The organism is Arthrobacter sp. C152 (assembly GCF_054890965.1).
Window position 1 is genome coordinate 286,532 of record NZ_JBTZSU010000001.1, and the last position, 41,504, is coordinate 328,035.

The 41,504-nt window shown below is 68.3% G+C and carries 40 protein-coding genes (1 of these 40 cut by a window edge); 28 read left to right on the forward strand and 12 right to left on the reverse strand.

Going from position 1 to position 41,504, the window contains the following annotated elements:
- Positions 1-186: the start of a hypothetical protein gene (locus ACYSM9_RS01210; protein WP_461855152.1), read on the reverse strand. 396 nt of this gene lie to the left of the window's left edge; only the first 186 of its 582 coding nucleotides appear in the window; it begins with the start codon at positions 184-186; its stop codon lies off the left edge, out of view.
- 149 nt (positions 187-335) lie between these two features.
- The gene (locus tag ACYSM9_RS01215; protein ID WP_461855153.1) at positions 336-809 is read right to left on the reverse strand and encodes an Lrp/AsnC family transcriptional regulator; all 474 of its coding nucleotides are present in this window, start codon (positions 807-809) and stop codon (positions 336-338) included.
- Between the two features lie 194 nt (positions 810-1,003).
- Between ACYSM9_RS01215 and pdhA the strand changes: the two genes are divergently transcribed.
- From pdhA to ACYSM9_RS01230, 3 genes are read left to right on the forward strand one after another with little or no spacing between them, the layout of a single operon-like run.
- Positions 1,004-2,173 carry a pyruvate dehydrogenase (acetyl-transferring) E1 component subunit alpha gene (gene pdhA / locus ACYSM9_RS01220; RefSeq protein WP_461855154.1) on the forward strand — a complete coding sequence of 390 codons (1,170 nt, stop codon included), beginning with the start codon at positions 1,004-1,006 and terminating at the stop codon, positions 2,171-2,173.
- Positions 2,173-3,183, forward strand: coding sequence for an alpha-ketoacid dehydrogenase subunit beta (locus ACYSM9_RS01225; protein WP_461855155.1), 1,011 nt, complete (start codon positions 2,173-2,175; stop codon positions 3,181-3,183). The genes pdhA and ACYSM9_RS01225 overlap by 1 nt, the downstream gene beginning before the upstream one ends.
- An 8-nt stretch (positions 3,184-3,191) precedes the next feature.
- Complete coding sequence (locus ACYSM9_RS01230) at positions 3,192-4,655, forward strand: dihydrolipoamide acetyltransferase family protein (protein ID WP_461855156.1); 1,464 nt, start codon at positions 3,192-3,194, stop codon at positions 4,653-4,655.
- A 115-nt stretch (positions 4,656-4,770) separates the two neighbouring features.
- On the opposite strand, the gene ACYSM9_RS01235 is transcribed toward ACYSM9_RS01230, so the two are convergent.
- Positions 4,771-5,430 carry an SACE_7040 family transcriptional regulator gene (locus tag ACYSM9_RS01235; RefSeq protein ID WP_461855157.1) on the reverse strand — a complete coding sequence of 220 codons (660 nt, stop codon included), beginning with the start codon at positions 5,428-5,430 and terminating at the stop codon, positions 4,771-4,773.
- A 144-nt stretch (positions 5,431-5,574) separates the two neighbouring features.
- Between ACYSM9_RS01235 and ACYSM9_RS01240 the strand changes: the two genes are divergently transcribed.
- Genes ACYSM9_RS01240 through ACYSM9_RS01270 form a run of 7 tightly spaced genes read left to right on the forward strand, consistent with a single transcriptional unit; the run spans position 5,575 to position 13,534 of the window.
- Positions 5,575-7,182: a carboxyl transferase domain-containing protein gene (locus ACYSM9_RS01240; RefSeq protein ID WP_461855158.1), complete on the forward strand. Its 1,608-nt coding sequence runs from the start codon at positions 5,575-5,577 to the stop codon at positions 7,180-7,182.
- Positions 7,183-7,189: 7 nt separating this feature from the next.
- A complete protein-coding gene (locus tag ACYSM9_RS01245) occupies positions 7,190-9,397 on the forward strand; it encodes an acetyl/propionyl/methylcrotonyl-CoA carboxylase subunit alpha (RefSeq protein WP_461855159.1) in 2,208 nt (735 codons plus the stop codon).
- A 2-nt stretch (positions 9,398-9,399) separates the two neighbouring features.
- Positions 9,400-10,578, forward strand: coding sequence for an acyl-CoA dehydrogenase family protein (locus ACYSM9_RS01250; RefSeq protein ID WP_461855160.1), 1,179 nt, complete (start codon positions 9,400-9,402; stop codon positions 10,576-10,578).
- 20 nt (positions 10,579-10,598) lie between these two features.
- On the forward strand, positions 10,599-11,366 hold the full coding sequence (locus tag ACYSM9_RS01255) for a CoA transferase subunit A (protein WP_461855161.1): 768 nt from the start codon (positions 10,599-10,601) through the stop codon (positions 11,364-11,366).
- A gap of 2 nt (positions 11,367-11,368) precedes the next feature.
- Positions 11,369-12,142, forward strand: coding sequence for a CoA transferase subunit B (locus tag ACYSM9_RS01260; RefSeq protein WP_461855162.1), 774 nt, complete (start codon positions 11,369-11,371; stop codon positions 12,140-12,142).
- A complete protein-coding gene (locus tag ACYSM9_RS01265; RefSeq protein WP_461855163.1) occupies positions 12,139-12,690 on the forward strand; it encodes a MaoC family dehydratase in 552 nt (183 codons plus the stop codon). Before ACYSM9_RS01260 ends, ACYSM9_RS01265 begins: the two co-directional genes overlap by 4 nt.
- A 4-nt stretch (positions 12,691-12,694) precedes the next feature.
- Positions 12,695-13,534 carry an HpcH/HpaI aldolase/citrate lyase family protein gene (locus ACYSM9_RS01270; protein WP_461855164.1) on the forward strand — a complete coding sequence of 280 codons (840 nt, stop codon included), beginning with the start codon at positions 12,695-12,697 and terminating at the stop codon, positions 13,532-13,534.
- A 6-nt stretch (positions 13,535-13,540) separates the two neighbouring features.
- Here ACYSM9_RS01270 and ACYSM9_RS01275 read toward each other — a convergent pair whose 3' ends face one another.
- Entirely contained in the window at positions 13,541-15,001 is a 1,461-nt protein-coding gene (locus ACYSM9_RS01275; protein ID WP_461855165.1) for a lipase maturation factor family protein, read from the reverse strand.
- 73 nt (positions 15,002-15,074) lie between these two features.
- On the opposite strand from ACYSM9_RS01275, the gene dxr reads away from it, so the two are divergent.
- The 8 genes from dxr to ACYSM9_RS01315 all read left to right on the forward strand — a co-directional run bounded on the left by dxr (position 15,075) and on the right by ACYSM9_RS01315 (position 22,199).
- Positions 15,075-16,259, forward strand: a complete 1,185-nt coding sequence (gene dxr / locus ACYSM9_RS01280; RefSeq protein ID WP_461855166.1) for a 1-deoxy-D-xylulose-5-phosphate reductoisomerase — start codon at positions 15,075-15,077, stop codon at positions 16,257-16,259.
- Between the two features lie 17 nt (positions 16,260-16,276).
- Positions 16,277-17,608, forward strand: a complete 1,332-nt coding sequence (locus tag ACYSM9_RS01285) for a M50 family metallopeptidase (protein WP_461855167.1) — start codon at positions 16,277-16,279, stop codon at positions 17,606-17,608.
- A 79-nt stretch (positions 17,609-17,687) separates the two neighbouring features.
- The gene (locus ACYSM9_RS01290) at positions 17,688-18,359 is read left to right on the forward strand and encodes a MarR family transcriptional regulator (protein ID WP_461855168.1); all 672 of its coding nucleotides are present in this window, start codon (positions 17,688-17,690) and stop codon (positions 18,357-18,359) included.
- Between the two features lie 51 nt (positions 18,360-18,410).
- On the forward strand, positions 18,411-18,989 hold the full coding sequence (locus ACYSM9_RS01295) for a hypothetical protein (RefSeq protein WP_461855169.1): 579 nt from the start codon (positions 18,411-18,413) through the stop codon (positions 18,987-18,989).
- 77 nt (positions 18,990-19,066) lie between these two features.
- The gene (locus ACYSM9_RS01300) at positions 19,067-19,360 is read left to right on the forward strand and encodes a YciI family protein (protein WP_461855170.1); all 294 of its coding nucleotides are present in this window, start codon (positions 19,067-19,069) and stop codon (positions 19,358-19,360) included.
- Between the two features lie 34 nt (positions 19,361-19,394).
- Complete coding sequence (ispG, locus tag ACYSM9_RS01305) at positions 19,395-20,561, forward strand: flavodoxin-dependent (E)-4-hydroxy-3-methylbut-2-enyl-diphosphate synthase (RefSeq protein WP_141161002.1); 1,167 nt, start codon at positions 19,395-19,397, stop codon at positions 20,559-20,561.
- Complete coding sequence (locus ACYSM9_RS01310; RefSeq protein WP_461855204.1) at positions 20,524-21,414, forward strand: GNAT family N-acetyltransferase; 891 nt, start codon at positions 20,524-20,526, stop codon at positions 21,412-21,414. The genes ispG and ACYSM9_RS01310 overlap by 38 nt, the downstream gene beginning before the upstream one ends.
- A gap of 50 nt (positions 21,415-21,464) precedes the next feature.
- Positions 21,465-22,199: a hypothetical protein gene (locus tag ACYSM9_RS01315; protein WP_461855171.1), complete on the forward strand. Its 735-nt coding sequence runs from the start codon at positions 21,465-21,467 to the stop codon at positions 22,197-22,199.
- On the opposite strand, the gene ACYSM9_RS01320 is transcribed toward ACYSM9_RS01315, so the two are convergent.
- Genes ACYSM9_RS01320 through ACYSM9_RS01330 form a run of 3 tightly spaced genes read right to left on the reverse strand, consistent with a single transcriptional unit; the run spans position 22,192 to position 24,376 of the window.
- A complete protein-coding gene (locus ACYSM9_RS01320) occupies positions 22,192-22,800 on the reverse strand; it encodes a TetR/AcrR family transcriptional regulator (protein WP_461855172.1) in 609 nt (202 codons plus the stop codon). The two genes, ACYSM9_RS01315 and ACYSM9_RS01320, sit on opposite strands and share 8 nt — an antisense overlap.
- Positions 22,797-23,540: an ABC transporter permease gene (locus ACYSM9_RS01325; RefSeq protein ID WP_461855173.1), complete on the reverse strand. Its 744-nt coding sequence runs from the start codon at positions 23,538-23,540 to the stop codon at positions 22,797-22,799. Before ACYSM9_RS01325 ends, ACYSM9_RS01320 begins: the two co-directional genes overlap by 4 nt.
- An 11-nt stretch (positions 23,541-23,551) precedes the next feature.
- Positions 23,552-24,376, reverse strand: coding sequence for an ABC transporter ATP-binding protein (locus tag ACYSM9_RS01330; protein WP_461855174.1), 825 nt, complete (start codon positions 24,374-24,376; stop codon positions 23,552-23,554).
- 428 nt (positions 24,377-24,804) lie between these two features.
- Between ACYSM9_RS01330 and ACYSM9_RS01335 the strand changes: the two genes are divergently transcribed.
- The 3 genes from ACYSM9_RS01335 to ACYSM9_RS01345 all read left to right on the forward strand — a co-directional run bounded on the left by ACYSM9_RS01335 (position 24,805) and on the right by ACYSM9_RS01345 (position 28,879).
- Positions 24,805-26,616: a proline--tRNA ligase gene (locus ACYSM9_RS01335; protein ID WP_461855175.1), complete on the forward strand. Its 1,812-nt coding sequence runs from the start codon at positions 24,805-24,807 to the stop codon at positions 26,614-26,616.
- Complete coding sequence (locus tag ACYSM9_RS01340; RefSeq protein WP_461855176.1) at positions 26,613-27,407, forward strand: sulfite exporter TauE/SafE family protein; 795 nt, start codon at positions 26,613-26,615, stop codon at positions 27,405-27,407. Before ACYSM9_RS01335 ends, ACYSM9_RS01340 begins: the two co-directional genes overlap by 4 nt.
- Positions 27,408-27,487: 80 nt before the next feature.
- Positions 27,488-28,879 carry a pyridoxal phosphate-dependent decarboxylase family protein gene (locus ACYSM9_RS01345; protein WP_461855177.1) on the forward strand — a complete coding sequence of 464 codons (1,392 nt, stop codon included), beginning with the start codon at positions 27,488-27,490 and terminating at the stop codon, positions 28,877-28,879.
- 60 nt (positions 28,880-28,939) lie between these two features.
- Here the strand turns inward: ACYSM9_RS01345 and ACYSM9_RS01350 are convergent, their stop codons facing one another.
- From ACYSM9_RS01350 to ACYSM9_RS01360, 3 genes are all read right to left on the reverse strand, one after another.
- Positions 28,940-29,971 carry an aminoglycoside phosphotransferase family protein gene (locus ACYSM9_RS01350; protein ID WP_461855178.1) on the reverse strand — a complete coding sequence of 344 codons (1,032 nt, stop codon included), beginning with the start codon at positions 29,969-29,971 and terminating at the stop codon, positions 28,940-28,942.
- A gap of 25 nt (positions 29,972-29,996) precedes the next feature.
- Complete coding sequence (locus ACYSM9_RS01355) at positions 29,997-30,764, reverse strand: VIT1/CCC1 transporter family protein (RefSeq protein WP_461855179.1); 768 nt, start codon at positions 30,762-30,764, stop codon at positions 29,997-29,999.
- 75 nt (positions 30,765-30,839) lie between these two features.
- Complete coding sequence (locus tag ACYSM9_RS01360) at positions 30,840-31,931, reverse strand: DUF4439 domain-containing protein (protein ID WP_461855180.1); 1,092 nt, start codon at positions 31,929-31,931, stop codon at positions 30,840-30,842.
- Positions 31,932-32,034: 103 nt separating this feature from the next.
- Between ACYSM9_RS01360 and ACYSM9_RS01365 the strand changes: the two genes are divergently transcribed.
- From ACYSM9_RS01365 to rbfA, 5 genes are all read left to right on the forward strand, one after another.
- A complete protein-coding gene (locus ACYSM9_RS01365; protein ID WP_461855181.1) occupies positions 32,035-32,649 on the forward strand; it encodes a ribosome maturation factor RimP in 615 nt (204 codons plus the stop codon).
- Complete coding sequence (gene nusA / locus ACYSM9_RS01370; RefSeq protein ID WP_461855182.1) at positions 32,649-33,629, forward strand: transcription termination factor NusA; 981 nt, start codon at positions 32,649-32,651, stop codon at positions 33,627-33,629. The genes ACYSM9_RS01365 and nusA overlap by 1 nt, the downstream gene beginning before the upstream one ends.
- 175 nt (positions 33,630-33,804) lie before the next feature.
- Positions 33,805-34,152 carry a YlxR family protein gene (locus ACYSM9_RS01375; RefSeq protein ID WP_461855183.1) on the forward strand — a complete coding sequence of 116 codons (348 nt, stop codon included), beginning with the start codon at positions 33,805-33,807 and terminating at the stop codon, positions 34,150-34,152.
- Positions 34,153-34,304: 152 nt separating this feature from the next.
- Positions 34,305-37,187, forward strand: a complete 2,883-nt coding sequence (gene infB, locus ACYSM9_RS01380) for a translation initiation factor IF-2 (protein ID WP_461855184.1) — start codon at positions 34,305-34,307, stop codon at positions 37,185-37,187.
- A 292-nt stretch (positions 37,188-37,479) separates the two neighbouring features.
- Complete coding sequence (rbfA, locus tag ACYSM9_RS01385; protein WP_461855187.1) at positions 37,480-37,989, forward strand: 30S ribosome-binding factor RbfA; 510 nt, start codon at positions 37,480-37,482, stop codon at positions 37,987-37,989.
- Between the two features lie 60 nt (positions 37,990-38,049).
- On the opposite strand, the gene ACYSM9_RS01390 is transcribed toward rbfA, so the two are convergent.
- On the reverse strand, positions 38,050-39,174 hold the full coding sequence (locus ACYSM9_RS01390; protein WP_461855188.1) for a ScyD/ScyE family protein: 1,125 nt from the start codon (positions 39,172-39,174) through the stop codon (positions 38,050-38,052).
- 173 nt (positions 39,175-39,347) lie between these two features.
- Between ACYSM9_RS01390 and ACYSM9_RS01395 the strand changes: the two genes are divergently transcribed.
- Complete coding sequence (locus ACYSM9_RS01395; RefSeq protein ID WP_461855189.1) at positions 39,348-39,833, forward strand: nucleoside deaminase; 486 nt, start codon at positions 39,348-39,350, stop codon at positions 39,831-39,833.
- A 2-nt stretch (positions 39,834-39,835) separates the two neighbouring features.
- On the forward strand, positions 39,836-40,273 hold the full coding sequence (gene trxA / locus ACYSM9_RS01400) for a thioredoxin (protein WP_461855190.1): 438 nt from the start codon (positions 39,836-39,838) through the stop codon (positions 40,271-40,273).
- On the opposite strand, the gene ACYSM9_RS01405 is transcribed toward trxA, so the two are convergent.
- Positions 40,270-41,439 carry a pyridoxal phosphate-dependent aminotransferase gene (locus tag ACYSM9_RS01405; protein ID WP_461855191.1) on the reverse strand — a complete coding sequence of 390 codons (1,170 nt, stop codon included), beginning with the start codon at positions 41,437-41,439 and terminating at the stop codon, positions 40,270-40,272. The genes trxA and ACYSM9_RS01405 overlap by 4 nt on opposite strands.
- Between the last annotated feature and the right edge of the window lie 65 nt (positions 41,440-41,504).

The window sequence follows — 41,504 nt, forward strand, 5'->3', positions numbered from 1 at the left end:
GCCAAGAAGCATCCAGAGCTTCCGGCGGCCCCGGACGCGCGGCCGCCTGCCGGGCAGGCCCGGCAGTCCGTTCTGGTGTTCGTCCTGCAGCCCGAAAGGCGCCGGCCGCTCCGGCAGCGGGGGCAGTTGCCGCGGCACGGAACCGGCGCGGCCGGGCTGGTACGGATCCTGGGGACTGCTGCTCAACGGGAACCTTTCGGGAAGGTGTACGGCATGAAGGTGCACGGCACCGGGTCCGGGCCCTGCCGGCCCGGCACATGACTGCACCAAGCCTATAACCCGGCCCGCCGCCGTCGTACTAACCGCCGCCGTCGCACGGATGAAGGCTGCTGCCGTCAGCTGCCCTCGGAGCCGCGTTCCAGCAGGGGCTGCACCCGGAAGGGGATGAGTTCGCCCATGGCCAGTGCGGTGTCGGCCCGCTCCACGCCGTCGCACGCCAAAATCTTGCCGTTGATCCGGAACAGGTCTTCGGCATCCTGGGCCACCACGCGCAGCAGCAGGTCGGCGGACCCGGTCAGTCCAAAGCCCTCAAGGATTTCCGGGATCGCGGCGAGTTCCCCGGCCAGCCGGGCAAGCTTCCGCTGCTGGACATGCACGGAGATGAACGCCATCAGCGGATATCCCAGGGCCGCCGGGTTGATCCGGCGCTCGAAGGACAGGAAGACGTGCTTCTTCTCAAGCTGTGCCATGCGCGCCTGCACCGTGTTCCGGGACAATCCGAGCTTCTGCGCCAGCGCCACCACCGTCCGCCGCGGATCCTCGGCCAGCGCTGAAAGCAGGCGGGTGTCAGTGCCATCCAAAGCTTGCATAATGCGCAACGGTAGCACGGTCGGCGCGGCGCGCGTAGAGCATTTTGCTCAGTAATCGCGCCGGTAGTTGTACCCCTTGAACATTGTGAGTAGGGTCACAATTATCCGGGGCAATGGCGCCCGGAAGGCCTGCGGCGGCAGGGGCCACAAGCCCCGGAACCGCTGGTCAACGACGTCAGAAGGTTGCGGCTATCGTGTCTACAGACCAAACGGGCCAGGGCGGCGCGCAGGCCCCGGACAGCTCCGGGAAACCCGCCGGACCAGGACAGGAACTCCTTCAGCTGATCACACCGGCCGGTGAGCGGATCAGCCACCCCGAATTCGATTTCTGGGTCAAAGACATCACGGACGAGCAGCTGTGTTCCCTTTTCGAGGACATGGCCGTCATCCGCCGGATCGATATCGAGGCCACGGCCCTGCAGCGGCAGGGCGAGCTGGCCCTGTGGCCGCCGCTGCTGGGGCAGGAGGCAGCCCAGATCGGGTCCGGACGGGCATTGCGGGCCGACGACTTTGTGTTCTCCAGCTACCGCGAGAACGGTGTGGCCTACTGCCGGGGCGTGGACCTCACCGACCTCCTGCGGGTTTGGCGCGGCAATGCCTCCGGCGGCTGGGACCCGTACACCATCAACATGGCCACGCCGCAGATCATCATCGGCGCCCAGACCCTGCACGCCACCGGGTACGCCATGGGGATCCAGAACGACGGCGCCGACTCCGTGGCCGTCACGTACTTCGGTGACGGCGCCACGAGTGAGGGCGACGTCAACGAGGCCATGGTGTTCGCGGCCAGCTTCCAGGTGCCCGTGGTGTTCTTCTGCACCAACAACCACTGGGCCATTTCCGAGCCCGTCCGGCTCCAGTCGCACATCCACCTGGCGGACCGGGCCAGCGGCTTCGGCATCCCCAGCCTCCGCGTGGACGGCAACGATGTCCTGGCCGTCATGGCCGCAACGCGGGTGGCGCTGGACCGGGCGCGGCGCGGCGGCGGACCCACCTTCATCGAAGCTGTCAGCTACCGGATGGGCCCGCACACCACGGCCGATGACCCCACCCGCTACCGTGACGCCAATGAACTGGAGGACTGGGCCGCAAAGGACCCCGTTTCCCGGCTGGCTTCGCTCCTGGAACGCAAGGGCCTCCTCACTGACGCGCTGCAGCAGCAGGTCAAAGACAAGGCGGACGCCGTCGCCGCCGCGATGCGCCGCGGCTGCACCACGATGCCGGACCCGCAGCCGATGGACATCTTCAAGCATGTCTACAGCACGCCGAATTCCTGGCTTGACCGGCAGCAGGACCACTACGCCCGTTACCTGGCCTCCTTCGGCGATCCCGCAGGAGCCGTTTCAGAAGAAGGTGCACGCTGATGACCCGGATGACCTTTGCCCGCGCCATCAACGCCGGGCTGCGGAAGTCGCTGGAGAATGACTCCAAAGTGGTCCTCCTGGGCGAGGACATCGGTACCCTCGGCGGTGTGTTCCGCGTGACGGACGGGCTGCAGAAGGACTTCGGCACACACCGCGTCGTGGACACCCCGCTGGCGGAGTCCGCGATCGTGGGCACCGCCGTCGGCCTGGCCTACCGGGGCTACCGCCCGGTGGTGGAAATCCAGTTCGACGGGTTCATCTACCCCGCGTTCGACCAGATCGTCAGCCAGGTGGCCAAGCTGCATTACCGCACCCGCGGGGCCGTGAAGATGCCCATCACCATCAGGGTCCCCTTCGGCGGCGGCATCGGCTCGCCCGAGCATCACTCCGAGTCCCCGGAAGCCTACTTCACCCACACCTCCGGCCTGCGCGTGGTGACGGTGGCCAATCCGCAGGACGCCTACACGGTGATCCAGCAGGCCATCTCGTGCGACGACCCCGTCCTGTATTTCGAACCCAAACGCCGGTACCACGACAAGGGCGAAGTGGACGAAGCCGCAGACCCCGGAGCTGCCCTGGCCATGGACAAGGCACGGGTGCTGGCCATGGGCAGCGACGTCACACTGGTGGCCTACGGGCCGCTGGTCAAAACCGCCATGGACGCCGCCTCGGCCGCCGCCGACGAGGGCATCTCCATCGAAGTCATCGACCTGCGCTCGCTGGCCCCGGTGGACTACGACTCCGTTGCGGCATCGGTCCGCAAGACCGGGCGTTTGGTGGTCACGCATGAGGCCGGGCAGTCCGGCGGCCTCGGCGCAGAGGTGGCGGCGAGCATCACCGAACGGTGCTTCTACCACCTTGAGGCGGCACCGGTCCGGGTGACCGGATTCGACATCCCCTACCCGTACTCGAAGCTGGAAATGCACCACCTGCCCGGGCTGGACCGCATCCTCGACGGCGTGGACCGCGCCCTGGGCCGCCCGAACTCCCTGAGCGGACTGGAAGGATGAAGGGCACCATGATCAAGGAATTCCGGCTCCCGGACCTGGGCGAAGGGCTCACCGAATCCGAAATCCTCAGCTGGAAAGTGGGCGTGGGCGACACCGTCAGCCTGAACCAGGTGATCGCCGAAGTCGAAACCGCCAAGGCCGTGGTGGAGCTTCCCTCGCCGTTCGCGGGGGTCATCAAGGAGCTGCACGAACAGCCCGGTTCCGTCGTGGAGGTTGGCAAGCCGATCGTCTCATTCGAGGTACCGGACGACGACGGCGCGGCACCTTCCGGGGCCACCGGCCCGTCGGCGGGGGCTGGGGAACAGACGGTGGAAACGCCCAAACGCGAGCCGAACCTGGTGGGCTACGGCGCCGTCGTCGAAGCTTCAGGGCGGCCAACGCGCCGGCCGCGGAACTTCGCGGCAGCGCCGGCAGCTGCCGGGACCAGTTCCCCGGTGGTTGAGCCTGCCGAAACCATGCCTGCCGGGACGAACCCCCCGGTGGCCGAACCAGCCGAAACGGCACCTGCCGAAACCGCACCTGCCGAAACTGCGCCCGCCTCGGAGGCGGCCGTGCCTGCCGAAGCGCGCCCTGCCGAACGTCCCCGCTCCACCCCGCCGGTACGCAAGCTTGCCAGGGACCTTGGCGTGGACCTCGCGGACGTGGCCGGCACAGGTCCTGGCGGGCTGATCACCCGCGAGGATGTCCAGGCGCTTGCCGGGCACGCGAACGAACCGGCGGCCGCGCCGGTTTCCGAGCCGGCTTCGGCGCCAGCGGCAGCCCGCGCGGGGGAGCGGGAAACCAGGACCCCCATCAAGGGCGTCCGGAAGCACACGGCGGCCGCCATGGTGCGCAGCGCGTTTACCGCACCGCATGCCACCGAGTTCCTCACCATCGACGTCACGCCCGGCATCGAACTGTTGGACAGGCTCCGGAACAGCAGGGACTTCGCCGGCCTCAAGCTCACGCCGCTCACGCTGGCTGCCAAGGCGGTACTAGTCGCCCTGCGCCGGAATCCTGCGCTGAACTCGCGCTGGGACGAGGAGAACCAGGAGATCGTCACGTTCAACTACGTGAACCTGGGCATCGCCGCGGCCACGCCGCGGGGCCTCACCGTGCCCAACATCAAGGACGCCGACACGCTGGCCCTGCCGCAACTCGCCCAGGCGCTGGCCGACTTGGCCGAAACGGCCCGGGCCGGCAAGACGGCACCCGCTGAGCTGTCCGGCGGCACCATCTCCATCACCAACATCGGCGTCTTTGGCATCGACGCCGGCACCCCCATCCTCAATCCGGGCGAGGCTGCCATCCTGGGGCTCGGGGCGGTCCGGACCATGCCGTGGGAGTTCCGGGGGGAGGTGGCACTGCGGCAGGTCCTCACGCTCAGCCTCTCCTTCGACCACCGGCTCGTGGACGGGGAGCAGGGCTCGCGGTTCCTCGCCGACGTCGGAGCCATCATGGCCGATCCCGGAATGGTGCTCACCATGGTGTAGGCCCTCCCCCCGGTCTGCGGGCAACCGGCCCCTCTGGGCACAACCGGCCCCCAGCCGCATGACCGTTGCTGCCACCGGCCAGGGGCCGTCCGTGGTGTGCGGGCTGTCGGTCAGGTCAGGCCGGGGGCACGGTCAGGGCGGCCAGCGCCATGCGCTCGAGGAGGGGGCGGGCCACCCCGGCAGCGATCCGCCGGCCGTGGCTGCGGACCGAGTGGGGAGTGGAGTTGATCAGGCCGAAGGTGGCGTGGGCCCGCATGCGCAGCTCGGCCGCATCTGTCTCCGGGTGGACCTTGGACAGGACATCGACCCACACTTCCACATAGCTGCGCTGCAGGGTGCGCACGGCGGATTGGTCCTGTTCGGAGAGGTTGCTGAAGTCCCGGTCCTGGACGCGGATCACGTCCGGCTTGCCGAGGGCGAAGTCCACCTGGAACTCCACCAGCTGCCGGAGCGCAGCCAGCGGATCAGCCGAACCAGCCACCACCTGGCGCCCGCCGTCCAGCAGTTCCTGGCTCACAGTGACCAGCAGGTCGGCGAGGACTGCCTGCTTGCCCGGAAAGTGCCGGTACACCGCCGGCCCGCTCACCCCCGCCGCCGCGCCGAGGTCTTCCAGCGATACCCTGTTGAACCCGTTCGCCGCGAACAGCGACGCGGCCGCTGCCAGGAGGGCCTGGCGGCGGTTCTCCTTGGCCCTGCCCCGCTGCGTGGTGGGGGCAGGCTGCCCTGGATCAGTGGGTTCAGTTGTATTGCTGGAACGGGTTTCCGTGCTGGGCACTATTCCTCCTCGGACCCGCAGATTCTAGCAAGGGAGCCAGGTGTTGGACATCACAGTTAACAGAGACTAACCTGAATTTCAGTTATGAGTCACTAACCGAGTTGGCAGTTGGCTGGCCCGGTGCCGAGCAGGAACGGATCGTCAATGGAGACCCTGGTCAGCCGGCTTGACCCGGCAAGCGAGTCCTTCAGGGCCAACCGGGAGGCACAGCTGTCCCTCGCCGAAGCCCTGCGAAAACGGCTGGCGGACACCGCGCTGGGCGGGCCCCAAAAGTCACGGGAGCGCCATGTGGCCCGCGGCAAGCTCCTCCCGCGGGACCGCATCGACCAGCTGCTCGATGACGGCAGTCCCTTCCTGGAAATTGCCCCGCTCGCCGCCAACGGGATGTACAACGATGACGCCCCCGGCGCCGGCGTCATCGCCGGAATCGGCCTGGTGCACGGCCGCCAGGTCCTGGTCATCTCGAACGATGCCACCGTCAAAGGCGGCACCTACTATCCGATGACCGTCAAGAAGCACCTCCGCGCGCAGGAAATCGCCATGGAAAACCGGCTGCCCTGCATCTACCTGGTGGACTCGGGCGGGGCCTTCCTGCCCAAGCAGGACGAGGTCTTCCCGGACAAGGACCACTTCGGCAGGATCTTCTTCAACCAGGCACGGCTCTCGGCAGCCAAGATTCCGCAGGTCGCCGCCGTGATGGGGTCCTGCACCGCCGGCGGCGCCTACGTGCCGGCCATGAGCGATGAGACCGTGATCGTCCGGAACCAGGGCACCATCTTCCTGGGCGGCCCGCCGCTGGTGAAGGCCGCCATCGGGGAAGTCGTCACGGCGGAGGAACTTGGCGGCGGGGAAGTGCACTCGCGGGTTTCCGGGGTCACGGACCACCTTGCCGAAAACGACCACCACGCCCTCCAAATCGTCCGGGACATCGTCGCCACCCTCCCGCCCCCGGCGCCGCCCGCCTGGCAGGTGGAACCCGCCGTCGAACCCGCCGCAGACCCCGCCGGGCTGTACGGCGCCGTACCCACCGACGTCAACGCGCCCTATGACGTGCACGAGGTGATTGCCAGGCTGGTGGACGGCAGCCGGTTCCACGAGTTCAAGAAGGATTACGGCGCCACCCTGGTCACCGGGTTCGCCCGCATCCACGGGCACCCCGTGGGCATCGTTGCCAACAACGGCGTGCTCTTCAGCGAATCGTCCCTCAAAGGGGCGCACTTCATCGAATTGTGCGACCAGCGCGGCATCCCGCTGGTGTTCCTGCAGAACATCTCCGGCTTCATGGTGGGCAGGGACGCCGAACAGGGCGGCATCGCCAAGAACGGGGCCAAGATGGTGACCGCCGTCGCCACCGCCCGCGTCCCCAAGCTGACCGTGGTCATCGGCGGGTCGTTCGGCGCCGGCAACTACTCCATGTGCGGCCGGGCCTATTCGCCGCGGTTCCTCTGGATGTGGCCGGCCGCCCGGATCTCGGTCATGGGAGGCAACCAGGCCGCCAGCGTGCTGGCCACCGTGAAGCGGGACCAGTACGACGCGGCGGGGGAGGACTGGTCCGCCGAGGATGAGGAAGCGTTCAAGGCGCCCATCCGGCAGCAGTACGAGGACCAGGGCAGCCCCTACTATTCCACCGCCCGGCTGTGGGACGACGCCGTGATCGACCCCGCCGACACCCGCACCGTCCTCGGGCTCGCGCTCGACGTCGTCTCCCGCACCCCCTTGCCGGAGACCTCCTTCGGCCTCTTCCGGATGTGAGCCAGCAATGACCATTCAGACCCAGGCGGTAGCCGCCAGCCAGGCCGATGCCACCGGCACGCCCTTGTTCAGCACGGTCCTGGTGGCCAACCGCGGCGAAATCGCCTGCCGCGTGATCCGCAGCCTCCGGCAGCTGGGGATCCGGTCTGTGGCCGTCTACAGTGACGCCGACGCCGGCGCGCGCCACGTGCGCGAAGCCGACACTGCCGTCCGGATCGGGCCGGCCGCTGCCGCGGACAGCTACTTGAACATCGGCGCGATCCTTCAGGCGTGCCGGCAGTCCGGCGCCGAAGCCGTCCACCCCGGGTACGGTTTCCTCAGCGAGAACGCCGACTTCGCGCGGGCCCTGGCGGAGGCAGGCATCACCTTCATTGGCCCGGGCGTGGAAGCGCTGAACGTCATGGGCGACAAGATCCGTGCCAAGAACCACGTGGCAGGGTACGGCGTCCCGGTGGTTCCCGGCATCGCCGAGCCCGGCATGACGGACAGCGAACTCACCGAAGCCGCTGCCGCCGTCGGCTTTCCGCTGCTCATCAAGCCCTCCGCCGGTGGAGGCGGCAAAGGCATGCACGTCGTGGAAAAGCAGGCGGACCTGCCGGCCGCCCTGGCCACGGCACGGCGTGTGGCGGCCGCCGCGTTCGGCGACGACACGCTCTTCCTGGAGCGCCTGGTGACCACCCCCCGCCATATCGAGGTGCAGGTCCTGGCGGACGGCCACGGCAACGTCATCCACCTCGGCGAGCGCGAATGCTCCCTCCAGCGGCGCCACCAGAAAGTCATCGAGGAAGCCCCCTCGCCCCTGCTGGAAAACCTTCCCAACGGCGCGGACGTCCGCGCCTGGATCGGCGAGGCCGCCTGCAACGCCGCCCGCAGCGTGAACTACACCGGAGCCGGAACCGTCGAGTTCCTGGTCTCCGACGACGCGCCGGACGAGTTCTTCTTCATGGAGATGAACACCCGGCTTCAGGTGGAGCACCCGGTCACCGAAATGGTCACCGGCACCGACCTGGTGGAATGGCAGGTGCGGATCGCCGCCGGTGCGGAACTGGCGCTCCGGCAGCCCGACGTCAGGCTTTCCGGCCACGCGGTGGAGGCGCGGGTGTACGCCGAGGTGCCGGAAAAGAACTTCCTCCCGTCCACCGGAACGGTGCTCACGCTGGACGAGCTGCCGCCCGGGACGGAGGACCGGATCAGGGTGGACTCATCGCTGGTGGAGGGGCTGGAACTTTCCGCGAACTACGACCCCATGATTTCCAAGGTGATCGCCTGGGGTGCTGACCGCACGGCCGCCCTCGATGCCCTGGACAAGGCGCTGGCCGGCTACACGGCACTGGGCATCGAGACCAACGTGGAATACCTGCGGCTCCTGCTCAATGATCCCGACGTCCGCGCCGCCCGCCTGGATACCGGGCTGATCGAACGGAAACTGCCCGCGCTGGAATTCCGGCACGTCGGTGATCCCGAGCTGGTGGCGGCCGCCCTGTACGCCCTCAGCATGGAGGCACAGAACAATCCCGCACCGGAACACGGGCCGTGGCATGGCAGGAACGGCTGGCGCCTCGGTGCCCCGGCGCCGCGCCGCATTATTCTGGGAACGCCCGACGGCGGCGTGGCCACCGTGCAGGTCGGCGGCAGCTTCAACGGGGGAGCCGCCGCCGTGGTCGCCGTCGACGGCGGTGCGCAGCGGAGCGCCAAGCTGCACTGGTCCAGCCGGCAAAGCGTCGAACTCGACCTCGACGGCCGCAAGCATGGCTACCGGCTGGCACCGGTGTATGCCGGACCGGTGGCACCAAGCCAGGCCAATCCCCTGCCCGGAGTCCCCGCCGCGTTGTTCCTCGGCAACGACGGCTGGTCCTGCCGCCTGGAAGTCCTGACCCGGGAGGCCAGGCTGGAGCGCCTGCTCGCGGCCGTCCAGCGACAGGAAGGTTCCGCCGACCCCGAGGTTCGCTCGCCGATGCCGGGGACCGTCGTGGCCGTCCCGGTCAGCGACGGCGACACAGTGCAGGCCGGGGAGGTCCTGCTGTCCGTGGAGGCCATGAAGATGGAACACCACCTGGTGGCCCCGCTGGCAGGGACAGTGCACCTCAATGCCCGTACCGGGGACCTCGTGAAGGCAGACCAGGTGCTCGCCACCATCCATCCGCAGCCCCCGGGCACAACAGCATCAGCAGAAGCACATCCAGGTACGCAGGACACCGAAGGCGAAGGAGCCTGACCATGGCCGGTTTTGAACTCACCGAGGAATACCAGGACCTCAGCGACACTGTCCGCGACTTCGCGGACAACGTGGTGGCCCCGGTATCCGCCAAGCACGACGAAGAACACAGCTTCCCCTACGAGGTGGTGAAGCAGATGGCCGAAATGGGCCTGTTCGGCCTGCCGTTCCCGGAGGAATACGGCGGCATGGGCGGTGACTACTTCGCCCTGGCGCTCGCGCTGGAGCAGTTGGGCCGGGTGGACCAGTCCGTGGCCATCACCCTGGAGGCCGGCGTGTCCCTGGGGGCCATGCCGGTGTACCGCTTCGGCACGGATGCGCAGAAACAGCAGTGGCTGCCCATGCTGGCGTCCGGCCAGGCGCTCGCCGGGTTCGGCCTCACCGAACCGGAGGCAGGCTCGGACGCCGGCGGCACCAAGACCCATGCCAGGCTCGAGGGCGGCCACTGGGTGATCAACGGCACCAAGGAATTCATCACCAACTCCGGGACGGACATCACCCGCCTCGTCACCGTCACCGCCGTCACAGGGCAGAAGGAAGCAGGGCAGAAGGAACGCGGGGACGGGACGGTGCAAAAGGAAATCTCCACCATCCTGGTGCCCACCGACACGCCCGGCTTCAAGGCGGAAAAGCCGTACAACAAGGTGGGCTGGAACGCCTCGGACACCCACCCCCTGACGCTGAAGGACGTCCGCGTTCCCGAGGCGAACCTGCTCGGCGAACGCGGCCGTGGGTATGCCAACTTCCTGTCCATCCTTGACGAAGGCCGGATCGCCATCGCGGCCCTGGCCACCGGTGCCGCCCAGGGCTGCGTGGACCTGTCCGTCAAATATGCCAAGGAACGCCGGGCTTTCGGCCACGAAATCGGCAAGTACCAGGCGGTCTCGTTCAAGATCGCCCGCATGGAGGCGCGGGCCCACACGGCACGGCTTGCCTACTACGACGCGGCCGCCCGGATGCTCGCCGGGAAGCCGTTCAAGACCCAGGCGGCCATCGCTAAGATGGTCGCAGGCGAGGCGGCCATGGACAACGCGCGGGATGCCACCCAGGTATTCGGCGGCTATGGCTTCATCAACGAGTTCACCGTGGCACGCCACTACCGCGACTCCAAGATCCTTGAAGTGGGGGAGGGCACCACGGAGGTCCAGCTGATGCTGATCGCCCGCGAACTGGGACTGTAGCCGGCCTGAAAGGATCACTGATGATTGACAAGGTTGTTGCCAGCGCCGACGAAGCCGTCGCGGACATTCCCGATGGCGCCTCCCTGGCCGTGGGCGGCTTTGGCCTCTGCGGTATCCCGGTGGCCCTCATCGACGCGCTCCACCGCGCCGGCACCTCCGGACTGGAAACCGTCAGCAACAACTGCGGCGTGGACGACTGGGGCCTGGGCATTTTGCTCCGGGACGGGAGGATCCGCCGCACCATCAGCTCCTACGTTGGCGAAAACAAGGAGTTCGCCCGCCAGTACCTCGCCGGCGAACTCGAAGTGGTGCTCACGCCGCAGGGCACCCTTGCGGAGAAGCTGCGGGCCGGCGGTGCCGGCATCCCGGCGTTCTACACCAAGGCGGGGGTCGGCACGCAGGTGTCCGACGGCGGCCTGCCGCAAAAGTACGACGCCAACGGCGGCATCGCAGTTGCCTCCGCCCCGAAGGAGGTCCGGTCGTTCGGGGGCGTGGACTACGTGCTCGAGGAATCCCTGACCCCCGACTTCGGACTCGTGCATGCCTGGAAAGGCGACCGGCACGGCAACCTCGTTTTCCACGCGACCGCCATGAACTTCAACCCGCTGTGCGCCATGGCCGGCCGCATCACCATCGCGGAGGTCGAAGAACTCGTCGAACCCGGCGAACTGGACCCGGAACACATCCACACCCCCGGGATCTTCGTCCAGCGGGTGGTCCTGGCCCGGGACGGGGAGAAACGGATCGAAAAGCGGACAGTAGCCCTCACCCGGCAGGCAGGAGCATAGCCATGGACCCGAACAGCCCCGACGCTCCCCGGCCCGAGGCCGTCCGCCCCGAGTACCGCCGGGCGGCATCCCAGCATGACGCACCCGGCGACGGCCGGGACACTTCAGAGTCCAAAGGCTGGACCCGCAACGAACTGGCCGCGCGGGTGGCCAGGGAACTGCACAACGGCCAGTACGTGAACCTGGGCATCGGGATGCCCACCCTGATCCCCAACTACATCCCGGCCGGCGTCGAAGTGGTGCTGCACTCCGAAAACGGGATCCTCGGCGTCGGGCCCTATCCTGCGGAGGACGCCGTCGACCCCGACCTCATCAACGCCGGCAAGGAAACGGTGACGGTGAACAAGGGCGCGGCCTTCTTCGACTCGGCGGCGTCCTTCGGCATGATCCGGGGCGGCCACGTCGATGTCGCAGTCCTCGGTGCCATGGAGGTGGCGCAGAACGGCGACCTCGCCAACTGGATGATTCCCGGCAAGATGGTCAAGGGCATGGGCGGTGCCATGGACCTGGTGTTCGGGGCCAAGAAGGTGATCGTGATGATGGAACACGTGGACCGCAACGGCAACCCGAAGATCGTCCGGGAGTGCTCGCTGCCGCTGACCGGCAAGGGATGCGTGGACCGGATCATCACCGACCTCGCCGTCATCGACGTCGTCCAGGACCAGTCCGGCCCCCGCCTGGTACTGCGCGAGCTGGCGCCCAACGTTTCGGCGGAGGACGTGGCCGCCGCCACCGGTGCGGACCTGTTCGAGGAAGACCAGGAACTGACGGTATGACGGGCGGGTTTTCGAACGGCCCCGGCGGGACGGACGACGGCGGCGCCCGCGTCATCGAGCAGCGCGGGCTGTACTTCGACGAACTGGAGGAGGGCGTCACCTACGCGCACCGCCCCGGACGGACGGTGACCGAAACGGACAACGTCCTGTTCACCACGCTGACCATGAACACCCAGGCCCTGCACCTGGACGCGGCCTGGAGCGCCGGGCAGCCCTTCGGCCAGCGGCTCATGAACTCGATGTTCACCCTTGCCACCATGGTGGGACAGTCCGTCACCCAGCTGACGCAGGGGACCATCATCGCCCAGCTCGGCCTGACCGACGTCTCCTTCCCGCATCCCCTCTTCCACGGCGACACCCTCTATACGGAGACGGCCGTCACCGGCAAGCGGCTGTCGGCTTCACGCCCCGGCCAGGGCATCGTGACCATGGAGCATACCGGGCGCAACCAGGACGGCACGGTGGTGGCCCGGGCCACCCGCAGCTGCCTGATGTGGACCCTGGAGGCACACAGGGGAGCGCAGGCCGGCCAAAACACCGGAGAATAGCGTTATGACCTTTGTAATGGGCCCCGCCTTGCTGTTCTGCCCCGCCGACCGTCCCGAGCGGTACCAGAAAGCGGCCGCCCGGGCCGATGCCGTGATCCTTGACCTTGAAGATGCCGTGGCGCCGGCGGACAAGCAGCGCGCCCGCGGAGCGATCCTGGCCCAGCTGGGCACCACAGGCGTGGAACCGGAGCTGGAGCCCAGCTGCACCATCGTCAGGGTCAACCCCGTGGGCACGGAGGACTTCGAAAAGGACATGCACTGCCTGGCCCACACCCCCTACCGGACCGTGATGCTGGCCAAGGCTGAGAGCGCCGAACAGCTCAAGGCGCTGGACGGCTACCAGGTGATCGCACTGTGCGAAACGGCGCTGGGGGTGTTGAACGCCCCGGCCATCGCCGCCGCCCCCAACGTCGTAGGCCTGATGTGGGGAGCCGAGGACCTGCTGGCAACGCTCGGCGGCACCTCCAGCAGGAAGGACGACGGCGGCTACCGGGCTGTGGCGCTGCACGCCCGTTCGTCCGTGCTGGTTGCCGCGCGTGCCTACGGCAAGGAGGCGGTGGACGCGGTCTACACCAACATCCCCGACCTTGACGGGCTCGCGGCCGAAGCTGCCGACGCCGTCGCCTCCGGGTTCAGCTCCAAGGCATGCATCCACCCCAGCCAGGCCGCCGTGGTCCGCACGGCCTACGCGCCGTCCGCGGACGAGGTCGCTGCTGCTGCCGCCCTCCTGGAGGCTGCCGAATCGGCCGGGTCGGGGGTCTTCCGGTACGAGGGGAAAATGATCGACGGACCCATCCTCAAGCACGCCCAGGAGATCATCCGGCGGGCCCAGGGGATGGGCTAAAGGCTGTTATTGCCGCCTCCCCGACCGCCGCAGGGACGTGGGCGGGATCGGCTCATACAGCAGCGTCCGCACCCAGCGGTCGCCGGTCTCCCGGAACTCCTTCCGGGTGGCGAACCGGTAGTGGAAGCTGCGCACGCGCACCCAACGGGGCGCGGCGCCGTCGAACGGGTCATGCCGGAGCAGCCGCAGCACCTGCCGGTCCGCCGCCAGCAGCTTGCCCAGGAAGGCGTAGAACCATTCCTCGTGCACGCTGCGCAGCGGCAGGAACCACATCAGCCAGTCCAGCCGCAGGTGGTACGGCGCCCACTGCCGCGGCAGCCGCCGCACGTCCCCCGGCTTGCCCTTGAAGCCGTACTCCCGCCAGTCACCGCCGTCATCGGGGTCTTCATCAAGCGTGCCCTCCACCACGATCTCGATGCGCTGCTTGGTCACCGTCCCGAAGGCGCCGTAGGTGTTGACCAGCTGCCAGCGGTTGAAGCTGGCGTTCATCAGCTGGCGGCGGGAGAAAAGGTTCCGCAGCGGCCAGTAGCTCAGGACCAGCAGCAGCAAGGAGGCGGCCAACGTGATGGCCAGCCACCACAGCGGGGTTTCCCGGTCTGCACCCGGGTGCCAGTCCGCGGGGAGCACCGGCAGCACCGCGTGGGCCACCGGGTCGCTGACGGCGGAGAACGCCAGCACGATCGCGATCCAGTTCAGCCAGGCGAAGTTGCCGCTGGCGACCAGCCACAGCTGGGTGATGATGACGACTCCGGCAGCCACGCCGGCCACCGGCTGCGGCGCGAACAGGAAGAAGGGCACCACCAGCTGCGCGAAGTGGTTGCCCACCACTTCGATCCGGTGCAGCGGCTTGGGCAGCAGGTGGGCCTGCCGGCTGAGCGGACCCGGCATGGGCTGGGTTTCGTGGTGGTAGTACAGGGCCGTCAGATCCCGCCATTCCCGGCCGCCGCGGATCTTGATCATTCCGGCGCCAAACTCCAGCCGGAACACCAGCCACACCACCAGGATCAGGATGGTGCGCGGCGGGTCGGTCTGGTCCGAGCCGAGGAATCCCACCGTGAAGCCCGCTTCCAGGAGCAGCATTTCCCAGCCGAAACCGTAGAACGTCTGCCCCACGTTCACGATCGACATATACAGCAGCCACAGGGCCAGGAACGCCAGCAGCGGAACCCAGGGCGGCCCCAGCTGCGGGATCCCGGCCACCAGCAGCGCCGAGACCACCAGCCCGACGGCGCAGACGCCCCGCAGCAGTGCATCCGAATACCGCCAGCTGAACAGGGTGGGCCGGCGCAAACGGCTGAAGCCGGCGAGGAATTCCGGGACGGGAAGCAGGCCGCGTTCACCCAGCAGGGCAGGAAACTGGTTCAGTGTGGACAGGAACGCGACGAAGTACAGCGCAGCCACCCCGCGCTGCAGTACCTGCCGGGCGAATTCATACTCCGGCGCGTCGAACCAGGACAGCCAGTCCACGAAATCCACGTTACGCCGGGCCGCCCCGGGGTCAAGGCGCGGAAGGCCCGGGGCTGTGCGGGATACTTAATCAATGCAGCCACGCAGAATCGTCCTCCTCGGATCCACCGGTTCCATCGGCACCCAGGCGATTGACGTCGTCGACGGCGCCCCTCACCTTTTCGAGGTGGTGGCACTCAGCGCCGGCGGAGGGAACCTGGAACTGCTGGCCCGCCAGGCCGTGCACACGGGGGCTGCCGCGGTCGGCATCGCCGATGGGGACCCCGCCCGGCTGGAGGGATTGATCGCCGAGGCCGCCGCAGCAGCCGGCCGCCGCGGCTACCGTCCCGAGATCATCGCCGGCCCCGATGCCTCCACCCGGATCGCCGCTGTCCCGGCGGACGTGGTGCTCAACGGCATCACCGGTTCCATCGGGCTGGCACCCACGCTGGCGGCCCTGCAGTCCGGCGCCACCCTGGCGCTGGCCAACAAGGAATCCCTCATCGTGGGCGGCAGCCTGGTCAAGGCGGCCGCGCGGAACGGCCAGATCGTTCCCGTGGACTCAGAGCATTCGGCCATTGCCCAATGCCTGCGCTCCGGCACCGCCGGCGAGGTGGAAAAACTCGTCCTCACCGCGTCCGGCGGCCCTTTCCGCGGCCGGAACCGGGAGTCGCTGCAAAGCGTCACCCCACAGGAGGCCCTGGCCCACCCCACCTGGGACATGGGCGTCATGGTCACCACCAACTCGGCCACCCTGGTGAACAAGGGCCTGGAAGTCATCGAGGCGCACCTGTTGTTCGACATCCCGCTGGACAGGATCGACGTTGTGGTCCACCCGCAGTCCGTGGTGCACTCCATGGTCCAGTTCATCGACGGCTCGACCATAGCCCAGGCCTCGCCGCCTGACATGCGCCTGCCGATCGCCCTTGGCCTCGGCTGGCCCCACCGGGTGGCCAAGGCCGCTCCCGCGTGCGACTGGACCCAGGCGGCCACCTGGACCTTCGAACCGCTCGACGTGAAGGCATTCCCCGCCGTGGACCTGGCCAAGGACGCCGCCAAACAGGGCAGCACCTTCCCTGCAGTCTTCAATGCGGCCAACGAGGAGGCGGTTGCCGCGTTCCACGCCGGCCGCATCAGGTTCACCGACATCGTGGATGCGGTGGAGGACGTCCTCAGCGAACATTCAGGTTCCTCCGGGCTGACTGTGGAATCCGTACTGGATGCTGAGAACTGGGCACGCGCCCGCGCCCACGAACGTTTAGCAGTCAGCAGTCTCTAGGAAGCAGCAGCACCTCCATGACCCCTGTCCTACTCTTCATCCTCGGCGTCGTCTTCGTTGCCATCGGCATCGCAGCGTCCATCGCGCTGCACGAGGTGGGCCACCTGGTGCCGGCCAAGCTCTTCAAGGTGCGCGTCACCAAATACATGATCGGCTTCGGGCCCACCCTCTGGTCCCGGCGGAAGGGCGAGACGGAGTACGGGATTAAGGCCGTCCCGCTGGGCGGCTACGTCTCCATGATCGGCATGTACCCGCCGAACAAGGACGACGGAACGGTCAGGCCCTCCAGTACCGGCATGTTCCAGACCCTGGCCACCGAGGCGCGCTCCATGGCGCACGAGGACGTGGGGCCGGGCGATGAAAACCGCGTGTTCTACCGCCTGCCGGTCTGGAAAAAGGTCATCGTGATGCTCGGCGGCCCGGCCATGAACATGGTGCTTGGGCTGCTGCTTACCGCTGTGCTGCTGATGGGCTTCGGCGTTGCCACGGCCACCACCACCATCGCCGACGTCTCCAAGTGCCAGGTGGCGGCGGGCGAAACCGTGGACCCGGACTCGGCCGACTGCCAGCTGACCCCCGCTGCCGCCGCAGGGCTGAAGCCCAACGACACCATCACCTCCTTTGACGGCAAGGCTGTCACCAGCTGGGCGCAGCTGACGGAATGGATCCGTGCCTCGGCCGGCCGGGACGTGGCCATCACCGTGCAGCGGGACGGCACGTCCGTGTCAACCACCGTCACCCCCGTCCTGTCGGCCCGGCCCGTGATGGGACCGGACGGCCGGCAGGCCACCGACGCATCCGGCACCCTGCAGTACCAGGACGTCGGGTTCCTCGGCATCGGTGCCCAGACCGCGCTGGTGCCCCAGCCGGCGTCGTCCGTCCTGCCCATGGCGGGGGAGAACATCCGGCAGGTGGCGGGCGTGGTGTTCAACCTGCCGGCCCGCGTGGTGGGCGTGGCCAAGGCCGCCTTCAGCGAGGAACCGCGCGATCCCAACGGCCCCATCAGTGTGGTGGGAGTGGGCCGGGTGGCAGGTGAGGTGGCAGCCATGGAGGCGGTGCCCCTGCAGTCAAGGCTGGCCACCCTGGTGGGACTGCTGGCCGGCCTGAACTTCGCGCTCGCCGTGTTCAACCTCATCCCGCTTCTGCCGCTTGACGGCGGCCACGTGGCCGGAGCGCTTTACGAAGGCGCGCGGCGCCAAGTGGCAAAGCTGCGCGGCCGGCCGGATCCGGGGGCGTTCGACATCGCCAAGCTCCTCCCCGTGACCTATGTGGTGGCCGCGCTGCTCATCGGCATGAGCGTGCTGCTGATCTACGCCGACATCGTCAAACCGGTAAACCTCTTCGGCTAATATCACCCCCTAATGGCTGATTTTCTCATATCAGTCATTTTTGATTGATTCTTGGAAATCAGTCATCTACGGTTGAGGCATGTTCGTAATGACCATCGATCAGCGCGGCAGCACCGGGGACGTGGACCGGGTTCCGGACCTTCTTTCCGAACTCGCGGGCCTCGACGTTCAAGGCCCGGGACGGCCTGTCTTCGAACGCTCGGTGGGGGATGAGGTGCAGGGTGTAGTGCAGGGTGCCGGCGCCGTGGTGGCCATCGCCCTTCAGGCCCTCCGGGCGGGACGGTGGTACGTGGGAATCGGCGTGGGAACGGTGTCACTGCCGGAGGGCGCCAGCCCCCGCGAGGGCACGGGAACGGCGTTTGTCGCCGCACGGAAGGCCGTGGAACTCGCCAAAGCCGCCGGCTCCCAGATTCCCTTGTCGGTGGCCGCCGGCACTATTGGCGGTGAAGCAGGTGTCCCGGGGGAGGAGGCGGTGAAGGCATGCGCCAATGCGGAAGCGGTGCTCCGGTTGCTGGGCCGTCTCGTCCAGGAACGCACGGACGCCCAGTGGCGGGTGGTCGATGCCCTGCGCCGCCAGACCCCAGGCCGCCACGGAAGCCAGAAACAGGTGGCCCGCGAGCTTGGAATCACGGAACAGTCGGTGAGCCGTACCGTACTCCGCTCCGGATGGCAGGAAGAATGGGCGGCACGGCCTGCTGCGGCCATGCTGCTGGAGTATGCCCATTCGCTCATCCCCGGAACAGGGGAATGAGGGCCGCCGTTCCGCTACGGGCCGGATTGACGGCCCTGGAAGAGGAGTCCCATGGATGCACTGTGGATTGCCGCCGCCCTGGTGGCCGCCGGATTCGCCGGCTGGCCCGTCACGGCGCTGGTGTTCAAGCTCGCCAGGACCATTGACGACAGGGCGGACGCCGCGAAGGCCGCCGCGAAGGCCCGGCGGGCGGTCGAGGATCCCGCCGCGGACGGCACCGTGGACCCCGGCGTCCGCGATGCCGACGACGGCAGCCAGCATGTCGACGGCAAACAATCCGTCGCTGGCACCCGGCCTGTCGACGGCAACCTGTCCGTGGACGGCGAGCTGACCGCCGAACCCGGCCGACCGCCGTCGGACGGCCCGGCCGGGGACGCCGCTGCCCACGGTCAGCGCATCCTGCGCGGCGGAGCCATCATCGGCGTCCTGGAGCGGCTGGGTGTGTGCCTGGCCATCCTCACCGGGCAGCCCGTGGCCATCGCCTACATCGTTGCCATCAAGGGCCTCGGCCGGTTCGCCGAACTGAAGGAAACCCCCGTGGCAGCGGAACGGTTCATTATTGGAACGCTGGCCTCGATGCTGTGGGCGGCCGGCATTGCTGCCACCGCCAAAGTCCTGTTCCTGCACTGAAAGCCTGGTACCTGCGGAGCCCCTCCGTTGGGGCCGCCGGATGGGTGCGAAGCCAGCCATGGCGATAGGGTAGCGGTATGACAGTTTTTGCCGTTGAGTACGTTTATGCCGCCAACTCCACAGAAGCCCGCAACGAGACCCGCCCCGCACACCGCGAGTGGACCGGCAACCTGGCGCAGGACGGTGCCATCCTGGCCAGCGGCCCCTACGGTGACGGTGCCGGCGCGCTGCTGATCTTCAAGACCGCCGACGAGGCCACCCTCAACTCGATCCTCAAGCAGGATCCCTACGCAGCAGCCGGCGTCATCGCCGGAACCCGCATTACTGAATGGTCACCGGTGATCGGCATGTTCGCCGGGCTCGCCGCGTAGCCGCCTCCATACCGCTTCAACTCAAGGAGTCCACGTGACCTCGGTCAGCCTGGGAATGCCGTCAGCACCGCCGCCCGTCCTCGCCCCGCGCCGCAAGACGCGCCAGATCAAGGTCGGGTCCGTGGGCGTAGGTTCCGATTTCCCCATCAGCGTGCAGTCCATGACCACCACGCCCACCACGGACATCAACGCCACCCTGCAGCAGATCGCTGAACTGACGGCTTCGGGCTGCGACATTGTCCGCGTGGCCTGCCCCTCCGCGGACGACGCGGAGGCGCTGCCCATCATCGCCCGGAAGTCCCAGATCCCCGTCATCGCGGACATCCACTTCCAGCCCAAGTACGTTTTCGCCGCAATCGAGGCCGGCTGCGCGGCCGTCCGCGTGAACCCGGGAAACATCCGCAAGTTTGACGACCAGGTGAAGGAGATTGCCGCCGCCGCGAAGGACCACGGCACTTCCATCCGCATCGGCGTCAACGCCGGTTCCCTGGAACCCGGCATCCTCAAGAAGTACGGCAAGGCCACACCTGAGGCGCTGGTTGAATCAGCCGTCTGGGAAGCCTCCCTGTTCGAGGAGCATGGCTTCCACGACTTCAAGATTTCGGTGAAGCACAACGACCCCGTGGTCATGGTCGCTGCCTACGAAATGCTCGCCGAAAAGGGTGACTGGCCGCTGCACCTGGGCGTCACCGAGGCCGGCCCTGCATTCCAGGGGACCATCAAATCCGCCACCGCCTTCGGCGCCCTCCTTTCCCGGGGCATCGGCGACACCATCCGGGTCTCGTTGTCCGCGCCGCCGGTGGAGGAGATCAAGGTGGGAAACCAGATCCTCCAGTCCCTGAACCTGCGCCCCCGAAAGCTGGAAATCGTCTCCTGCCCCTCCTGCGGCCGCGCCCAGGTGGACGTGTACACCCTGGCTGAGCAGGTCACCGCCGGCCTGGAGGGGATGGAAATCCCGTTGCGCGTGGCGGTCATGGGCTGCGTCGTGAACGGACCGGGCGAGGCCCGCGAAGCCGACCTTGGTGTTGCCTCCGGCAACGGCAAGGGCCAGATCTTTGTGAAGGGTGAAGTCATCAAGACTGTCCCCGAGAGCGCAATTGTTGAGACACTGATCGAAGAGGCCATGCGTATCGCGGAAGAGATGGGGGAGGCCGATGGCGAAGATGCTGTCAAGGGTAGCCCCGTGGTTAGCGTCTCGTAGGGACGTTCCGGACCCTGCGGGGCTCTCCGTCCGTACCCTCGACGGGCAGGACACCGACGCCCTGAGGCTGCTGGCTCAGCAGGATCCTGTGGCCAACGTGTTCATCCTGGCCCACCTCCGGGCTACGGGCACGGCCGCGCCAACCAGCGGCGGCGCGGGCGTGATCGGCATTTTCGACGACGGCATCCTTGCGGGTGCCTGCTGGGCCGGGGCCAACCTGGTCCCGGTCCAGCTGGACCCGGCCCTCGCACCCCTGGTGGCGGAAGCGGCGAGCAGTTCAGGCCGCCGCTACGCATCGGCATTCGGCCCGGCGGAGGCCGTCCTGGCCATCCACGCCGAGCTGGCGGAGCTGGGGCACCGGGCCCACGAGGTCCGCGAGGACCAGCCGCTGATGGTCATCGACGAACCTCCCCGCGTGCAGCCCAACCCCGGCCTCGGCCACGGAAACCTGGCCGACTTCGACCGCATCCTCCCTGCCTGCGCCGCCATGTTCGAGGAGGAAGTGGGCTACTCGCCGTACCTGGGCGGCAGGGAATTCTACAGCCGCAGGGTGGAAGGCCTCATCCGGCAGGGCCACTCCCTGGTCCACCTTAACGACTCCCGCGAAGTGGTGTTCAAGGCCGAACTCGGCGCAGTCACGGCGGACGTCACCCAGGTCCAGGGCGTGTGGATGAACCCGCTGTTCCGGGGCCAGGGGCTCAGTTCCGGCTACATGTCAGCGGTCGTGGAGCAGGCGCAGAAGATCGCCCCCATCACCAGCCTGTACGTGAACGGTTTCAACACCAAAGCCAGGGCCACCTACGAACGCGTCGGCTTCCGGCAGGTGGGGACGTTCGCTACAGTTCTCTTCTAGCGGCATCTGCCGGAGGCAAACTTAACACTGGGGGAAAAGTGAAGAAGTCCGTGCTGGCTGCAACCGGGGCTTCCGCCCTCCTGGCCCTCGCCCTCTCCGGCTGCGGCGGATCCGGAGCGCCGCAGGCCGCAGATTCCTCAACCCCCGCGCCGTCGCAGACCACCGCGTCGCCCACTCCCACCCCCACCCCCACGCCGAAGTCCTACACGGCCGACCAGCTGGCGGCCATCGTGGGCCAGATCAGGGACTCGGCGGACCGCAGGCTGACCGTCCTGCCCGCCGTCGACATCAACAAGACGCTGGAGCAAACCAAGACCATGCTCGCGTCGATCGACGTCAAGCCCGCGGAATGCAAGGAGCTCGCAGCTGCCAGCGCCGTGCCCAACGTCGACGGCGCCACCATGGCCATCGGCATGAGCACCGATGCCGGCACCGGCGCCTCAAGCGCGTTGTCGCTGATCGCCGGCCTGGACCAGAGCCTGCTGGGCAAGGTGAAGGGCTCCGCGGACCAGCTGGCGAAGTGCTCGTCCATGACCATGACGGCCTCCGGCATGGAGGCCTCGGTCACCGTGAAGGCCCTGCAGGGAGTGGGCTCGGTTCCCGGCGTCTTCGCGTACCGCACGGATGCCACCTTGCCGGATGGCCGCACGCAGTCCACCGTGACGGCCCAGGCGGTCCAGCAGGGCGTGGTCCTGACCTCCGTGGCCTCCGGCGGCGCGAGCGAGGCCGACGCCGTCCAGCGCGCGGGTGCGCTCATGGACTCCGCTGCCGCCCTCCTCAAATAGGGCCGGTCAGGTACCGCTGCACATTGGGGGCCGTGAGCCGTACTAACTCCTCCGCGGATACGGACGCGAGGGGTTCCAGCCGCACCACGTAGCGGACCATCATCAATCCCACCATCTGGGTCGCCACCAGGCTGCCGCGCAGCGCCACCTCCTCGGGGGTCCCCGGTACGCCGGCCATGATCCTGCTGATGATCCTGCGGGCCACCATGTCCCGCAGGAGCGCAGTCTTGGCCTTCGAACCGATGGTCCCCCGGAGGAAGGCGAGCAGCCCGGGCTGGGCGGGACTTTCCCACATCCGCAGGACGGTCCTGACGATCAGCTCGGCACGTTCGCCGGGGTCGGACCCGGCCACGCCGGCCAGCACCTGCTCCGGGTCGGCGGGCAGTTCAACGCTGAGGGCGAAGAGCTCGTCCTTCCCGCGGAAGAAGTGGTGGATCATGGCCGGGTCCACTCCGGCCGCACGCGCCACCTGCCGAAGGCTCGTCCCTTCGAAGCCGTGCTCCGCGAAGAGCCGCCGCGCGGCGTCGAGGATATGGTCCCGTGACTCGGTGGCCCCGCCGCGCCGTCCCCGGGGGGACCTGCCGGGCGCGGGCAGGCTCACGCGGTCCGCCGCCGGAGCGTGAGGGCGGCGAGTACCAGGACGCCCAGGGCGATGGCCGCGATGGTGCCTGCATCCTGCCAGAGCCGGTCGGTGGCCTCGGAGTGGGCCGCGATTTCCTGGAGCGCGTCCACGGAGTACGTCAGGGGCAGGACGTTGGAGATCGCTTCCAGGAGATCGTTCATCCGGTCCCGCGCCACGAACAGGCCGCAGAGCAGGATCTGCGGCACCACCACCACCGGCATGAACTGGACTGCCTGGAATTCGGTCCGCGCGAAGGCTGAACAGAACAGGCCGAGCGCCACGCCCAGGACGGCATTGGCCACCGCGATCAGCACCACGTACCCCGGTGCACCCTTGATGTCGAGCCCAAAGATCCAGTACGCCACGGCCGTTGCTACCAGTGACTGCAGGGCGGCCATCAGGGAAAAAGCAACGCCGTAGCCAAAGAGCAGGTCGGCCTTGTTGACCGGTGTGGTCAGCAGCCGTTCCAGGGTTCCGGAGGTCCGTTCCCGCAGCATGGTGATCGAGGTGACCAGGAACATCACCACGAACGGGAAGATGGCAAGCATCATCAGGCCCACCCGGTCGAACGTGCGGGGTACTCCCGGCGGCAGCGTTTCATTCTCGTAGAGGAAATACACCGCCGTGAGCAGCAGCGCGGGGACCACCAGGATCATGGCAATACTGCGGTGGTCGTGGCGCAGCTGGCTGAGGACCCTCCGCGCGGTGGCGAGCAGCATCCTGATATCCATCACAGCACGCTCCGGTCCTGGTGGACCGCCGCCGGTCCTGGGTCAGAGCCGGCATCTGTTTCATGCGCGGTTCCGGACTCGCGGATGATGGACAGGAAGGCCTGTTCGAGGTTGCTGCTGTGGCCCCGCCGGCTCAGGTCGCCCGGCGTCAGCTGGGCCAGCAGCCTGCCGTCGCGGAGCAGGAGCAGCGTTTCGCAACGGCTTGCCTCCTCCATGACGTGGCTGGAAACCAGGAGGGTGGTTCCGGCCTCCGCCATGGCCCGGAACCGGTCCCAGAGGTCCGCCCGCAGCACGGGGTCCAGGCCAACGGTGGGCTCATCCAGCACCAGGAGCCGGGGGTGCGCCACCAAGGCGCAGGCGAGCGATACGCGGTTGACCTGGCCGCCGGAGAGGTTGGCTGTCTTCCGGCGCGTTTCCGGAACAAGCCCGACGGCGGCAATCGCCTCCGCGACGTCGGCGCGCCCCTTGCGGTGCATGGCCGCGAAGTAGCGGACGTTCGCTTCGACGGTGAGGTCGGGGTAGACGCTGGGGGACTGGGCCACATAGCCCACCTGCTGCCGCAGCGCCCTGCTGCCCGCCGGCAGGCCCAGGACCCGGAGCGAGCCCGAGGCGATGCGCTGTGCCCCCACGATGGTCCGCATGAGGGTGGTCTTGCCGCTGCCGGAAGGCCCGAGAAGGCCGGTGATCCGCCCGGCGGGAATGTCGAAGTCCAGACCGTGAAGGACGGGGAGCCTGCCGAGTTTGACGCGCAGGCCGGCGGCGGTGACCGCTCCGGACTCCTGTTGCTGGACGTCCGCCAGTGGTATCGCCGCCGAATGGGACATGACCGCCTCCGCCCTGGAACCAGGCTGGTCCGCCTGGTAACCGCAGAATTCATCGCCTGATGAATTAAAGCTAGGCCTGCGGCGGGAGCCGGTCAACAGGCAAACGCATCCGGAAAACTACTTGTCAAACGTGTGCGCGATCACATAGGTTCGATCTAGCTGCGCTGGAAGTGGGGTGGGCGGTCTCACCAGTCCTCACCAGTACTCAGGCGATAACGGCGTTGGGCCACGCCCGGATGCGATGACCAGCCTCATTGGGGGGCCAGGGGCTTTGTTATTCCGGGCGTGGCCCTACTGTGTCCGGGGCTTCGTCCCGTGCGGGGCATCCGGCGCAGTCTGTGCCGGAGTCCCGGTGCCGGTAGATTAGTACCCAGACGAATTTGTCCGGCCCTGCTGACCCAGCACTTCCCCAGAAACGGATACCACCCGTGGTCCTACGCCTGTCCCAGCTTTTCCTGCGCACCCTGCGCGAAGATCCCGTCGACGCCGAGGTCGCCAGCCACAAGCTCCTCGTCCGCGCCGGCTACATCCGCCGCGCGGCCCCCGGCATTTACACCTGGCTCCCGCTGGGACTGAGCGTCCTGCGCAAGGTGGAGCAGGTGATCCGTGAGGAGATGGCGGCCATCGGTGCCCAGGAAGTGCACTTCCCGGCGCTGCTTCCCCGCGAGCCCTACGAGGCCACCAACCGCTGGACGGAGTACGGGGAAGGCCTGTTCCGCCTCCAGGACCGCAAGGGCGCCGATTACCTGCTGGCCCCCACGCATGAGGAAATGTTCACCCTCCTGGTCAAGGACCTGTACTCCTCGTACAAGGACCTCCCGCTGAGCCTCTACCAGATCCAGAACAAGTACCGCGACGAGGCCCGTCCCCGGGCCGGGCTCCTGCGCGGCCGCGAGTTCATCATGAAGGACTCCTACTCCTTCGACGTCGACGACGCCGGCCTGGATGCCAGCTACGCCGCCCACCGCGCCGCCTACCTGAAAATCTTCGAGCGGCTGGGACTCGAGGTGATCCCCGTCGCGGCCACCGCCGGCGCCATGGGCGGTTCCAGGAGCGAAGAGTTCCTCTTCCCCACCGAGATCGGGGAGGACACGTTCGTGCGCTCGGCGGGCGGCTACGCAGCCAACGTCGAAGCGGTCACCACGGTGGTCCCCGCGGATATCGACTTCACCGGTGCCCCGGCCGCCGAGGTGCTGGACACCCCTGACACGCCCACCATCGAAACACTCGTCACCGCCGCCAACCAGATTGCCCCGCGGGCCGAGTCCGACGGCGGGGCGTGGACTGCCGCGGACACGCTCAAGAACGTGGTCCTCGCCGTCACGCTGCCCACCGGTGAGCGCCAGTTGGTGGTCCTCGGCGTGCCGGGTGACCGCGGCGTGGACCTGAAGCGCGTTGAGGCGAACATCGGAGCCTTCCTTCCGGTCGCCGGCGAAATCGGCCTGGAGCAGGCGGGCGAGGAAGACCTCAAGAAGCAGCCGCTGATCGTCAAGGGCTACCTCGGCCCGGGCCTGTCCCTCGATGAGCCGCTCCTGGGCGCCGAAAGCGCCACCAACCTGCTGTACCTCGTGGACCCCCGCGTGGTCCGCGGCACCGCGTGGATCACCGGCGCCAACGAGGCCGGCAAGCACGTGTTCGGCCTCGTGGCCGGCCGCGACTTCGGCTGGGACGGCGTGATCGAGTGCACCGACGTCCGTGCGGGCGACCCCTCTCCCGACGGCTCCGGCCCCCTGGAAACGGCGCGCGGCATCGAGATGGGCCACATCTTCCAGCTCGGCCGCAAGTACGCAGAGGCACTGGACCTGAAGGTCCTGGACCAGAACGGCAAGCAGGTCGTGGTCACCATGGGCTCCTACGGCGTCGGCGTCACCAGGGCTGTTGCCGCACTTGCCGAAGCCAACCACGACGACCGGGGACTGGTCTGGCCGCGCGCCGTGGCACCCGCCGACGTGCATGTCGTGGCTGTGGGGCGCGGTGAAGAGATCTTCGACGCTGCCGAAAAGCTTTCCGCCGAACTCGAGGCGGCCGGCCTGTCCGTCATTTACGACGACCGGCCCAAGGTCTCGCCCGGCGTCAAGTTCGGTGACGCTGAACTCGTCGGCGTTCCCACCATCCTGGCCGTCGGCCGCGGCCTGGTGGACGGCGTCGTGGAAATCAAGGACCGCCGCAGCGGGGAAGCCGAGAACATCGAGGTGGACAAGGCCGTTGACTACGTGGTCAACGCCGTCCGCAACCAGTGATCTCCGGCTTCGAATCGATCCAGCTCACCACCATCATCCTGATCGTGGTGGCTGGATTCGCCGCAGGCTGGGTTGATGCGGTGGTGGGCGGCGGCGGACTGATCCAGCTGCCCGCCCTGCTGCTGGTACCGGGCATAGCCCCCGTCCAGGCACTGGCCACCAACAAGATGGGTTCCATCTTCGGGACCGCGACCAGCGCCGTAACCTACTACCGGCGGGTGGGGCCGGACCTGCGCACCGCCCTACCCATGGCGGTCATCGCACTGGCAGGCAGTTTCGGCGGGGCCACCCTGGCGGCAAGCCTGCCCGCCGGGGTGTTCAAGCCCATCATCGTGGTGGCCCTGGTCGCCGTCGCGCTTTTCACCGCGCTCAGGCCAAGCGTAGGTGAACTGACCGCTCTGCGGCACGACGGCCACAAGCACTACGTCGTCGCCTGCCTCATCGGCGCCGTGATCGGCTTCTACGACGGCCTGATCGGTCCCGGCACCGGCTCCTTCCTGGTCATCGCCCTGGTGTCCGCCATGGGCTATGCCTTCCTGGAAGCCAGCGCCAAGGCCAAGATCGTGAACATGGCCACCAACGCCGGCGCCTTGCTCTTCTTCCTGCCGCACGGCTCCATCCTGTGGGGCATCGGCCTGCTGCTTGGCGCAGCCAACATGGCCGGCGGCTACCTGGGGGCGCGGACGGCGGTCAAACAGGGCAGCAAGTTTGTCCGCGTGGTCTTCCTGGCCGTCGTGGCGGCCCTGATCGTCAAACTGGGCTACGACGTCTGGCAGGAAAACTTCGCCTGACCGGTCCCGCGCGTGATCTGCAGCGGCGTCCCGACAAACCCGTCCTCGTGGCCGGGAGCGCCCCGGCGTAGCATGCAGGTATGTCACACGGGGACGATGAGTACGCCCGGGCCATGGCGGCCGCGGCACGCCATGCGGAGGCCTGGCTGCAGAGCCTTCCGGACCGTCCGGTGGGACCCCGCCATGACGCGTCAGAGCTTGCTGCCGTGTTCGGTGGACCGCTGCCCGTGACGGGGATGCCGGCTCCGGACGTCATCGACTTCCTGGCCAAGGCAGCCGAACCGGGACTGATGGCCATGCCCTCCGGCAGGTTTTTCGGCTGGGTCATCGGCGGCACCCTGCCCGCTGCCCTGGCCTCGGACTGGCTGGTGAGCGCCTGGGACCAGAACGCGGCCATGCGCTACGCCACCCCCGCCACAGCCGCCATAGAGGACAGCGCCGGAAAGTGGCTACTGGAACTGCTGGGCCTGCCGGCGGGTTCCGACGTCGGCTTCGTCACCGGCGCCACCATGGCAAACTTCACCGGGATGGCCGCGGCGCGCTGGCGCTTACTCGCGGACGCAGGCTGGGACCTGGACCGTGACGGCCTGTCCGGGGCACCGCGGATCCGCTGCTTCGTGGGGCGGGAAAGGCACGACACTGTCGAGCTCGGCCTCCGCTACCTTGGCCTGGGAAAGCCAATCCAGGTCGACGCTGACGCACAGGGCCGCCTGCTTCCCGCCGCGCTGGACGCCGCCCTCGCCGCCGGGCCGGGCCCGGCCCTGGTATGCCTCCAGGCGGGCAACGTGCACTCGGGTGCCTTCGACCCCTTTGCCGAGGCCATCGCCGTCGCACGTAAACATGGCGCGTGGGTCCACGTCGATGGTGCCTTCGGCCTGTGGGCCGCCGCCGTGCCGGAACTGCGGCACCTCACCCGGGGGTTTGAAGAGTCGGATTCGTGGGGCACGGACGCCCACAAGACCCTGAACGTGCCCTACGACTGCGGCATCGCCATCGTCCGTGACCCGTCGGCACTGCGGGCTGCGATGGGCCTGCATGCGAGCTACCTGGTGCATGACGCCGAAGGCCCCGGAGATCCGTTCGAGAAGGTCCCGGAACTTTCCCGCAGGGCGCGGGGCGTGCCGGTGTGGGCGGCGCTCAAGAGCCTCGGAAGGGACGGCGTCGCGGCCCAGGTGTCGGGGCTCGCGGCCGCTGCAGCCGCGATCGCCGAAGGGCTGGCGGGGCTGGACGGGGTGGAGATACTCAACGACGTCGGCTACACCCAGGTGTGCCTGGCATTCGGGGATGACGCCACCACCCGGGCCGTCACCGCCCGCATCATCGAGGAGGGGCGGGTCTGGATGTCGGGCTCCCGCTGGCACGACCGCGACATCCTGCGGGTATCGGTCAGCAACTGGCACACCGCGGAGGAGGACGTGGAAACGGCCGTGGGCGCCGTCCGGTCGGCCCTGGCCGCGGTGCGGGGTTCCTGAGGCTTCACGCCTTCGCCCAGTCCTGCCGTGCCTGATCCTGCCGTGCCCGATCCTGCCGTGCTAATCCTCTCCGGGCTCCGGCAGCGCATATGGGTGCGGCAGCTCGGGCAACGTGTGCCCGGCCAGCGTGCTGGCCACCCACAGCGAGCGGGCCAGATCCCCGGGGCGGCCATGCGCGGCGGACCAGAGGGCGTTGTCCACCTCCCTGGCGATGGCCCACTGCCGCGACACCTCCGGGTCGAGGCCGCCGGTGGCGCTGAAGTCCCGGCAGCGGTCCAGCAGGCCCTGGCCGGGCCGGTCCGCCGGCAAGTCCCGAAGCCGGTTCCACAGTAACGGCGCGACGGCGAACTCCGGCTCGCCAATCATCGGCTGCGGGTCGATGGTGGCGTACCCGGACGCGCCCGGGGTGGCCTCCATGGCTGCCGCCGCGCCGCCAACCAGCGGCGCGGGCCGCGCCAGGATGTTCAGGAAATGCAGGTCGGTGTGCACCAGGACATCGCGGCCGGACCGCCGTCCCACGGCGCCGCGGGTCTGGCAGACTTCCAGTGCCGCTTCCAGCAGCCAGCGCGGGAAGGGGCGGCCCAGCTGTTCCCAATCCGCGGGGAAGTCATCACTCCACTGCTCGGCACGGGCGGCGATGTGGCGGAACTCCCGCCATTCGGGGCGCGCGTCCGGCACCAGACCCAACTGCCGGACCAGCCCGCCCCAGACCTGCGCAGCCTCGTCCATGGGCAGCTCCGCCGCGGACCGTCCGGCGTCCAGGCGTTCCAGCAGCATGGCGCACACTTCTGGCTCCGCTGCCAGAAGGGACACGGCTCCCTCTCCGCGCCACAGTTCCAGGGCGTGCCGCTCCAGTTTTGCCTCATCGTGGGGAAAGGCGACCTTGAGGGCAGCGGCAGACCCGTCGTGCCGCCGGACCGCGGCCACGATGCCGCCATGCCCGTGCCACGGTTCGGTGCCGACCGGGAGGTCCGGCTCCAGCCGCCATCGCACCAGGAGGTCCTGGATGAGGCCCGGAAGCGACGCGAGCCAGGCACGCCCGGCACTGCTGCCGGAGTACCGTTGCGCCAGGCGGGCGGGAACGGTGATCACGCGGTCAAAACTACGGACGGCATGGCTAGACCACGCCCGACGCGCCCAGCAGGTTGCCGATGATGAAGGTGGCTGCCAGCGCCAGCGCGCCACCCACCACCACCCTGACTGCCGCCCGGGTCTTGGACCCGCCGCCGATCCAGGCGCCCAGGGCCCCCGTCAGGGCCAGCGCCACCAGGACGGCGGCGAACGTCAGCGGAACCCGGACCTCCGGCGGGGGCAGAAGGATCGCCAGCATGGGCAGCACCGCGCCGATGGTGAACGCGATGGCGGAGGCGAACGCCGCGTGCCACGGGCTGACGATGTCGGTTTCGTCGATGTTGAGTTCCGCCGACAGATGTGCCGCCAGTGCATCGTGCGCCGTCAGTTCCTCAGCCACCCGGGCTGCCGTCTCCGGGGTGAGGCCCTTCGCCTGGTAGATCGCGGCGAGTTCGGCGAGCTCCTCCTCCGGTTCCTCCGCCAGTTCCCGGCGCTCCTTGTCGATCAGTGCACGCTGGCTGTCGCTCTGGCTGCTGACCGAAACGTATTCGCCGAGGGCCATGGAAACCGCGCCACCCACCAGGCCGGCCGCCCCTGCTGCCAGGATGGGCCCGGTATCGGCTGTGGCGCCCGCAACGCCCACCACGATCGCCGCGACCGAGACAATGCCGTCATTGGCGCCCAGCACCCCTGCGCGCAGCCAGTTCAGCCGGTGGGCAATGTCGTTCCCGTGCGGTTCGGTTTCCAGGTGCTGGTCGAGGCCGGGGCCGGCCTCGGATGCATCGGCAGGCCCGGCCGGTTCGTGTGCGTCCATGCCTCCAGCAAACCATCACTGCAGGGGCGCCGCCACTCCGGAGGGCAGCGGGCCGGAAAGCGGCGCTGCCGCTGGTCAGAACGCCGGGGACGGAGTGGCCACTTGTCCGGTGGGAAGGCCGGGGAGTTGGTCTTCCTCGAGCGGCAGGCCGGGCACCGGCCCCGGATCGGCACCCCAGTGGGCTGCGCGCCCGGCCGCTGACTGCAGCGCTGCCACCGCCCAGGCCCGCACCGGGCCCTGCTGCGAGAGTGCCACCAGGTCGCCATAGGCGGCCAGCGTTGCCGCCTCAAGCCTGCCAAGCCCGGCTGCAGGGGCGGCCAGGAACTGCGCGTCCAGGACGTAACCCGGCTGCTGCGGCGCCGCGGTGGCGGAGGACAGGCGCAGCCGCACTCCCGCCGCGTCAGCGAGGTCGCTGTGCTGCCCCAGGTAGGCCAGGGCGGTTCCCGCGTCGGTGGGGGCAAGGCGGGGGAGGGCCGCCTGGTAGCCGTAGACCGCCTGCTGCTCCGCGGCCACGGCCGCAGCCAATGCTGCGCCCGGCCCTGCCCCTTCCGCTGCCGGAACGGCCGGACAGGAAGGACCCGTCTCTTCAGGAGCTGGAATCCCGCCTGCCGGTCCGGCGCCGGCAAGTCCTCCTGCCGTTGCGCCGAGCCGTGCGGCTGCCAGGAGTTGGGCGGTGCCGGTGCCGGCCAGGAGCCTTGCCATGCCGCCGTCGGCCTCCTGCGCATCCTTGACCCGCTCTGTGCCGCTGGCCATGAGTGCTGCGGCAAAGCCGGCGAGGCCGGGTTCCGCGGCGGGATCCGATGCGGACGGGGCCGACGCGGCGGATGATGCGGCCGGGGGAGCGGCTTCCGTGGCCGCCGGCCCGGGTACGGGAGTGGGCGCAAGCAAGGCCCTGGCCTGGATGGTCAGCAAGGTCACAACAGTGTCCACGGAGGCGGCGTGGGCAGCATCGGCGGCCGCAAGTTCCATCCCGGAGGCCCTCAGGTCCAGGGCGTCCTCCAGGGCGGCAGCCCGGGCACGTTCAGAGAACGGCGGCTCCGAAGGGACGGGCTTTTCCGCGGGAACAAGCGTGAAACCGAGGCTCAGGACCACCAGTGCAGCCAGCGAAAGGACGGCGTAGCGAAACCTTCGCTGGTGGCGGCTGTTGTCCCTGCTGTCGTGTTTCACAACAGACCATGGTGCCACGGCGGCGGGAGCCCGGTGCACCACGGGACCGGTAAAATAGCTACGCTAGTAACACCACATCATCTATAGGGAGGCGGCCGGCATCGTGAGCAATGCAGAAGCCACGGCTTCACCAGACCACACCGGAACGGGAAGCGGAACCGCCCCGGCCCACAACCCGGAAGCCGCCCGGCTCAGGGCCCTCCTGGAACCAGCAGTCCAGGCCAACCGCCTGTACCTCGAAGATGTTGCCATCAACATTGCCGGCTCGCACCGTGTGGTCCACGTCGTGGTGGACCTGCCGCAGGAAGAGACCGGCGGCGTCAGCCTGGACGTCATCGCCGACATCTCCAAGGTGCTCTCGGACGTCATGGACGGCGACCCCAGCACCGACAGCCGGCCCTACGACCTCGAGGTGTCCTCGCCCGGCGTCGGCCGCCCGCTGACCGAACCCCGCCACTGGCACCGGGCCAAAGGCCGGATGGTCAAGGTCAACGTCGTCCAGGGCGAGAACGTCACCGGCCGCATCCAGTCGGTGGACGACGCCGGAGTGACCCTGGTGCCGGAAATCGCCGTCAAGAAGGGCATGAAGCCCCGCCAGGGCGAGCCCGTAAAGCTTCCTTTCGACAGGATCCGCAACGGAAAAGTCGAGATCGAATTCAGCCACCTTGCGGAGGATGGTCTGGAACCTGAACACAATGGACCTTCTGAGGAGGCCTGATGGATATTGACATGAGCGCACTAAGACTTCTGGAGCGTGAGCGTGAAATCCCGCTGGACCTCCTGATCCCCACCATCGAGCAGGCGCTCCTGGTGGCCTACCACAAGTCGCCCGGCGCCTTCGAGAAGGCCCGCGCCGAGCTGGACCGCAAGAGCGGCCACGTCACCATCTGGGCAGTGGAGATGGACGACGACGGCGCCCCCATCGGCGAATTCGAACACACCCCCGAAGGGTTCGGCCGGATCGCCGCCAGCACCGCCCGCCAGATCATCCTGCAGCGCCTGCGCGACGTCGAGGACGACAACGTCCTGGGAGAGTTCAAGGGCCGCGAAGGCGAACTGGTGTCCGGCACCATCCAGCAGGGCAACAACCCGCACATGGTCCAGGTCAACCTCGGTTCGGTGGAAGCGCTGCTGCCGCCGCCCGAGCAGGTCCCCGGCGAAAAGTACATCCACGGAAACCGGCTGCGCGCCCTGGTGATCGATGTCCACCGCGGCACGAAGGGCCCGTCCGTCACCTTGTCCCGGTCGCACCCCGGACTGGTACGGAAGCTTTTCGAACTCGAAGTGCCCGAAATCGCCGACCGCTCCGTGGAGATCGTGGCCCTGGCACGCGAGGCCGGCCACCGCACCAAGATCGCAGTCAAGGCCAAAGCGCCCGGCATCAACGCCAAGGGTGCCTGCATCGGTGAGATGGGCTCGCGGGTCCGCGCCGTCATGAACGAACTCAACGACGAAAAGATCGACATCGTCGACTTCAACGAGGACCCGGCGACCTTCATCGCCAGCGCCCTCTCGCCGTCGCGCGTGAATTCGGTCACCATTACCGATGAATCCACCCGGTCGGCCCGCGTGGTTGTCCCGGACTACCAGCTGTCCCTGGCCATCGGCAAGGAGGGCCAGAACGCCCGCCTGGCGGCCAAGCTGACCGGCTGGCGGATCGACATCGTCTCGGACGCGGCGGGCGCCCGGGACAAGTAGGGGCCTGCGGCGCAGCGACACCCGCGCCGCAGCCGCCCGTTGGGGCAGAACGCCTCCGAGGGGCTAGAATAGACAAGACCGCGCCTAACGGCCGGCAGCCGTGTGCCTTGGGAGTGCTCGTTTCCGCTATTGCGGAGCCGGGCCGCCCGTGGCCAGCAGAGTGAACGTCAGGACGATGACCGTGGCAGACATGCTTTCCACCGGAAATCAGCCTGAACGTACCTGCATCGGGTGCCGCAAGAAAGGCCCGCGGTCGCAGTTGCTCCGGCTCGTCGCCGCCGGCAGCGGGTCAACCGCTGTCCTGGTGGATGAACGACGCCGGATGGCTGGCCGGGGTGCCTGGCTGCACCCCACCGAATCGTGCCTGGCTCTGGCGACCAAGCGGCGAGCCTTCGGACGTGCCCTCCACGGCGCGACCGGGACAGCCGCCGTCGAACACTGGATCACGTCAGGTCCGTTCGTTGCGGAGGCGCAAGCCGCCACAACACCAACCGTCCAACCTGAAAGCGGGTCAGAAATCTGATGGAAACCCGATGAGTTCCCAGCGATGAGTGCGTAACGATGACAACTTTGTTGCGCTCTGCAATGGGCCCTTCCGCACCAACCGCGGCCGGGGCCCGCAGTAAGAAGTAGACGGTTCGTACCTGGCTCGGTGCGGACCGAGACAGGAGAAATGTGGCCAAGGTCCGCGTACATGAGCTCGCCAAAGAGCTCGGTATAACTTCCAAAGATGCAGTGACAAAACTGCAGGAACTGGGCGAATTCGTTCGCTCCGCCTCTTCCACCATTGAGGCCCCCGTCGTGCGGAAGCTCCGTAACGCCTTCCCCGACGCCGCTGCAAAATCAGCAGCGCCCGCCGCCGCACCCAAGGCTCCGGCACCCGCGGCAGAATCACGTCCCTCAGCCCCGGCCCCCGGCCCCGCTGCGCCCAAGGCTCCGGCCCCCAAGGCACAGGCGCCCGCCCCGGCTGCTCCCGCCGCCCCCGCACAGGCTCCTGCTCCCGCAGCCTCCGCTGCCGCAGCGCCTGCCGCTCCCGCGGCTCCCTCAACCGCCAAGCCCGGTGCCCGCCCGGCCCCCAAGGCCGAAACCCCGGCTCCGTCCGCCCGTCCGGGTGGATCCACGCCCTCCGCAGGTCCCCGCCCCGGCGGCCCGCGTCCGGGCAACAACCCCTTCGCCACCTCGCAGGGCATGCCCCGCGGCCGCGGCGGAGACGGTGACCGCGCCCCGCGTCCGGGCAACAACCCGTTCGCAACGTCCCAGGGAATGCCCCGTCCCGGCGGCAGCCGCACTGACGGCGACCGCCCCGGCGGTCCGCGTCCCGCAGCCGGTGCGGGTGGCCCCCGTCCCGGTGGTCCGCGTCCGGCAGCAGGCGCGGGCGGCCCCCGCCCCGCAGCCGGTGCAGGTGGACCGCGTCCGGGCGCACCGCGCCCCGGTGGTCCCCGGCCCACCCCGGGCATGATGCCCAACCGCACTGAGCGTCCCGCACCTGCCGGTGCAGGCCGTCCCGGCGGCGGCCGCGGTCCCGGACGTCCGGGCGGCGCTCCCGGCACCGGTGGTCCCGGTGGCGGCGGCGGTGCTCCGGCCGGCGGTGGCTTCGGCAAGGGCGGCCGCGGCCGCGGCGGCACCCAGGGTGCTTTCGGCAAGGGCGGCGCAGGCCGTGGCAAGCAGCGCAAGTCCAAGCGTGCCAAGCGCCAGGAACTTGAGCAGATGAGCGCACCGTCGCTGGGTGGCGTGAGCGTACCCCGCGGCGACGGAAACACCGTCATCCGGCTCCGCCGTGGCTCGTCCATCACGGACTTCGCCGACAAGATCGAGGCGAACCCCGCCGCGCTGGTCACCGTGCTGTTCCACCTCGGTGAAATGGCAACGGCCACCCAGTCGCTGGACGAAGACACTTTCGCCCTGCTCGGCGAGGAACTGGGCTACAAGCTCCAGGTCGTGTCCCCGGAAGACGAAGAACGCGAACTGCTCTCCAGCTTCGACATCGACTTCGACGCCGAACTGGAAGCCGAAGGCGACGAAGAACTCGAGGCACGTCCTCCGGTAGTCACCGTCATGGGCCACGTCGACCACGGTAAGACCCGCCTGCTCGATGCCATCCGCAAGTCCGACGTTATGGCGGGCGAGCACGGCGGCATCACGCAGCACATCGGTGCCTACCAGGTCACGCACAACCACGAAGGCGAAGACCGCAAGATCACCTTCATCGACACCCCGGGCCACGAGGCGTTCACCGCCATGCGTGCCCGTGGTGCGAAGGTCACCGACATCGCCATCCTGGTGGTTGCAGCGGACGACGGCGTCATGCCCCAGACCGTTGAAGCCCTTAACCACGCCCAGGCGGCCAACGTGCCGATCGTCGTGGCCGTGAACAAGATCGACAAGGAAGGCGCCAACCCGGACAAGGTCCGCGGCCAGCTGACCGAGTACGGCCTGGTTCCCGAGGAATACGGTGGCGACACCATGTTCGTGGAGGTCTCTGCCCGCCAGAACCTGCACATCGACGAGCTGCTCGAGGCCGTCCTGCTCACCGCGGACGCTGCCCTGGACATGCGCGCCAACCCGAACAAGGACGCCCGCGGCATTGCCATCGAAGCGAACCTGGACAAGGGCCGCGGTGCGGTTGCCACCGTCCTGGTGCAGTCCGGTACGCTGCGCGTCGGCGACACCATCGTTGCAGGCACGGCCCACGGCCGCGTCCGTGCGATGTTCGACGACGACGGCAGCGCCCTGACCGAGGCCGGCCCGTCCCGCCCCGTCCAGGTGCTCGGCCTGTCCAACGTCCCGCGTGCAGGTGACACGTTCTTCGTGACCGCTGACGAGCGCACCGCCCGCCAGATCGCCGAGAAGCGTGAAGCCGCCGACCGCAACGCCGCCCTGGCCAAGCGCCGCAAGCGCATCAGCCTCGAAGACTTCGACCAGGCCGTCGCCGAAGGCAAGATCGACACCCTCAACCTCATCCTCAAGGGTGACGTGTCCGGTGCCGTGGAAGCCCTCGAAGACGCGCTGCTCAAGATCGACGTCGGCGAAGGCGTGCAGCTGCGCGTCATCCACCGCGGTGTGGGTGCCATCACGCAGAACGACGTCAACCTGGCAACGGTCGACTCCGCCGTCATCATCGGCTTCAACGTCAAGCCGGCCGAGCGCGTCGCCGAACTGGCCGACCGCGAAGGCGTGGACATGCGCTTCTACTCCGTCATCTACGCTGCGATCGACGACATCGAGATGGCGCTCAAGGGCATGCTCAAGCCGGAATACGAAGAGGTCCAGCTCGGTACCGCCGAAGTCCGCGAAGTCTTCCGCTCCTCCAAGTTCGGAAACATCGCCGGCTCGATCGTCCGCTCGGGCATCATCCGCCGCAACAGCAAGGCACGCGTCAGCCGCGACGGCAAGATCATCGGTGACAACCTCACCGTCGAGTCGCTCAAGCGCTTCAAGGACGACGCCACCGAGGTCCGCACGGACTTCGAGTGTGGTATCGGTCTTGGGTCGTACAACGACATCGTCGAAGGTGACATCATCGAGACCTTCGAGATGCGCGAGAAGCCGCGCGTCTAGTCTGGTCGGCCTTCGGGCTGTCAGCAGTGCCAGGTGCGGGGCCGTTGGATTTTTCCGGCGGCCCCGCCCCTTCGCCGGACGGCTTTCGATCTTCGATCGCAACCCGTCCGGCTCCGACAGGCCCGATGCCACTCCCAGGCCGCCGGAAAAACCCAACGCAGGTCCGTCCTACACTCGCGATAGTGCGTGGCGTCCCGGCCCCAGGTGCGTGGCAGATAACTGAAACGTCCGATCGCAGCCCCTGTTGCCGCCGTCGTACGTCCCTAATTTTTTCTTCTTATAGGAGTTGTTCATGGCTGATCCGGCACGTGCTGCCAAGTTGGCGCAGCGGATTAAGGTTGTTGTTGCTGAGGCCCTGGGCCGGAAGGTTAAGGATCCCCGGTTGGAGGGGATCACTGTTACCGATGCCCGGGTGACCAATGACCTGCAGCACGCCACTGTCTACTACACCGTTTTCGGTGACCAGGCCGTCCAGGCTGATGCCGCCAAGGGGCTGGAGAAGGCCAAGGGTGTGCTCCGGCAGGAGGTTGGCCGCAACATCACCGCGCGGCTGACCCCCACCCTTGAGTTTGTCGCCGACCAGATTCCCGTGAACGCCTCCAACCTGGAGGAACTGCTGCGGGAGGCCCGGAAGCGGGACGCCGAGGTTGCCGCGCTGGCGGCCAACGCCCGGCACGCCGGTGACGCCGACCCCTACAAGTCGGACGCATCCGCCGACGTCGACATCGACGAAGACGACTTCGACGAGGAGGACCTCGACCTCAGCGCCGACGACGACGTCGATGAGGACGGCGGCAAGTAACGACGCACACCAGGGGCCCGGGAGCTGATCCCGGGCCCCTGGGGCGTTAAGGCCGGGTACCTACCGGAGGTCGGCCTTGATGACCTTTCCGGCCGGCGGTTGTGACGGATCGCCCAAGGCGTCGATGGTGGCGTACAGGTTGTGTCCCCGGACTTCCACGTCCGCCGGAAGGTTCACTTTCAGGAACTGCGACCGGTGGCCGGGGGAAGTGAACTTGAGGATTTCGCCGCCAAACAGTGAGGCAACGTAGATGTCGCCGTCATCGGTGACGGCAATCCCGGTGGGCGTGGTGATGTGGTCGGCCCACACATCGACATCGCCATCGGACGGATTGATCCTGAAGATCGCGCCGCGGGCACCGAGTTCCGGGCCCTCGGGGCCACCGGGCAGCGACGTCACGTAGAGCATGCCGTCCGGGCCAAACGCCACATCCGTGGGAACGGGCTCAAACGCGTACTTGTGGCCTGCCACGCAGTCGGGCACTGTGAAGGTGCCGCCCTGCATGTCGGTAGGAACCGTGAGTCCCTTGGGGATGGTGGCCGGACGTGGCGGCAGCACCGCGAGGGTATCGATGTCGCCGTCCCTCAGGTTGACCTTGAGGACGGCGTTCATGCCGGCATCGGCAACATAGGCGGTGTCATCACGGACGGCCAGCGCGTACGGGTGCGAGTCCACCAGGCCCTTGTACTTGGTAGGCGGGAAGGCCGGCCAGCCAGCCAGGCACTGGTCGCTGACGTCGCGCCCGAACCCATAGCGCTGGGAGCCGTCGGGATTCTTGCGGCGTTCGTAGTCGGCAAAGTTGGCGATGGTGTCCACATCACCCTTGGCGTCAATGGACTTCAGGTAGCCATGCAATGCGGCGGGGTCTCCCTGCCCGGCCCCCACGCTTTCCAGGAAGTAGGTGGTGCTGCCGCGGGTGTCCGAGCCCGCCACCTCCCATCCCGGCTTGGCGCTGTAGAGGTCCTCCGTGGAGCCATCGCGGCTGATGCGGGTGAGTTTTCCGGCGAAGTCCTGTGAGACGAGGACCGATTTGCCGGTTCCGGCGCTCACATGCAGCGGCGAAACCAAGCCACCGGCCAGCACGTCATAGTCCGTGGTTGTGTTGCCGGCGGCGGCAGGGCCCGCGGAGGCGATGAACGCAGCAGTGGCCGCCATGGAGGCCAAAAGGGTGAGTCTTTTCTTCATTGGGTACTCCGGGCTGGAAGCCCTTGTTGGTCCGGTTAAGGAGCCTCCGCAGAGGCGAAATATGGAACCCCCGGCGTAAGAGTAGGCCTCTACCAGCGGGTATACACCGCCCGCCTGCCCCCTATTTCCCCCCTTTTCGTCCCCTAACGCCGCGCTGTGGCTAGGATCGTGCTATGACGTCCGCAGAGCAGGGCAAGGGCCCCGTCCACTACCTTGAACAGGCCGTGCAGTTGGCCATCTGGAACGTCGGCCAGGGAGGCGGGCCGTTCGGCGCGGTGGTGGTCACGCCGGACGGGACCGTCCATGAGGGCGTCAACCGGGTGACGCGGGACAACGACCCCACCGCCCACGCGGAGGTGGTCGCCATCCGGGCAGCGGCCGCTGCTACGGCCAACTTCGACCTCGGCGGATCGGTCCTCTACGCCAGCTGCGAGCCGTGCCCCCTGTGCCTGGCGTCCGCACTGTGGGCCAGGATCGGCCGCGTGTACTTCGCCGCCGACCGCCACGGGGCAGCCGCGGCAGGCTTCGACGACGCCCTCTTCTACGACTACTTCAGCGGCAGCAAGCCCGACCTGATGCCGGTCACCCGGGATGACATCCCGACGTCGGACATCCCCTTCCAGACCTGGCGCGCCTTTGAGGGCAGGACGGAATACTAGCCATGGAACCGGCGCTCATCACCTGCCCCGCCTGTGGAAAGACCAACCGGGTACCCGCCTCCGCGGCGGGCCATCCTCGCTGCGGCAACTGCAAGGCGGACCTGCCCTGGATCGTGTCCGCGGGCGATGACGACTTCGCCTCGGTCGCCGAGCAGTCGTCGGTTCCCGTGCTGGTGGATTTCTGGGCGGCGTGGTGCGGGCCCTGCCGCATGGTCAGCCCGGTGCTGGACAAGCTGGCCCGGGAACGCCCCGGAAAGATCAAGCTGGTGAAAGTGGATGTGGACTCCTCGCCCCGGCTGTCCCAGCGTTTCGATGTCCAGGCCATCCCGACGCTGATGGTGATCGTGGACGGGAAGGTGGCTGCCCGCCAGGCAGGCGCCGCCCCGGCGAACGTGCTCCGCTCGTGGCTGGATGATGCAGTGGCCGGCGCCCGCAGCTAGCCTTCATGCCGGCTTTCCCTGGCGGGAAGCCGGGAGACCCCCTCGAGCAGGTCCTCCGTCCGGCCGCACAGGGCGATCCGGACCCACCCCTCGCCAATGGACCCAAACGCCGTTCCCGGTGCCAGCGCAACCCCCGCATCAGCGAGGAAGCGGCGTACCCAGGTCCGCACATCGCCGCCGGTGACGTGGGACATGTCGGCCCAGAGGTAGAAAGCGCCGTCGGCCCTCAGATAGGGGATGCCCTTGGCATCGAGCACGGCGGAAGCGGCGTCCCGGTTCGTCCTGTAGTGCCGGTGCGCGTGCCGGACATAGTCCTGCGGCCCGGTGAGGGCTGCGAGCGCAGCATACTGCGGCGCGGACGCCACGCAGGAGACGATCGATTCCATGACGTTGTCCATCTGCTGCTTCAGCCCAGGCGGGCACACCAGCGCACCGATCCGCAGCCCGGTCAGGCCGTACGTCTTGGACAGCGTCAGGGACGTGAAGACGCGCGCATCGCCGGCAGCGCCGCCGTCGAACCTTGCCGGGCTGACGTGGGGCACGTCGTAGGTGAAGGCCTCGTAGCACTCGTCCGAGATCACCCACAGGTCGTGGCGCCGGGCCAGGTCCATCAGTTCCCGCACGACGTCCTCGCCCAGCACCGCGCCGAGGGGGTTCGACGGCGAGTTCAGGACCAGCACCCGGGTGCGGTCCGTGATGAGTGCCGCCACGTCCGCGACCCGTGGCTGGAAACCGTGGTCCGGGTGCAGCGGGTACCCCACGGGTACGGCGTTGAGCAGCCTGGCTGTCATGGCGAAGGTGGGGTAGCCGGGGTTGGGGATCAGGATCCCGTCACCGGGGGAGAGCAGCAGGCTCATGGCGAAGTGCAGCCCCTGCTGCGCGCCGGACACCACGTAGACCCGGTCCGCGCCCACATCGACGCCCTGCTGGGCCCGGAACTTCGCGGCGAAGGCTTCGCGCAGCGCGGGGACGCCCGCGTTCGGGGTGTAATTGGTCTCGTCCCGGTCCAGGCAGGCGATGCCGGCGTCGAGGACGTGGCGGGGGAGGGGAAAGCCCGGTTCGCCGATGCTCAGGACCAGGGCGTCCGGAGTCCGCCAGGCGGCTTCCGTGATCTCCCGGATCTGGTTGACGGGCACGTCGCGGACATGGGCGGCAAGCTCAGGCATGCCTGCCATCCTAATACGAAAGTAGGGCTTGTCAGGCTGCGGTGGCCGGAGTGATGGTCACGTTG

What these genes read in the sequence shown, in the direction of transcription:
- dxr (WP_461855166.1), top strand. Translation starts at nt 15,075, where the DNA reads ATGCAGCCACGCAGAATCGTCCTCCTCGGATCCACCGGTTCCATCGGC.
- ACYSM9_RS01270 (WP_461855164.1), top strand. Translation starts at nt 12,695, where the DNA reads ATGACCTTTGTAATGGGCCCCGCCTTGCTGTTCTGCCCCGCCGACCGT.
- ACYSM9_RS01230 (WP_461855156.1), top strand. Translation starts at nt 3,192, where the DNA reads ATGATCAAGGAATTCCGGCTCCCGGACCTGGGCGAAGGGCTCACCGAA.
- ACYSM9_RS01245 (WP_461855159.1), top strand. Translation starts at nt 7,190, where the DNA reads ATGACCATTCAGACCCAGGCGGTAGCCGCCAGCCAGGCCGATGCCACC.
- ACYSM9_RS01405 (WP_461855191.1), bottom strand. Translation starts at nt 41,439, where the DNA reads ATGCCTGAGCTTGCCGCCCATGTCCGCGACGTGCCCGTCAACCAGATC.
- ACYSM9_RS01225 (WP_461855155.1), top strand. Translation starts at nt 2,173, where the DNA reads ATGACCCGGATGACCTTTGCCCGCGCCATCAACGCCGGGCTGCGGAAG.
- ACYSM9_RS01355 (WP_461855179.1), bottom strand. Translation starts at nt 30,764, where the DNA reads ATGGACGCACACGAACCGGCCGGGCCTGCCGATGCATCCGAGGCCGGC.
- ACYSM9_RS01255 (WP_461855161.1), top strand. Translation starts at nt 10,599, where the DNA reads ATGATTGACAAGGTTGTTGCCAGCGCCGACGAAGCCGTCGCGGACATT.
- ACYSM9_RS01300 (WP_461855170.1), top strand. Translation starts at nt 19,067, where the DNA reads ATGACAGTTTTTGCCGTTGAGTACGTTTATGCCGCCAACTCCACAGAA.
- nusA (WP_461855182.1), top strand. Translation starts at nt 32,649, where the DNA reads ATGGATATTGACATGAGCGCACTAAGACTTCTGGAGCGTGAGCGTGAA.
- ACYSM9_RS01345 (WP_461855177.1), top strand. Translation starts at nt 27,488, where the DNA reads ATGTCACACGGGGACGATGAGTACGCCCGGGCCATGGCGGCCGCGGCA.
- ACYSM9_RS01390 (WP_461855188.1), bottom strand. Translation starts at nt 39,174, where the DNA reads ATGAAGAAAAGACTCACCCTTTTGGCCTCCATGGCGGCCACTGCTGCG.
- ACYSM9_RS01310 (WP_461855204.1), top strand. Translation starts at nt 20,524, where the DNA reads ATGCTGTCAAGGGTAGCCCCGTGGTTAGCGTCTCGTAGGGACGTTCCG.
- ACYSM9_RS01325 (WP_461855173.1), bottom strand. Translation starts at nt 23,540, where the DNA reads ATGCTGCTCGCCACCGCGCGGAGGGTCCTCAGCCAGCTGCGCCACGAC.
- ACYSM9_RS01375 (WP_461855183.1), top strand. Translation starts at nt 33,805, where the DNA reads ATGACCGTGGCAGACATGCTTTCCACCGGAAATCAGCCTGAACGTACC.
- ACYSM9_RS01250 (WP_461855160.1), top strand. Translation starts at nt 9,400, where the DNA reads ATGGCCGGTTTTGAACTCACCGAGGAATACCAGGACCTCAGCGACACT.
- ACYSM9_RS01215 (WP_461855153.1), bottom strand. Translation starts at nt 809, where the DNA reads ATGCAAGCTTTGGATGGCACTGACACCCGCCTGCTTTCAGCGCTGGCC.
- rbfA (WP_461855187.1), top strand. Translation starts at nt 37,480, where the DNA reads ATGGCTGATCCGGCACGTGCTGCCAAGTTGGCGCAGCGGATTAAGGTT.
- ACYSM9_RS01285 (WP_461855167.1), top strand. Translation starts at nt 16,277, where the DNA reads ATGACCCCTGTCCTACTCTTCATCCTCGGCGTCGTCTTCGTTGCCATC.
- trxA (WP_461855190.1), top strand. Translation starts at nt 39,836, where the DNA reads ATGGAACCGGCGCTCATCACCTGCCCCGCCTGTGGAAAGACCAACCGG.
- ACYSM9_RS01330 (WP_461855174.1), bottom strand. Translation starts at nt 24,376, where the DNA reads ATGTCCCATTCGGCGGCGATACCACTGGCGGACGTCCAGCAACAGGAG.
- ACYSM9_RS01265 (WP_461855163.1), top strand. Translation starts at nt 12,139, where the DNA reads ATGACGGGCGGGTTTTCGAACGGCCCCGGCGGGACGGACGACGGCGGC.
- ACYSM9_RS01290 (WP_461855168.1), top strand. Translation starts at nt 17,688, where the DNA reads ATGTTCGTAATGACCATCGATCAGCGCGGCAGCACCGGGGACGTGGAC.
- ACYSM9_RS01295 (WP_461855169.1), top strand. Translation starts at nt 18,411, where the DNA reads ATGGATGCACTGTGGATTGCCGCCGCCCTGGTGGCCGCCGGATTCGCC.
- ACYSM9_RS01395 (WP_461855189.1), top strand. Translation starts at nt 39,348, where the DNA reads ATGACGTCCGCAGAGCAGGGCAAGGGCCCCGTCCACTACCTTGAACAG.
- ACYSM9_RS01260 (WP_461855162.1), top strand. Translation starts at nt 11,369, where the DNA reads ATGGACCCGAACAGCCCCGACGCTCCCCGGCCCGAGGCCGTCCGCCCC.
- ACYSM9_RS01240 (WP_461855158.1), top strand. Translation starts at nt 5,575, where the DNA reads ATGGAGACCCTGGTCAGCCGGCTTGACCCGGCAAGCGAGTCCTTCAGG.